Below are 57,671 nucleotides of genomic sequence, written 5' to 3'. Positions count from 1 at the left end.
CCGCAAATATTTTAGGTAAAACTGTAGGATGTGTAGATTGCCACAATAAGATTGGCCCTAAACACCGTCGTAAAGCCGATGTTGTTACCAAATACGCTTCAGCTCAATCTCAGCCTGGAACTAAGAAAAAGCTATTAAGCCACGATGAAGTGCTTAAGGCGAACAAAGAGTGTCTGGACTGCCATGAGCCTACAAAACTTCAGGAAGCAAGCTGGACTCATGATGTACACGCTTTGAATCTCACCTGTTCTAACTGTCATGATGTTCACCTAAAGAATGGCAAACAAGCTCGACTGACTAAGAAGAGAAAACCAAAAGATCCTGGCTTGAACGTGCTTCAGTTCGAAGACCGTAAGACGCTAATTAAGATGTGTGTTGACTGTCACTCAGACTTCAACCAGCTACTTGAGAAGCAGGAGGAAGCGAAATGAGTTGTTCAAGACGTAATTTTCTGACTGGCGCTGGTGCGGTAATTTTTACTACAGGTGTAGCAACAACCTGCGCGCTTAGCTCCAAAGTAAAAGCGAATGAGCCTGAAGAGAAGGTGAAACGTTATGGCATGGTCTATGACGAGAACAAGTGTATCGGATGTACAGCTTGTATGGATGCCTGTCGCGAAGTAAACAGTGTTCCTGAAGGTGTGACTCGTTTAGAGATCACCCGTAGTGAGCCTCAGGGGGAATACCCGAATGTAGATTACAAGTTCAACCGTATCTCATGTCAGCACTGTGATAATGCTCCGTGTGTGATGGTGTGTCCTACTGGTGCTGCATATAAAGATGAAAAAACCGGCATTGTCGACGTACATAAAGATAAGTGTGTTGGTTGTGGTTACTGTATCGTCGCTTGTCCTTACCAGGTTCGATTCTTCCATCCCGAAGAGGGTTCTGCTGATAAGTGTAACTTCTGTCGTGATACTAACCTTGCTGCTGGCAAACTACCTGGCTGTGTGGAAGCTTGTCCAACTAAAGCTCTGACGTTTGGTGATTTGAACGATCCAAACTCGAAGATAAACGCCGTATTGAAAGATAAAGTCGTTTACAGAGACAAAGCGCACTTAGGTACCGCACCTAAGCTTTATAAAGTTCCGCATGAGAAAGGGGAGATTTAATCATGATGAGTGCATTTGACGTCCCTTTAGTGTGGGATTGGACTATCGCGGTTTACCTGTTCTTAGCAGGTATGTCTGCCGGCTGTGTAATGATCTCTATCTACCTTAAACGTAAGGTAATAGAGGGTGACCCTGCCAGAGATGGTATTTTGAAAGCAACAGCCTGGCTGGCACCTTTCGGTATCATCGGCGGTCTTACCATTCTGGTGTTCCACCTAACGAAGCCATTAATGTTCTGGAAAATAATGATTCACTTTAACGTTACTTCCGTAATGTCTATGGGTGTTGTTTTGTTCCAGACTTATATGATCTTCCTGTTTATGTGGATTGCTATCATTTTCAGAAAGACCATTATGGATTTCCTGAACATGATAGCGAAAGGCAAGTTCAACTTCGTTGATAACATCATTAAGCTGCTGCAGAAGTATGAAAACAGCATTGAATGGTTGCTGGCGATTCAGGCCTTTGCTCTTGCTGCTTACACAGGCTTCCTGTTATCAGCACTGAAGAGCTTCCCGATGCTGAATAACCCGATTCTGCCTATTCTGTTCTTGTTCTCTAGCCTTTCATCCGGTGCTGCTGCATGTATGCTGTTTGGTATTGTTGGCTTTAAACAACCTTCAGAAAGTGCGACGGCGAAGTGGGTTCACAGCTTCGAAAGACCTGTTGTTCTGTTTGAACTGTTTGTCATGATCGCTTTCTTTACCGGTATGATCTTCGGTGGTGGCCAGGCTCAAGCTGCGGCTATTAACGCACTTGGTGGGGGATTCTGGGCAAGCTGGTTCTGGATTGGTGTTATTGGTGTGGGTATGCTGCTTCCATTAGCATTAAATGCCTTCACACCATCAGAAGTTAGACACAAGACCGGATTTATCATGCTGGTTACCAGTTTAGGCTTGATCGGCGTACTAATGTTCCGTACGTTTATCCTATACGCTGGTCAGTTGACTGTAGTTTAAACATTTAACCGGGCCTTATTCGCTATGTAGAATAAGGCCCTAATTTAACGGGTATTATGCTAGCTGAATTCGGTCACTTTTCTCTACTGCTTGTTGCAGTCTCTTCTCTTATTGCCATTATTACTTCTGTATACGATATTTCACGAAATCGCTCTGAAACAATATCCGTGCAATTAAGTGTCGCTCATTTCTGTGCGCTTTTTTCACTTATTTCCATCGGGATACTTGCGGCAGCATTTATCTATGATGATTTTACGCTGAGCTATGTCTCTTCTCACTCAAACTCACATTTGCCTGATTTTTTCAAAGCGGCAGCCGTGTGGGGAGGGCATGAAGGTTCACTGCTTTTTTGGGTTATGATGCTGGCCTGTTGGGCTTCTGCTATTGCGTTTATGAAAAATAAACTGCCAGCCCGATTTATGAATTATGCGCTTCTGACCGCACTATTATTTGTGAGTGCTTTTGCATTCTTTACCTTATACGCATCGAACCCATTCGAAATCAACAGTGTTATTCCTGAAGAAGGTAGAGATTTAAACCCGATGCTTCAGGATGTTGGTTTAATTTTCCATCCTCCGCTGCTTTATGTCGGATATATTGGGTTCGCGTCTAGCTTTGCATTAGCGATGGCGGCGCTTTGGGATTCGGAAGATAAGGTTGAGTGGTTAATCTATGCTCGTAAGTTTGCGTTGTTTGCCTGGGCTTTCCTGACAGCAGGTATCGTGCTTGGTGCATGGTGGGCATACAACGAATTAGGCTGGGGAGGCTGGTGGTTCTGGGATCCAGTTGAGAATGCCTCTTTACTTCCCTGGTTAACCGGAACAGCATTATTACATAGCCTTTTAGCTGGTATTCACCGTAAAACGCTGGTGCGTTGGACGTTAACACTATCATTTGCCACGTTTTCTCTGAGTTTATTAGGAACCTTTGTGGTTCGCTCCGGTATTCTTACTTCGGTACACGCGTTTGCGATAGACCCTACGCGTGGAATCATCCTATTGCTTCTCCTGTTAGGTTTGGTTGTTGGAGGATTTGGTTCTCTGCTTTATAAATCTAACTCTGTAAAATCCGCCGGTATCGAATCTCTAGCCAGTAAGGAGTTTATGTTCCTGATCGGGAATATCATTTTTACTGTGGCGATGCTGACGGTTATCCTCGGTACTTTTTATCCGATGATTTTCCAACTTTTGGGGTTGGGTAATATCTCTGTGGGAGCGCCTTATTTTAATACGCTGTTTGCGCCACTTACTTTTGTTGCTCTCGCGTTGATGGCGGTTGCACCATGGTTTAATTGGAAAGAAGAACCTAATGTTTCTGGCCGTATCCGTGGTCTGACTATTATTCTGTTGGTTTCAGCGGCACTTGGCTTCGCAGTTTATCGCGTTCAGTATGACAGCATTCACTTTATGCCGTGGCTAACATGGACGCTTTCTATCTTAGTTGTCCTCACCCTTCTCCTTCAGCTCTTGAAGTTACCTTCTAGTGCGTGGATGAAAGCGGCTCCAATGATGCTTGCTCACCTAGGCGTAACAATTGCAGCAACTGGTGCGGGGATGAATGCGTATCACTCGATAGAAACCAGCGCCAAAATGAATGAAGGAAGTGAAGTTTCTTTCGGTCGTTTTGAGTTGAACTTTGAACAGCTAGAATTATTTGTAGGACCCAACTATACCTCGGAAAAAGCGCATTTCTTAATTAACGAAAAGCAAAAAACGATTCCTGAAAGAAGGCACTATCAGGTTCGGGTGATGAACATGACAGAGCCCGGCATTCGCAACTACTGGCATGGTGATCTCTACATTACGCTTGGTGAAAAGTTGATTGATGGCAGCTATGCTGTTCGTATTCAATACAAGTCTTATGTCATGTGGATCTGGTTTGGCGGTATTTTGATGACGCTTGGTGGCGTATTAGCGTTGTTTGTTAGAAAAAAAGATAGTGAAGAAGTCGCCTAGTCAATAAAGGCAGAAGTATATATGTCAGAAGTAAAAAACAAATCTGGTTCAAAAGCGAAAGTAATCGGTTTTGTAGCAATTATAGTCGCGGTGTTCGGTGCATTTCTCTATGCGCTTGAAGGAGGAACTGAAAGTACCAACCAGACCATGGTTGGAGAACCTGTACCTGAGTTTTCTCTTCAGTCACTACACGATGAAACCCAGTTATTAAATAATTCATCTATTCCATCAAACAAATATAGTCTGATAAATGTCTGGGCAGAGTGGTGTGCTGCTTGTAAATCAGAACACGGATATTTGATGGCTCTTAAGAACCGAGGTGTTGATATCATTGGGCTGAACTATCGTGATGACAGAAAAGCCGCGCTAAAAATGATCGACGAACTCGGTAACCCCTATAAGCATATCTTATTTGATCATCGAGGTACGTTAGCCCTGGACTTAGGTGTCATTGGTGCTCCTGAAACTTTTCTAATCAGCCCTGAAGGAAAGATACTGACTCGCTTCAGCGGTGTTATCGATCAAAATATTTGGCAGCAGAAGTTTGAACCTTATATCGAAGAGGAGATGTAATGGGTAGTTTCCTAAGGGTAGTGATCTCATGTCTTGCTTTATTGCTGTCTATGCTTTCTCACGCAGAGAGCAACACACAGGACAACACCATTTTTTACGACAGCAATAAAGAAATATCGATTAAGGCCGATCTTTTTGAGTTTGACAGTGAAGAACAACGTAAACGCTCCATCGATTTGGCGAGGCAATTACGCTGTCCTCAGTGCCAGAACCAAAATCTGATCGAATCTAATTCACCTATTGCGAAAGACTTGCGCCTGAAAGTATTTGAGATGATGAAAGAGGGGAGTTCTGAACAAGAGGTTGTTGAGTATATGACTCGCCGTTTTGGTGATTTTGTTCTGTATGATCCTGTGGTCTCTCCTAAGACATATACTGTGGTTTTTGCCTATATTAATCCTTATTGGTGGTGTTGCATTGGCAGCTAAAGCAGTGAAAAGAAAGCCAAATCAATAATATCCACTTTTATTTTAAGGTTGAACCTATGCGGTTTTGTTATACTATAACAAAACCGTTTATTGATTAAGCTATTGAATTCTTATCGCTGAGTCCCAATCTACGGTGTATTCTCTAAAATATATTCTCTAAAATAGATCAAGTAAGTGCAGCCCAATGTTTGCTGTACAACATTAGAAAGTGAGCAAAAGTTATGGCGGAAGTCCGTGCCAGAGTAGATTTGAAAGTTGGATTAAAAAGTAATATTGATGCTGAAATCCTTTCATTTACCGATCTTCAAAGCGACAAAGAACATGTTGCGTTAATTTTTAAAGCTGCTGATAAGTCTGATCAGATCCCTCTTGTTCGTATGCATTCAGAGTGTTTAACCGGCGATGTGTTTCATTCTTCTCGCTGTGACTGTGGTGAACAACTAGAAGAAACCATCAACAAGATGGGGGAGCAGGGCGGTATTATTCTTTATCTTCGTCAGGAAGGTCGCGGTATCGGTTTGTATAACAAGATAGACGCTTATCGCTTGCAGAGTGAAGGTATGAACACCTATGAAGCTAACAACCACCTTGGTTTTGGCGATGATTTGCGTGATTTTACCGACGCGTCACTTATGCTAAAAGCGTTGGGACTAGATAAGATCAGGCTTATTACTAACAACCCGAAAAAGATAAAAGACCTAACTGATCTTGGCATTGAAATCGAAGAGGTAGTTAATACTTCTGCTCATGTTAAACATGGCAATGAAAGCTACCTAAAAGCTAAGGTTTCTCACGGAAAGCATAAGCTCGATATCAAGTAAATTTGTAAAAGATTGATTAAAAAAACCTCACCTGTGTGAGGTTTTTTTGTTTATGGCTTGAAAACCAAATGCAAATAGATATTATTTGCAAAGCGATATGATAATGATTCGCATATACAATAAATATATATTTGCTCAACAAGGACAAGCCAATGACAATTTATCGCAAAGCGATTGCGCCAGTAACCATGGCCATTGCTCTGAACAGTGGTGCAGCATTCGCTGCGACAAAAGTAACGCAGCAGCAGGTGGTCGAACATTATACGGATATTGCTCATGCAGTATTTAGTGATGCTCTGGGTACTGCTAAGGCGCTGGATACGTCGATCGACCAATTTCTTCAATCCCCTTCAGAAAAGACACTCCAGCAGGCTAAGAAAGCATGGTTTGACTCGCGTGTACCGTATCAGCAATCAGAAGTCTTCCGTTTTGGAAATGCAGTTGTAGACGACTGGGAAGGTCAGCTAAACGCATGGCCACTTGATGAAGGTCTGATTGACTATGTATCCGGTGATTATCAGTACGAACTGGGTAATGAAGGTGCCAAAGCCAATATCATCGCCAATGAGTCTATTCTTGTAGGCAATGAGAAAATTGATGCACAGACAATTACTCCTGAGCTGATTGCTAACCTCAATGAGGTAGGTGGCTCAGAAGCTAACGTTGCGTCAGGTTATCATGCAATTGAGTTCCTGTTATGGGGGCAAGATCTGAATGGCACTAATGCTGGTGCTGGTAATCGTCCATATACTGATTTCCTTACTGGCTCTGAATGCACAAATGGTTATTGTGAACGCCGTCGTGAGTATCTAAAAGCCGTGTCTCAACTACTTATTCAAGATCTTGCATGGATGGCGAACCAGTGGGCACCAGGCATTAAAGATAACTATCGCGCAGAGTTTTTGGCGGACACAGCAGAAAACAACCTTCGTAAAATGATGTTTGGTATGGGGTCACTTTCTTTGGGTGAACTAGCGGGAGAGCGCATGAAAGTTGCTCTGGAAGCGAACTCAACGGAAGATGAGCATGATTGCTTTTCTGACAATACTCACAACTCTCACTACTATAACGAGCAGGGCATTTACAACGTTTATACCGGTCTTTACTTGAGAGCCGACGGAACACTATTGTCTGGCCCGAGCATCCATAACTTAGTTAGCCAGAAAGACGCAGCAGCGGCTAAAGCGATTCAGAAAGATTTCGATCTGGCTCGTGCTCAGTTAGGTACTATCGTTACTTCTGCAAACGCTGGCGTGCATTTTGACCAGTTAATAGCTTCAGGTAATCAGTCTGGTAACGCTCTTGTTAACGATGCGATTATGGCTCTGGTTCAGCAAACAGCTTCTATTGAAAAAGCAGCATCCATAGTTGGTATTGATAGCCTGAATCCTGATACCGCTGATCACGAATTCTAAAATAAGAACTATAAAAAGTAGCCCTCTGCAGAGTCAGAGGGTTTAACTAATGGAAGCAATATGAAGAAAAGTAGTCTGTTATTTGCGTTGATTTTGGGTATTACTACCTCATTTGCATCAAACGCATATGATGTTGCATCTGGCGGTAAGACCAGCGTGAAAAAAGAGGGGGCTAATGCCTTTTCTCTACCAGCTAACAACCTGCCTTTAAGCAAAAGATTGGATTTTAGTGTCGGAAATAGTTTTTTCCGTAACCCCTGGGTTGAGGCTCCGGCTTCTACAGATGCAAGAGATGGTCTCGGTCCGCTGTTCAATACCAATGGTTGTCAAAACTGTCATATAAAAGATGGCCGGGGACATCCGCCAGAAGCAGGTGACCAAAACGCAGTTTCAATGCTGGTTCGATTAAGTATTCCTGCAGTAACACCTGAACAAAAAGAACAACAAAGAAAAGATGGTGCGATTCCTGAGCCTGTCTATGGTGGCCAACTGCAAGACTTTGCTTTGCCAGAAGCGACTCCGGAAGGACAGATCAAGATTAGCTATCAGGATGTCGTAGTACGCTTTAATGATGATGAGAAGGTAACGTTAAGAAAACCTACTCTGAAAATCGACAACCTTGGTTATGGTGAGATGCACCCGGAGACCATGATGTCTGCACGAGTAGCTCCTCCTATGATTGGACTTGGTCTACTAGAATCTATTCCGGAGTCGACAATTCTTGCTATTGCAGAAGAACAGGTGAAGTCTAGTGACGGCGTAACGGGAAAAGCGAACCGGGTTTGGGACGCACAAAAGGGTGATTACTCTTTAGGCCGGTTCGGCTGGAAAGCAGGACAGCCGAATTTGATGCAACAAAACGCAGCGGCATTTAATGGCGACGTTGGTATCACTAGCGCACTATTTAGCAACGAGAACTGCACTGTAAATCAAACAGTCTGCTCTGAATTGCCTAATGGCGGCGATATAGAGGTTAGTGAAAAGATTCTTAAATTCGTTGAATTCTATTCTCAGCATCTGGCCGTTCCAATCAGGCGAAATGTCAATGCTCCAGAGGTTAAGTTGGGTCAGAAAATGTTCCAGCAAGCGGGCTGTGAGTCCTGCCACCGCACTAACATTAAAACCGCCAAAAGAGAGGGCTTGCCAGCTCTATCAGAACAGCTGATTCATCCTTATACCGATATGCTTCTGCATGATATGGGGGAAGGGTTAGCGGATAACCGTCCAGAATACCTAGCTAGCGGTAACGAATGGCGTACACCGCCGTTGTGGGGAATTGGCTACACAGAAGAAGTCAACGGTCATACATATTTCCTACATGATGGACGTGCCAGAAATCTGATGGAAGCTGTCCTGTGGCATGGTGGTGAGTCGGAGCTTTCTAAACAGAAAGTGTTGGCGATGAGCAAAAACGAACGGGATGCGCTGATTGCATTTTTTGAATTCATTGTAGGAGGCAAAATGAGCAATAGTTTTAAGGTACAAGGTTATTTTGTCGGGTTCCTATGCATGGCAACGGTTAGTTTTATGTCTAGCAGTTTTGCGGCAGACACCAGCGGTAGTCATCTGTCGCAAGGCGTATTTAAGGTGCAAAAGAGCTCGGCAGAGAAGTTTGCTAATGCAACAGTGAGACTGGAGTACGACTTTCAATCGTTCTGCAAAAACGATCTAAGTCTGGAAGATCTCAAGCAGAGCTGGCAGAGTGCGACACACTCGTGGATGTATTTACAGGGTCAGGAAAGAGGCCCTGACGCCGCCCTTGAGAAAAGCTGGAGTATTCAGTTCTGGCCCGACAAGAAAAACACAACAGGCAGAAAAATGTCTCAGCTAGTGAGCAGAAGTGAAGATATCTCAAAAGAACTTATAGCCAAAGAAAGCGTGACAGTTCAGGGTATCGGAGCAGTTGAGTGGCTGTTGTATGATAGTGGTTCTCCAATTGTCTCCAACATAGAGAAAGCATGCGAGCTAGGTGTTTCTATTACCCAAAATTTAAGCCACAACGCATCAGTTATCGAGAATGCGTGGCAAGAAAATCCCTGGATGGAGCTCACTGAACAGCAATGGCACTCGGAATATCTGGCACTGCTTTCAAACCAGCTTGATTACAGCATGAAAAAGCTAAGTAGGCCAATGGCCAAGCTAGGCAAGCCAAAGCCATATTTTTCTGAATCATGGCGTTCACAGATTTCCATGGCAAATCTAAAGTTCAACATCGATTCACTTGAAGCCGCATATTACGCAAAAGGTCATGGGCTTGATTCGATATTAAGAGCGAAGGGGCATCCAAGTATTGCCGATCGTATTCAGAATCAATTTGCCACCATGCAAGCCACATGGCCTGAGCAAGCTAGCTTATTCAGTATGCTTAAAACCAAAGAGGATTATAGAGAAGTACTGGCGCAATACAATAAGCTGGACTACCTGAACTACCTTATTCATGAAGAGGCTGCAATAGCTCTCGGTGTTGTAGTGGGGTTCAATGCAACCGATGGTGACTGATTTAACCAGACGAAAGTTATTAAAAGCTGCATTATTGGGAACATCTGCCACTTTTGGGCTACCAGCAAATGTATTCGCATCAACAGGTGATCAAGAACCTGCTTTGATAGGGTGCAGTATTAAGAGTAACAACCGTTGTTCCGCTGTAGTCGCTACGAAAAAGGGCTTTCCTATTCGAATGATACCACTGCCAGAGCGTGGACATGGTATCGCCATAAACAAGGCAAAGGGCATTGCGGTAGCATTTGCCAGAAGGCCAGGTAGTTATTTTCAGCCATTTAACTTCCATTCTGGAGAATCACTACCCATCAAGGTGTCTGAGGGTGGGCGTCACTTTTATGGGCACGGCGCTTTTTCAAATGATGGAACTCTGCTTTATACAACAGAGGGTGACTCAAACAGCAATGGCCTGATTGGGGTTTATGATGTCGATGCTGGCTTTAAAAGAGTGAGTGAGTTTTCAGGATTTGGTGCTGGACCACATGAACTGATTGTGCTGCCAGACAACACGCTTGCTGTTGGAGTTGGCGGTGTCAGGACGAAAGGCCGGGTTCCGGTAAATCTGGATACTATGGAGCCAAGCTTAAGCTACATCAGTGAAGATGGAGAAGTGATAGAGCAGGTTAAACTAGCAGACCATAAGTTGAGTATCAGGCACCTTTCATCTGTAGGGAATGAGTTTGTGGTGTGTGGGCAGCAGCACAGGGAGAGCCTGACGACTACCCAGCGCTCATCGGTATTCATAGAAGAGGTGAACAGATCAAGCTGCTCAACGCAGAGCCTGAAGAGTGGGCTCGCTTTAATCACTATATTGCAAGTGTTGCCGTTATCGGGGATTCGCTTCTGGCCACGTCACCAAGAGGGAACTGTTATGGTATTTGGTCGGTGTCCAGGAATGAGCTTATTGAGTTGGACTTTCTGCCTGACGCTTCCGGTGTGGTAGATCTTAACGATCAATTTGTCGTTAGCTCTGGTTCTGGAAAAGTCATTGCTCGTGATGCAGAACAAATTGAACAAAATATGAACACTGGCATTCAGTGGGATAATCATTGGTCGGCAATTTAAAAATATTTCCTTATCCGTCATTACTATGAAATCCATTCTTTGCCATACTTGAGTATATGCAGTTGGCGGGGTATGCGTGTGAAAAAAGGTTGCCTGTTTTTACTAACAATAATAATTTCATTTAATGTTCTGGCTTTTGAAAAGTTCTATGAGATGGGCTGGGTTGCGCCCGATAGCCCTCTTGATGTGTCGTTACAGAATAAGCAAAAGCTAACCAGCATTTATCAAGCTCAGGGTTACCAGCTTATCTGGTATAACCCTGAGGCTGCTCAGCGTTTTGAAGAGCAACTTTCGCTTTTGCATTATTCCGAGATCAGCCCTTATTTCTCTTTCCGCTATAAAAAACTAAAAGAGTATCGCGAGAGCCATATGATGTTCGACTACGACCTACTCGCGACCGATACTCTGATAAGTTATGTTTCGTATTCTAAATCTGCGCAAGAGCAGGGTAATAACTGGTATTTCAACGGGATGGTAGAGCTGCCATTAACGGGCTTTGTGAAAAATGATCTGACGTTTCTTAGTAATGTCGTTAGCAGCAGCGCGTTAAAAACTACATATCCATGCATGCCCCTGCGAACTTTGAGTTTTATCTGCGTGCTATAAGCCAGTTAAAAAATTACCAACAGAACTCATCTCAGGGTAACTATATTCAGCATGGGATTAAGAAAAAAGGCGATAAACTTTCCGAGAAAGATAAAGTGGCTTTAATTGCTAAACTATCAGCAGTGGGTTTGCCGGTGCAGAGCATTGATGTCGGCAACAACCTTTTTGATGCTCAGCTTTCTCTGGTGGTTAAAACTTTTCAGAAACAGCATGGCTTGAAATCGGACGGCGTGATTGGTGCTGATACATTGTATTGGTTGAACCTTCCCGTGGAGGAAAGGATCAGAATTCTGGCCCTGAATTCTGAACGAACAAGAATGATGCCTAATGAGAGGGATTCATTGATTGTAGTGAATGTCCCTAATTTCCGAATGTCATACTGGCATGATGGCAAGCCAGTTTTCCGTTCGAAAGTGATTGTCGGTAAGAGATCCAGAAAAACACCTCTGCTTGATGTTCGGCTTGATTCTATGATCATTAATCCAACCTGGAATGTACCAAAGAAACTGGTATACAAAGATATCTTGCCAAAAGTGAAGCGTGACGTTAGTTACCTGGAAAAAATCATTTCAAAGTATTAAAAAATGGGTATTTCGGCGAAGAGGTAGACCCGGGCTCCATTAACTGGGATGAAGTTTCTGTTCACAAGTATTTCCCGTACCAACTTCGACAGGACTCTGGTTCTCGGAATGCATTAGGGCGCTACAAGTTTAATACACCTAACAAGAAGGCGATTTATCTGCATGATACACCTACCAAATATCTTTTTGATAGAGAGAGTAGGGCATTTAGCTCCGGTTGTATCCGGGTTCAACACGCGGATATGTTTGCCGATGTACTGCTTAAAACGCAGGGAATAGATTCAAATCCGGCTGAATACGTCCAATCTGACGAGAAGAGATTGATTCCTATGAAAAAACCTATTCCGGTTAAAATTGTGTATCAAACAGCATGGTATCAGTCGGGGTATATCAACTATCGTAAGGATATTTATAACTACGATTCGGGTGTTAAGGCGCTGGCCAAAACTAAATGATAGAACTATTGACTGACTAGAACTTGTACGGTAGATTTTTTCTCAAATCATTTATCATACAAGTTTTCGAGGTTGCTCCTTAATGCTAAGCAGAAGACACTTCTTAAAGCTAACAACAGGAAGTGTTGCTTTGGCTTCTTTATCACCACTCGTATCCGTCGCATCTCCCTATAAGAGCTCAGAACCCAAAGAGATCTCTTTAAGTAACTTACATACTGGCGAAAAGTTAACCACAGTTTATTTTGACGGTAAACAGTTTGTGGAGGAGGCTCTGAATGACATAGACCATATATTCAGGGATTTTCGCAAGAATGAAGTGATGCCTATTGACCGACGCTTGCTGGTAAAGCTTGATGCAATCCAGAACAAGTTGGGTATTAATAAGGAAATTCAGTTGGTGTCCGGGTATCGTTCGCCTGCAACAAACACCATGCTACGCGAAAAATCGACACAGGTAGCAAGCAAAAGCACTCATACTCAGGGCAAAGCACTGGACTTCTATTTTGAAGGTGTGGATTTAAAACACATCCAGAAGGCGGCGTTGAGCTTAAGTGCGGGTGGTGTTGGACGCTACAAGCACTTTGTTCATATTGATACTGGTAGAGTAAGAAGCTGGTAACCAGTTTTGCGTCGTAACTTGTATTGTTCTCCGAGCAATGTCATAGTTTTGCTCAAATTAAAATTATCGAGTTATTGAAATGAGTCTTAAATACCAAATCGTCCCGGTGACCTCTTTTTCTCAGAACTGTTCTATTGTCTGGTGCGATGAAACCATGAAGGGGGTCGTTATTGATCCAGGCGGTGATGTCAAACAGCTTGCAATGCTTATTAAAGAGCTGGGAGTCGAAGTGGAAAGCCTGCTACTTACGCACGGTCACCTCGATCACGTGGGTGGAACAGAGCCTCTGGCTGATGAGTTAAGTGTTAAGATTTTGGGGCCGCATAAAGACGACAATTTCTGGCTACAAGGCCTTGAAGGGCAGAGTCAAATGTTTGGCTTTCCTCTGACTCGTGCATTCGAACCCTTCCGTTGGCTAGATGAAGGCGACGAAATCACATTTGGTCATCAGACTTTAAAAGTGATTCACACTCCAGGACATACTCCGGGACATGTCGTTTTCTATAGCGAAGAAGCGAAAACTGCATTTGTAGGTGATGTACTATTTAATGGCGGCATTGGCCGAACAGACTTTCCTAAAGGTGACTTCAATACTCTTATCGCTTCAATCAAGCAAAAACTATGGCCACTAGGTAATGACGTCGAGTTTATCCCAGGACATGGCCCTACCTCTACATTTGGCCGTGAGCGTGTAAGCAATCCGTTTGTAGCCGATGAAATGCCTCTTTACTAATGAGCAACCTTGACTACCGAACGATCTCTTGATGATATGGCCCATCCAGGTGTGATGGGTTTTTGTTTGCGTATATATTGCTCAACTGGCCGCAATTTTTGTGATTTGACGGTTATTAACTGTTCAATCACTACTAATAACCCTATTTTTTTGGTATAAAACCGCCTTTCGATTTTTTACCACTGCCTTTTGCAGTGAACAAAGGAACATTTTGATGAGACTGGCTCATAAACGTAAAGTGCAGATGAAACTGCAAAAACGTATTAAAGCGGTTGTAGGTAACAAGCTTGCAGCACCTGTAGTAACAGCAAAAGAGACAAACAAAGTAGAAGAAGTTGCTGTGAAAACTCCTGAAGCAGCTGTAAAAGCGGTAAAAACTGTCGATATCGCACTAACGCCAAAACAGCAGCAAGTATTGGATATCGTGGTTAACAACCCAGAAGGTATCAACCCTAAAGGTATCGGTCTTGAAGCCGGTCAGGAAGATGCAAAAGCAGCATCCTGGGCAACTGGCGCACTTAAGAAATTATTAGAAGAAAATCTTGTAGAAAAACAGCAACTAGCTGGCAACAAGGTTATCTACAAAGCGCTGTAATTAAAACCGCGTAGAGAAAAATCATAAAGCGTACATATCATTTAAGTTGGTATGTACGCTTTTTATTTATTGGCTAGTTAGGCTGTGGCTACTTCTTTCTCTTTCGGACGTTTTGGTGTTCGATCCTGACTTAAAAGAACACCAAAAAAGATAATCCCAATAGCTATCCACTGTGTTGAAACTAACCGCTCACCAAGCAATAGCATAGAGAAAACTAAAGTAAATGCGGGGATCAAATTAATATAACCCGCAGAAGTAGACGCTTTAATATTGGAAAGAGAATAGTTGTACAGCCCATATCCTCCCAAAGAGACGACTAAGCCTAAATAAATAATACTGCCAATAGCGTTGATGGAAATCTCGGCTGGCCAACCTGAAGCCAGTGCCAGCGGCAAAAGAAAAACGTACCGACAAAGCTTTGGAGCGCGGTTAAGACAAAAGCCGAATAACGTTGGATCAGATGTTTGATTAGTAGTGTGTAACCTACGGCCATCACCATAGCTCCAAACTCCAGCAAATTACCCAACACCGGATTAGGTGCCTGCTCGCTTTCTGTGCCACTAAGTGTCATCCATACCACGCCTATCACGGCAATAAACAGTCCCGCCCATTGACGTAGTGTATTACGTTCCTGTAAAAGGAAATAAGCGGCAACCGCCACCATTAAAGGTAGCATTGACGTAATCATTCCGGCCTGACCAGCACTGGTGAAACGTATCGCCTGAGCTTCGAAAACAAAATACAAACAGGGCTCGAACAATGTCATACCTATCAGGAGCTTCCAGTCACCCGTCTGATAGTTTATACCGTGACGAATCCATGGCCACATCGCGAGAAAAGCCAATGAACCAACGCCCATTCGCAAAAACCACGACCATTGGAGCAACTTCACCAATGGCTACTTTTAAAGCAATAAAGGAAGTCGCCCAGATAACAACGGCAGTTAGTACCGCTAGGTGGGCTTTTAATAACGCGCGATTCATCTAAGAACTTCTAACCTCTCTTTTCATAAGGAATATCCTGATTTCCTATACAGAGCAGTGTAATCCCGAAATAGATATGAAGGTAGTGTAATTTACTCATTCAGCTGATGAATTGTATACATGAAGCAAAACTCAACTTCTTATCTTTAGGTTGTTGTGGTTTACTGCTGTATTCGAAGATATACGCATAAAGGATTAAAGGAGCAAGATATGGATATTTCTCTGAGAAAAGCAACGCAGTCTGATGTTGAATTTCTTCCAGAGTCTTAGGCTGACGACAATGATCAGTTACTTAAAAGACGCAGGTTGGCCTACAGATCCTAACGCAATTCATGAGCGGGTAATGCTCGATTTTAACTACGCCCATATTGTTGAGGTAGGAGGTGTTTCTGCCGGCTTGTTTAAGTTTAAATATCTCGAAGAGCTAAACCAGTGGTATGTAGTACAGATTCAAATCCATTCAGATTTCCAAGGCAGAAAGATAGGAAGTCGTTTGTTACTCGAGCTAATAGCGAAAGCGAAGGAGAACGGAGCGAGCGTTGCTCTAGGGGTATTAAAAACAAATCCAGCGCAGAATTTATACTACCGACTAGGTTTTGAGAAGGTTGGAGAGACTGATGCTGAATATAACCTTGAGTACCATAACTGCAACTCCGTCATAGAGAATGGGTAGCAATATAACAACCCATTCTCTATTTCCTAATTCGATATTCGCTTATTTTGGCATCGACTCGAATTCCATTATGAATGCGTAGGTGCGACCCGGAAGACGGTCATAACCGTAGGTGCCAACTGCATCCATATAGTCGCCCCAGGTTGGGACGGGCAAGTTCATTTCGCCAAAGCCCATAATACGTTGACCGCTTCCCGAGTCGTTTGGCTGGTCATTCGGACGTGGATCTTTATCGACTACACCATCATCAAGGTTAACTGCCCAGTTGCTGTAGACCCACTTCTCGCCACTTAGCCAACTCCAACCACCTGCTGGCTCTTCTGAACCTTCTGGTTGGTAACCACCCAGGAATGGCCCGATGGTGATTTCATAGTGGTTACGTTGGCTTTTCCCCTCGACGTAGGCCGGGAATTTCCAGAAGTACTTCATGTTGTTCACCATCTCAAAAATGAAGCTGTTCTCTTCTTCAGAGGTGATGGAAGCCAGGTAGCCACCAGCGTTGTCGGCCAGATATGCTGCCTGGAACCAGTTCAGGTTACCATCTGGCATATATACCACCTGATAATAGTGAGTGTTACCATCTGGAAACGTAAAGGTTTTAACTTCCTGTTTCTCAAGTTTTAAATCTTTTGGTAACTCATTCCAGCCAAAGAAGGCGTATTTGGTGTCGAACTTAAATTCAACGCCATTGATGGTCACTTTATCCATCGTCTTTATGCTTGGGTCTATGCTAGGTTTAGGCCCCATTCCCGGACCACGCATGCTCTCTTTGGTTGGCGCTTCTGCCAGAACAATCACACCGTCGCCGTTTTTGTCGAACATGTTGAAGTCTTGATCCGGACCTTTAAACTCGTCTCGGGTGACCTTGCCGTCGCCGTTAGCATCTTCAATGTCCATAAAGGCCTGGGTGATATTCTCGGCATTCATCCACGGTGCTGCTGCCAGAGTAATACCTATTTGGGACATCAGAATTGGCAACGCAATTGCGCTAGAAAGTATTTGTTTCTTGTCCATATTGTTTCTCATCTCTGCAAGGATTTGTTTCGTACATGAAATATTTACAGGCTTACTAATACAGCCTGTATCAAATTGATGAGAAGAATATCAGGTGGTATGTAGCGATTGGTTTAGAACTGGTGTAGAGGATTCAATTATGTCTGCTTGAATCACAGTGTGTTAATAAGTTGGTGGTGAATTTGTAGTGCAAGTAACTACGTAGAAATCAGATGTAAATTGTATGGTTAAATTCATAAATGGTTTTAAAACAATGTGTTAAGTATAAACATTGTAAATAACCTACGTATTAATACTTAATACTAAAGTCGTGCGTAATGTGAGATTAGAATTAGTACTCAGTGTTCATGCCGATACTTTTCTCGACTCAAATCGTCCATTGTTATAACGCCTCGTAAGGAACCCTATAACAAAGGACGTAAAATAATGAGCCTAATTTCGAAAACAGTGAAACGAGTACTATCCGGAACGGCGGTAGCGGCATTAGCGTGTTCAGCGTTAGTCGCTACATCAGTTTCGGCGGCAGATAAAGTATATCGCCTGAAGTTAGCCGAAACCTGGGGACCAAACTTTCCAGTTTTTGGTGATGCTACAAAGAACATGGCAGCAATGGCTGAAAAAATGTCTAACGGACGCCTTCAGATCCGTATTGACTCAGCGAATAAACACAAAGCGCCGTTAGGTGTATTTGATATGGTGAAATCTGGTCAGTACGATATGGGCCATTCAGGTTCTTATTACTGGAAGGGTAAGGTGCCTAACACGCTTTATTTCACCTCTATGCCTTTTGGCATGACACCGTCAGAGCAGTATGCCTGGTTCTATCACGGTGGAGGAATGGAATTGATGGAGAAGGTGTATTCTCCTCATAACTTGCTTTCTTTCCCTGGTGGTAACACGGATATCCAGATGGGTGGTTGGTTTCAAAAAGAGATCAATACAGTTGATGATCTGAAGGGCCTGAAGATGCGTATACCAGGATTCGCTGGTGAAGTATTGGCTGAGCTTGGCGCAAAACCTACCAATATTGCACCGGGAGAGCTATATACTGCACTGGAGCGTGGTACGATTGACGCGTTAGAGTGGGTTGGCCCTTCTCTTGATTTGCGCATGGGCTTCCACAAGATTGCACCATATTACTACACTGGCTGGCATGAGCCGGGATCAGAGCTTCAATTCCTGGTAAACAAGCGCACCTGGAATCGCCTACCAGAAGACTTGCAAGAAATTCTACGCATAGCGATGAGAACAGCTGCTTATGATATGTACACTCAAGCAACGCATGAAAGTGGTAAGAACTGGGTATCTATCAAAACTGAATATCCAAATGTTGAGGTGAAAGACTTCCCACCAGCAGTAATGAAGGCGATGAAAGATGCCAATGCAAAACTGTTGGCAGAGCACGCTGCAAAGGATCCTTTGACCAAAGAAATTCAGGAATCTCAATCGAATTATCTTAAGCAGGTACGCTCCTGGACGGACATTTCACACCGTGCTTATCTGAACAGTCAGGTGGCGGAATAACTATTCACTAAATTACAAATAATAAGGCTGGACTTATATAGTCCAGCCAATTAAATTTAGAGTTCTTATTCGATATCGTTATCGAAACTTTTCAAATAATTATCTTACTTTTAGTTCCATGGAGTTCGGAATGAGAAGCCTTATCTACTTAGAACGAGGGCTGAATAAATTTGGCGATGTACTTGGGTGGTTATCCAGTATGTTGTTTATTCTGCTACTTGCCAACGTTGTTTACGATGTTGTTATGCGTTACGCCTTTAATGATGTATCTATCGCCTTTCAGGAAATGGAATGGCACCTTTTTTCAGCGGTATTTTTGTTAGGCGTTCCTTATGCGATTCGCTCTGCAGGGCATGTCCGTGTTGATATTTTTTACGAGCGCCTTTCAGTTAAAGCGCGTTCCGTCATTGATATTCTAGGCACTCTCTTTTTCCTGTTCCCATTTTGTTTACTGGTAGCCTGGTTTGGTATTGATTTCGCAAAAGAGAGCTTCGAGCTTGGTGAAACCTCTGGTGACCCAGGCGGCTTACCTTATCGATGGATCATCAAAGCGATGATTCCAGTCTCGTTTACTTTTATGGCAATTAGTGGATTGGGTATGTTGCTTCATTCAATAAACAACATCGTTAACCCAAGACACTCTATGCACGGTATCGATAATCATCCGGGGAACGAGCTATGATCGGAATTGTAATGTTTTTTGTAGCCCTGTTCGCCTTGTTACTTGGCTTTCCGGTGGCATTTACTTTTGGTGGCATAGCATTGCTGTTTGGCGTCTGGGCGGAAGGTCCGGAAATGTTCGCCTTTATGCCGTACCGAATTCAATCCATCATGGAAAATACCGTACTGATGGCTGTACCACTGTTTGTTTTCATGGGGCTTGTACTTCAGAAAACCAAATTGGCAGAGCAGTTGCTTGAGTCGATGGGGCGCTTATTTGGTACGGTTCGTGGTGGTATTGCGATTTCAACCGTATTAGTTGGTGCCTTGTTAGCTGCGTCTACCGGTGTGGTTGGCGCGTCAGTGGTTGCGATGGGTCTTATCTCGCTTCCTGTGATGCTCAAGTATAACTACAACAAAGGATTAGCCTGCGGAACAATCTGTGCTTCAGGTACGTTAGGGCAAATCATTCCACCTTCTATTGTTCTGATTCTTCTTGGTGATGTACTTGGTGTACCGGTCGGGGATCTTTTCCAGGCGGCGGTGTGGCCTGGTGTCGTTCTTGTGGGCGCGTATGTCCTGTATATTCTTATATACGCCAAACTTAACCCGGAAGCGGCTCAACCCATCGAACGTGATGAATCCATCTCCAGAAGTGAGGAAGTGATTACAGCGCTTAAAGCTGTAATTCCTCCGCTTGCACTGATCATCGTGGTACTTGGTTCTATTTTTGCGGGTGTAGCAACGCCAACGGAATCAGCGGCGCTAGGTGGTGCTGGTGCAATTGTACTTTCATTCCTATATCGCTCTTTCAGTTTCCATATGGTTTATGACGCAGCGAAAGAGACGGTAAAAGTGACCGCAATGGTATTTGCCATTTTGCTAGGTGCAACCGCATTCTCGATGGCGTTTACCTATACTGGTGGTGATCTGCTTGTTGAAGAGTGGATGTTAGAGATCCCTGGAGAAAAATGGGGCTTCCTGATCGTTGTGATGTTGGTGATATTGATTCTAGGGTTCTTCATCGACTTCGTTGAAATCTGTTTTATCATCGTGCCGATTATCGCGCCGGTTGCTGAACTAATGGGAATCGACATGGTTTGGTTTGCGATTCTGATAGCGATGAACCTTCAGACCTCCTTCCTGACTCCGCCATTTGGATTTAGTTTGTTCTACCTGAAAGGGGTAGCACCGAAAGGTGTCACGACAGGGGATATATATAGAGGTGTGATGCCGTTTATTGCTATCCAGGTAGCGGTTCTGGCAACACTTTTGGTCTTCCCGGGATTTTTCGGAATGTGATCGAAGTCTTGAATGGTTACAGTTTGATTTCAATAAAGATATCAACTTGTTAATATTAGGGCGTCGTTAAGGCGCCCTTTTTTGTGTTGGTAGCTTATGCCTCTTAAATTAAAGCTTATTCTTCTTACTCTTATTCCACTGATTATGGTTAGCGCCAGTATCGGCTGGATATCTATTTATCAGGCGCAACAGCTTGGTTCTAATGAAATAAAAGTGTTCCGCGAAAACCTGATTAAATCCAGAGAAGCCGCTTTGCAAGATAGTGTCAGGATCGCTATGAGTGCTATTAAACCGGTTTATCAGAACGCAGGTGAAAACGATGCAGAGGCACAAAAGCAGGTAAAACGTATTCTCCACGAGCTGAGGTACGGAGAAGATGGTTATTTTTTTGTTTATGACCAAACGGGCACTAACCTTGTTCACCCAATACTGCCAGATTTGGCTGGACAGAACCTTATCGATCTTCAGGATGAAGAAGGAGATTTCCTGATAGAGGCTTTGTTATATAAGGCGCAAAAAGGAGGGGGCTTTCATGAATATCTTTGGCAGAAGCCATCAACCGACGAAACAGTATTAAAACTGAGCTATGTCGAATGGCTGGATAAATGGGACTGGATGATCGGAACCGGTATCTACATCGAGGATATCCGGGAAGAAGTATCACAAATTCAAAGTCTGGTTAACGTCAATATAGAGACAACCTTCTTTTCCGTTGTGACCATTCTCGCCGTTACCGTTGCTGTCATTATTGTTTTGACCTTGGCTGTTAATCTCCATGAGCACCGCATTGCGGATAACAACTTAAAAGAGCTGGCGCATAAAACCGTGATGTTTCAGGAGGACGAGAAGAAACACCTTGCACGTGAACTGCACGATGGAATTAACCAGCTATTGGTATCGAGTAAGTGTCACCTTGAACTGTTGGCAAGGAAGTTAAAAGACAGAAATTGCTCAGACGAACTTTACGAACATATTGAGAAATCGGAGCAATCCATGATCACTGCGATAAATGAAGTCCGGCATATTTCTCATAACCTAAGACCGAGTGCGTTGGATGATATTGGCCTTGAAGCGGCATTAACGACGTTGATCAATGATTTCAGGCTACATGCCAATTTTGAGATCGATGCCATTTTAGATACTGAACCTGGAAAACTGAAATCAGAAGCAGCAACGACTCTGTACAGAGTTACGCAAGAATCTCTGACTAATATAGAGAAACACGCTAATGCCAGCAAAGTCACAGTGGTACTAAAGCGAGATGGGCAACATGCTCCAGCTTATGATTCAGGATGATGGCGTCGGCTTTAACGACACCGATATAGCGAATAAAAAGGGCATTGGCCTGAGAAATATGCGTGAACGAGTTGAGTTTATTGGCGGTGACTTTGAGCTGACTAGTGAACAACATTATGGTACCGAAATAGCGGTACTGCTAAACCTGGATGGACAGATGTTATGGAAAAACCGATAAGCGTTGTCATTGTTGATGACCATCAAGTGGTATTGGAAGGGTTTATTGCTCGCTTGCAGCTCGAACCGGAGATTGAGGTCGTAGCGACTGCATCGAATGGATTGAAGCCATCGATGTTATCAAGCAACACCAACCTGATGTCGTTTTGATGGATATCAGTATGCCCATTATGAATGGTATCGACGCAACAAAATTGCTTAAAGAAGAGTTACCTGATGTAAAGGTGTTGATGTTAACCATGCATGACAATCGCGAGTACATTATGCAGGTGATGCAGGCTGGAGCGGTTGGTTACATGCTGAAAGAAATTACCGCCGAGAAGATGGTTCAAGCAATCAAAACAGTTAACCATGGCTCTACCTACTTCTGTGAAACGACTACGCAAACCTTGTTCACTGAACAAGTCGTTCCTGTAGCCCAGAAACGTAACCCACTAAGTCGTCGGGAAGAAGCGATATTGAAGTTAGTTGCACAGGGTAGCAGCAGTAAAAAAATCGCTAATATTCTGGATATCAGCTATCGGACTGTAGAAACCCATCGACAGAATATAAAACACAAACTTGACCTTCATTCCACTGCGGAATTAGCAAGGTACGCGATTGAACAGGGCATGATGGAGTGATAATACGGCTTAAAAGTGTTAACATGGTCACTGTTCTGTAAATTTAAATCCAGCAAAGAGAACGAAAGTTCTCTTTTTTGTATCGCTGGAACCAACACAAGGTGTGTATTTTGACTAAAGGGATCGATAAGTACAGTATCGATAGTACCGACTACACGGTTGGACAAGATAATGTGCAAAAGTGGGGCTTCGATGTCCACAACCCAGTATTTGGCTTAAGTGCCGGTATCATGGTTCTTCTTATTGCGGTGTTAGTCGTTATGGACGCAAACACGGCCAAATCAGCGTTAGACAGTATTAAATGGAGCATCATCAATCAGTTTGATGATCTGTTTATGTGGTCTGGCAACCTCTTCTTATTCTTCTGTATTGCGCTAGTTGTGTCACCTTTCGGCAAAATCCGCATTGGTGGGGCAGAGGCAAAGCCTGATTTCTCTAACCTTTCCTGGATGGCGATGCTATTTGCTGCCGGTATGGGTATCGGCCTTCTGTTTTGGGGGTTGCGGAACCAATGGCATACTTTACCGGATGGTATGAAACACCACTGGGAGTAGAAGCTTATTCAGAAGAAGCGATCAAAGTAGCATTGGGCGCAACGCTATACCACTGGGGTTTTAATGCATGGGCAATGTATGCCGTTGTCGCGCTATCATTAGCGTTTTTTGCTTATAACAAGGGCCTACCGCTTTCTATCCGTTCAATTTTCTATCCAATTCTTGGTGATAGGGCATGGGGGTGGTTTGGACATGTGATCGATATTCTGGCTGTGCTGGCTACAATTTTTGGCTTAGCGCCTTCACTCGGGTTAGGTGCACAGCAAATCACATCGGGCATTAATTATGTGTTCGGTACCGATGGCGGCCTGATGACACAAATGATCATCATCGTTTTTGTAACCGCTTTAGCTACATTCTCCGTGTATCGGGGGCTTGAGGGTGGCGTTAAGCTTATCAGTAACATCAACATCATCGTTGCTGCTGCACTACTCTTGTTTGTTATCTTTGTAACTATCGATACCAGCCCTCAGTATATGATGCTTACCGCGATGGGCTATATCGAAAACTTTATTCCGCTTAGCAATCCATACGGTCGTGAAGATGAGCTTTGGATGCATGGATGGACGGTATTCTACTGGGCATGGTGGATTTCATGGTCACCATTTGTGGGAATGTTTATCGCACGCGTTTCTAAAGGGCGTACTATCCGGGAGTTTATTATCGCGGTAATCATTGTTCCTACATTGGTAACGCTAGTATGGATGGGTACATTTGGTGGTGTCGCAATCGATCAGGTGTTCAACAAGATTGGTGAGTTAGGAGCACATGGTTTGAGTGATGTAAGCCTGGCGCTGTTCCATCTGTATGATTCGCTTCCGATGAGTACCGTGATTTCTATTTTGTCGATGGTACTTATTATGGTGTTCTTCGTTACGTCTTCCGATTCTGGTTCACTTGTCATCGACAGCATTACCGCTGGTGGTAAAGTGGATAATCCGGTCCCGCAACGTGTGTTCTGGGCGGTAATCGAAGGTGCTATCGCAGCGGTTCTTCTATATATCGGTGGTGCCGAAGCCCTGCAGGCACTTCAGGCAGGTGTTATAGCAACCGCATTGCCGTTTACTGTGGTGCTTATACTCATGTGTATAAGCTTGACGATGGGGCTTAGTACTGAACCAAGAAGCGAATATCGATAACGACAACGTTTCGCACAGATAAGTCAAAAAAGCAGCTTAGTTCTTTAAGCTGCTTTTTACTTTCACTCGGTCACATTTGCGTTTTAACCTCTAGAAACTCGGTAAACGCAGCCCAGGATTTTTTATCCGCATCTTCTCTATATCTTGGTGAACCAAACACGGTAAATGCGTGTGGAGCACCGCTGTATGTGATCATTTCATGAGGCACTTTGTTTTCTTCCAACTCTACAGCAAGTTGTGCGAAGTCAGCCATCGATATCGCGGTATCTGCTGTGCCATGAAGAATAAGTACTGGTGCTTTGGTATTTGCATGACTTTGCCCTTCAGGAGTCTTAAGACCACCATGAAATGATACAAAGCCTTGAGCATCCATACCTGCACGAGCAGACTCAAGTACTGCCGCTCCGCCAAAACAGTATCCCATCACTACGGTGTTATCTAAATCACCACCAAGTTTCCCTGCTTGTGCTAATCCACCATTCATTAACGCCTGAAGCTTCTGTCGATCTTTATACAGCTCGCCAGTATGCTGACGCTTATCTTCATTCTTGGTTGGTCTTATACCTTTACCAAAAAGGTCTACTGCAAACACGTTATAACCCAAGTCATTGAGCATCTTGGCGCGCTTTTCTTCGTATTCAGTTAACCCATCCCAATCATGAACAAGGAGGACTAACGGAGCATTATCCTTTGCTTTTGACCAGTACCCCTCGTAAGCTTCTCCGTTGACTTGATAAGTGATGTTTTCGCCGGCAATAGAGGTAGCACTAGTGAACATCGTTGCTAGTGCTAATCCCATGAGCTTCTTTTTCATAATTCTTCCTTAAATATCCAATTTTGAACGACTGCTCTAAAATAGTAATACATTTATACGGAAAGTAATGAAATTAGATCATGAAATTTTTCTATCAGCTTAATCGATAAAAGAGTTCACCTAACCCCACAGTTCTTTGATTGGTATATCTGGCGAGTAGTGGTGTGCAACTTGTGCCTGAAGCAGTTCTGCGGTAGCGATTGCATCGGTTAACGCGTGGTGAGGAGGGTAGGCTGGCAAACCATAACGTTTTCTGCTACTACCAAGACGAACAGATTCGGGCTTTTTGCCTTTTAATTGATTGATGATGCCTTTTACCTGTTTGTGCTGAATGGCGGTTTCAATCTCTAGTGTATCGACCAAAGGAAATAAAATGCCTTCGCCGATACGGTCTTTAAGAGCCTTATCCAGAAAATATCGTTCAATTTTCTTGTAATGAACAACAACTATCTTTCCTGCTAGTGCTTCAAGCACTTCTTCCAGTACTCGCGTAAGGTCAGGTGCGTCTACAATATCGCTGTGTGTAATACCGTGTATCACGACAGAGTTTTCTTCCAGAGGTCGGTTTGGATTAACGATCCAGTGTTTCTTTTGTCGAAGAAAGATTCTGCTAAGAGTAAAGGGGACAAGTCCAATACTCACGATATCTTCTTTTTGCGGATCAAGGCCTGTAGTTTCGAAATCCAAAGCAACAAACTCCACTTCGGAAAGTGGTGTTTCAGGTGATATTACACCTTGCTGATAAAAACGGATTAGGCGATCGTCACTGGCTTGCTCTAACGCTTTGCTGAAATAGTTCGGCCAGCTGATAGCCGATTTTTTGTTGAATAGCTTTATCATGATTAACTAAACTTATTGCTTGCCTGATAACGGAATTTCAGAAAGTTCTGCGCGTTACTTAGTATCTGAAAGGCATCTTTTAGGTTGCGTCTTTCAAAATCAGAGATATTGTCCGGTTCTATATTGTTGTCTGGCTCTATACCGTTTTCTACATCTATTCCCTGATGACGGATTCGTACCATGGAGATAAATTCCATCGCGTCTCGCAAATCCTGAGCGCGACCTTTTGGAAGAATGCCAGCTTCTTCAATATCATCCAGACGTTCGAATGAATTTTGGGAGCGTGAGCCAACAGCTAACGCGTGCACTCGAATTAGATCTGCTAGTGGTGCGGTTCCGCGCCTTTTCAGGTTGATGGAGTTCTTATGCTGACCATCCTTCTCCATTACAAAGCTCTTAAAGAATCCAAGCGGTGGCGTTCTATTTAGTGCATTACGTGCCAGGCACGCAAGGAAGCGGTTATTTTTTCGGGCACGGCGAACGATAAAACTATTAAGTTGCTCGGCCCATTTTAAACGGCCATAAACACCGTCCAGGTCGAAAAAGATCGAGCTATTCAGCAAAGCTTTTGGATTAGGGTCATCAATCCAGTCAGAGAAACAGGCTTCCCACTCTCTACGTGTCATACGCCAGATCGGGTTTGTCGCCATAATGTCGCCTGTACAATAGTTGTACCCGCATTCATTTAATCCATCGCAGACAAACTTAGACAATTTTGCAAAGTATTGATCGTGTTTCTCTTTATCAAAGCTGTCGTCAAGAATAATGGCGTTATCTTGATCGGTAACCAATAGCTGTTCGTCACGAGCCATAGAGCCAAGCGCCAGGAAACAATATGGGACAGGTGGCGCTCCAAGCTCTTCCTCTGCCAACTCAATAATTCGTTGTTTAAAACTTCTTCCAATTACCGACATAGCACTACCGACCATATGCGAGTTAGCATCTTCGTTGATAAGCCGAACAAAGCTATTCTGAACTTGTTCTGACACGGCTTTTAACTCTTCGATAGAGGTCTGCAGGAATATCGTATTCACAAGCAATAACGAGTTTTGCGATTCATATCGTACGATATCAGCAGATTCAAGTACCCCGATAGGGACCTTGTTTTTCATGATTGGTAGGTGATGTACGTTATAGCGCAACATGGTTAGCATTGCCTCGTATACGTAGGCGTTGTGATCTAAAGGAATAACTTCAACAGTCATCACTTCGGAAACATGTTCTTGTGGATCCAGACCTTCTGCAAGGACTCGAGTGCAGAGATCGCGGTCGGTAACAATGCCCACTAACTGACTGTCGTCGTCTTCTGGCTCGATCTCTGGATCGTAAATAAGAAGAGAGGATACTGCCTCTTCAGCCATCATTTTTGCGGCGTTTTGGATAGACTCGTTTTTTGGGATATGGCATGGCGGCCTGGTGATCAGGGTGGTTACTTTAGACGTAGTGAGGTCATTGGCATCGTTATTCATGGATACCGCTTGTCTTAGTCGAGCGGTGTTTTCTACCTCTACAAAATCCGCAAAATTATCGAAGTTGTCGTATAAATCATGAAAGATGGTTTCTGGAATACAGTAGAGTAGGGTGTCTTCGGTTGCTTTTGCAGGGAAGCGGACTTTGTTATTGGTCATCAAACCCATTTGCCCGAATATGTCACCTTCATCAAGCCGGTTATATAACTCACCACTTCGTCGATAAATTTCTACAACGCCACTTCTGACCATATAAAGGTCGTGGATGTGATCGCCAAAATGGATGATTGGCGTGTCTGCCCGATAGTAGGATATTTCTATGTTTCGAGTGATCTCTTCCAAGGTTTCTTCAGGAAGATCTGTAAAAGGTGCAAATTGCGTTATGAAAGTTTGAATCTCGGTGAGTTCCGCGTCCATAGTTCTTACCGTATGTTAAAGCGTAGGGGTAATGGTACATGATCTGTAGAGATTTACCTAAGTAACTGAATTTTTTGTTAGGAAGCTAAATGTAAAAAGCCAGCTCACAGGAGCTGGCTTGACAGTCTTAGGTTTCTCGAACGCTTACAGAACCGCTGCAATACCTTTACATAGAGGGCCCATGTTCGCTTTGGTCATACCTGCAACACTGATACGGCCAGAACCAACGATATAGATACCAAACTCGCTCTTAAGTTTCTCTACCTGATCTTTTGTCAGGCCAGAGAATGAGAACATGCCATTCTGGCGCTCGATAAAGCTAAAGTCAGCTTCAACACCCTCTGCTTTCAGTGTTGATACGAACAATTCGCGCATCTCTTTGATACGAACACGCATCTCAGCTACTTCTGCTTCCCACTCTGCACGCAGTTCTGGGTTGTTCAGAATGTGCGTAACAACCGCACTACCGTGTGCTGGTGGGTTAGAGTAGATAGATCGGATGATTGCTTTTACCTGAGAGAATGCAGTTATAGCTGTATCCTGGTCTTCTGCGACCAGAGTGAACGCACCTACACGCTCGTTGTACAGGCCAAAGTTTTTAGAGAACGAGCTAGCGATCAACATCTCTTTGTTGTATTCAGCAAAGATGCGTAGGCCTTTTGCGTCTTCTTCAACACCTGTTGCAAAACCCTGGTAGGCGAAATCGAACAGAGGAAGCAGTGATTTCTCAGCACACAGCTTAGCCAGGATTTCCCACTCTTCTGGAGTAGGGTCGATACCTGTTGGGTTGTGGCAGCATCCATGAAGAAGAATTACGTCACCTGGCTGCGCATTTTGCAGGTCAGCAACCATTGCATCGAAATCTTTTTCTTTAGTCTCTGCGTTGTAGTAGGTGTACTGTAGCGTCTCTAGACCAGCAGCAGTGAAAACACCATTGTGGTTAGCCCAGGTAGGGTTACTCATCCAAAGTCTTGGAGCGCCCAGCTGGCGTTTAATAAATTCGCCTGCTACACGAAGTGCACCAGTACCGCCAGGAGCTTGTGCAGTTTTAGCACGCTTTGATGCTACGATTTCTGCATCTTCGCCAAACAGTAGTTTCTGTACAGCAAGACCGTATTCTGCTGTACCTTCGATGGTCAGGTAAGATTTGGTTTTTTCTGTTTCTAAAAGTGCTGCTTCTGCTTTTTTAACAGTAGCCAGAACAGGAGTAGTTCCTTGCTCATCTTTATAGATGCCAGCGCCAAGGTTGATTTTTTCAGCGCGAGGGTCTTTTTTAAATGCCTCAGTAAGGCCCATGATAGGATCTGCCGGAGCAGCAGCGACTTTTTCAAACATAATACATTCATCCATGTGTTAGTAACGGTAACTTTGGTATTTATACCTGCATGAGCAGTTTGTGACAACCGTTAAAAAAGACAAAAGTTGAAATTATTTTGTTTTGGAAGGCAATCATGACTTAAGTCAGTTATTTACTAACTTAAGTCACCGTGGAAATGGGTAAAAATAATTAAGAACTTTAAATTCACGCTGTTGATGGGTCTTATAATAAAGGCTCTGTTTTATCCTTATGCTTATCAGCTATCGCTATAAAGCTTGATTCGACAGATAGAAACGCCTGAACAACTGCCGGGTCAAAATGGGTGCCTGAACCTTCTAAGATGATCTCTTTTGCCTTTTCGTGGCTAAATGCAGGTTTATATACCCTTTTCGAGATTAACGCATCGTAAACATCAGCTAAAGCCATTAAACGACCGGATAATGGGATGTCATCACCTGAAAGTTTGTTTGGATAGCCTGAACCGTCCCACTTTTCATGGTGGGTTAAAGCTATCTCTCTGGCTAATCTTAAAAACGAGCTACTTCCCAGTTGTTTTTCCGCTACAGATAGCGCTTCAGCACCGATGTTTGGATGCTGTTTCATAGTATCGAACTCTTCGTCGGTTAGTTTTCCAGGCTTAAGGAGAACGCTGTCGGGAATACCTACTTTACCAACATCATGCAGGGGGGCCGATTTGTACAACAGATCAATATAGTTTTCCGTAAGCAGATCCTGATGTTTTTCGTTGGTAGAGAGGTTTTCTGCAAGTGCTTTTACATACTCCTGAGTTCTAAGAATATGCGCGCCAGTTTCGTTATCACGAGACTCTGCTAATGCTGACAAACCTACAATCGCGGCATCACGAGTTATTTCAAGTTCGCCCTGGCTCTCCTCTAAGGAATCCAGCATGTCATTGGTCATGCTTGCAACTGCACCAAGCTCGTCGTTGGAATAGACAGGCAGTCGCTCTGAAATCTGGCCAGAGGTCACTTGCTCTAGAGCGGTTTCATGACCGGCAAGGATTCGCTTCATTAAGGTACTCCATAACGTCATGATTAGTATGGAGTAACCAATTAACACAGCGGAGATATAGATAAACTCTTTGATGATACTGATTTGACCCGAACCATCGGTCACGTACATAGGATTATGCATTAACCAATAAACGTCTTTTACAGCGATCATCGTTAGGGTGACAGTGAGAGAAATAAGCAACACCAGCACCAAGGTGATGGCCTGTTTTACCATTGACTGGCGCGTACCCTGAACAACCTGAGAGGTGAGTGAGTTGTTTTCTATCTCATCAAGGGCGACTATTTTAGATTTTAACTCCAGAACAAACCCTGTCAGAAAACCAAAGATGGTCATTCCAAACAAAACCTTAGCATTGCTATCTGCTGGAAACTCATAAACCAGTGAGTAGTAGAGGGCAAAAGGAATGCTCATCGCGAAAAACAAAGCGCTATCTAATTTTGCAAGGCTGGAGAAACCGAAGAACTTGCCTTTGATTGAAGCGTAATGTCTTATCAAAAATAGTAAGGTGAAGACGCTTCCTGTCTGTATCATTATGTCGCCATAAGTAAGCGTTTCCAGAAAAGGACAAACCCTACCACCATACGTGCCATATAAAACCGCGGCGATCAGATAAAACAGAAAGGTTTGTGACGCATTGTATTTCATTTTTATCATGTTTGCTTGCCTAGAGCGGATGAGCATCCTGCTGCAATATTATTGATAGATATGAAAGGAAATATTACCGGAAAATTTCATGTGAGCTATATTTAATTACTTTTTTCGCTAGGTTGAGCTAAATGTAAATGTCTGGCTTTGTGTAAAAAAAGAGCCGCTTCAGTTAGCGGCTCTTCAAAATGGTGTAATTTGGATACTTGCTTAGAAGTTCGCGCTACGTGGTGTACGAGGGAACGGGATAACGTCACGAACGTTAGCCATACCTGTCACGTAAGAAACAAGACGCTCAAAGCCAAGACCAAAACCAGCGTGAGGTACTGTGCCGTACTTACGTAGGTCGCGATACCAGCTCATGTGCTCTGGGTCGATACCGATTTCACGCATACGATCGTCAAGTACATCCAGACGCTCTTCACGCTGTGAACCACCGATAATTTCACCAATACCTGGTGCCAGTACATCCATTGCAGCAACGGTTTTGTTGTCATCGTTCAGACGCATGTAGAACGCCTTGATGTCTTTAGGGTAGTTCTTAACGATTACTGGTGCTTTGAAGTGTTCTTCAGCCAGGTAACGTTCGTGCTCAGAAGACATGTCGATACCCCATTCAACAGGGAACTCGAACTCACGACCAGAATCCAGAAGAATCTGGATTGCATCAGTGTAGTCAACCTGAGCAAAATCTGAATCTACAAACTTCTCAAGACGAGTGATCGCTTCTTTGTTGATGCGCTGAGCAAAGAACTCAAGATCGTCACGACGCTCTTCAAGAACCGCTTTAAACACATACTTAAGCATATCTTCAGAAAGCTTAGCAACATCATCGAGATCTGCGAACGCAACTTCAGGCTCAACCATCCAGAATTCTGCTAGATGGCGACTAGTGTTTGAGTTTTCAGCACGGAAAGTTGGGCCGAAAGTGTATACTTTGCTCATTGCACACGCGTATGCTTCAGCGTTAAGCTGACCAGATACAGTAAGGAATGTTTCTTTACCGAAGAAGTCTTCGTTGTAATCCACATCGCCTTTATCAGTGCGTGGTAGGTTTTCCATGTCCAGTGTTGATACGCGGAACATTTCACCTGCACCTTCTGCATCTGATGCAGTGATCAGCGGAGCCGATACCCAGAAGTATCCCTGCTCATGATAGAAGCGGTGGATAGCCTGAGAAAGACAGTTACGAACACGTGCAACTGCACCAATTACGTTAGTGCGTGGACGAAGGTGCGCAACTTCACGAAGGTACTCAATAGAGTGACGTGTTTTTGCCATTGGGTAAGTATCAGCATCTTCAACCCAGCCAACCACTTTAACGGCGGTTGCTGCTAGTTCGAAGTCCTGACCTTTAGCCGGAGACTCTACGATCTTACCTGTTACTTCAACAGAGCAACCTGTAGTCAGCTTAAGTACTTCTTCTTCGTAATTATTCAGTTCATTAGGGACCACGGCCTGAATCGGGTCGAAACAAGAGCCGTCATAGATGGCAAGGAAAGAGATTCCAGCTTTGGAATCACGACGCGAACGAATCCAGCCACGAACAGTGATTTCACTGTCTACAGCCAATTTACCGCTCAGTACGTCAGTTACAGGCGCGTAAGTCATGTTATTAATATTCTCCGTTAGAATGAAATCCCCAAGCGTATTAACACCGCTCTTTGTGTGATGTTTTGTCGGTTGGGTACGAATTTTTTATTTAAAGCGCAATATTACCTGTGAAACAGATAGCTTCAAGAGGAAAACTAAAATAATCCACAAATTAAGGGGGTTTTATTTAGCTGATGCGTTTTCTGAGTATGTGTTGAGGACCAGCGTCACCACCGTAGTACAGTTTGTCAGTGTCTATAAAGCCAGCTTTGACATAAGCGCTATAGGCGTTGCGGTTCTTTTTGTTTACCGTAAGACAGATGGAGTTATAGTCGGGATAAGCACCGTAAAGATAGTTGAATAGCTTCTTTAGCGCTTCTACGGCGTAACCTTTACCCTGAAATTTTTGGTCAATCAGTATATTGCGCAAACCAAGTTCTTTTTGCTCAGTAAAGGTATATTCATGAGAGTAGGCTTTATCGAGCATAAAAAAGCCAACTAGTTCTGAACCCTGGTTGATAACAAAAAACTCGTGCTCTGGTTTTCGAGCCTGATATAGCTCTGAAAAGCCCGTTACGAATTGCTTTTGTTCATCAGAGACTCTCATATCCATCAATATAGAGTAGTCTTTTAATTTGGCTTTCTTAATCGTAATCATATGAACCTTCACTACCTGATCTAAATATAGTCTAAATCAACAAATTAGCGACGGCTACCCTTGATTTGAGTTGAATAGCTGAAGTTGCAGCGCCTGGATGATTTGGGCGGTAACACCCCAGATAAAATGGTGTTTATAAGGAATAGCGAAAACCCGGTGATTCAATCCTTTGATCTTGAACTTCTGGCTGTATAGCTGCTGAATATCAAACAGGTGTGAAGCCGGAACTTCAAAGACACTTTCTACTTCATTTTGGTCAATCACTGGCTGATAGTCTGGGGAGACAAACGCCACAACAGGGGTCACATCAAATCGACTGACTGTGATGAGTGGTGGTAGTGTGCCTATGATATCAATCATTGAGGGGAGCAAACCTATCTCTTCATGAGCTTCCCTAATGGCGGTATCAGCAGCGCCAGGATCATTGTCCTCTTGTTTCCCACCAGGGAAACTAATTTGACCAGGGTGATGCCTGAGGTGCAATGCGCGCTTAGTTAAGATGACGTTAAGCCCATTTTCACGCTCAACGCACCCGATAATTACCGCTGCTTTTCTTAGTTTTTTCCGGTCGAAGCCAGCAACCCGTTCTAGCCCTTCGCTGTGGTATTCCACAGGCTGATTAAGTGAAAAGTTAGAGAGAAACTGGCTTTTATTCATCTACGCTTCCTATATTCGTTTGTATCAGTTTTTCAGTACGGGCAGAATTTTACTGAGCTTATCGTAGGTTTCCTGATACTCAGATTCCCAACGGCTATCAGCAACGATACCGCCACCCGCCCAGGCGTACAGGCATTCGTTATTGGCGATGAGAGTACGGATGGTGATACTGGTATCCATCGTTCCGCAGCGGCTGATATAACCTATGCTGCCGCAGTACACACTGCGTCTGTGTGGTTCCAGCTCTTCAATAATTTCCATCGCTCTGACCTTTGGAGCTCCGGTAATGGATCCTCCGGGGAAACATGCCCGAAGAAGATCACAAGCGTTATAGTTATCATCAAGTGTAGCTTCTATTGTGCTAACAAGGTGGTGGACTGCAGGAAAACTCTCGATTTCAAACAGATGAGGAACACTAACACTGCCTGCTTTCGCTACGCGTCCGATATCGTTTCGAAGCAGGTCAACAATCATTAAGTTCTCAGCCTGATCCTTTTCGGCGTTTTGAAGTTCAACAGAAATCAGTTGATCTTTATTCGGGTCAGTGTGTCTTGGGCGCGTCCCTTTGATTGGTTTTGTTTCAATTTGACAATCACTTAACTGTAGAAAGCGCTCAGGTGATAAACTGAGTATTGCGCAGTTGTTCGTACGGATAAAAGCAGAAAATGGGGCTTTGTTTGTATGCTCTAACTTCAGATACGTATCCCATTCATTGCCAGTGTATTTAGCTTTGAAGCGCTGAGTTAGGTTAATTTGATAACAATCACCAGACAGAAGGTACTCGTGAACGGATTCAATTTTCTTCTGATACTCATGTTCGAGCATATTTGAGTGCCAGTCAGACTCCAGTTTAAAAGGGGGATGACTTTCGTTTTGCGCTTCAAATATCGACCTTTGTTGAGTTAACCACTGGTAATTTGACTCAACATCTTCTCCAACTGCCGTGACCAGGCACAGTTTATGGTCGACTATTATCGCCCAGTCATAGATACCAACAACCATGTCAGGGATATCAATGTCACGACGCGCGATATTAGGCAACTTCTCAACACGTCGACCTAAATCGTAGGCAAAGTAACCAAGTGCACCACCAACGAAAGGTAAGTTTTCAACTGATGGTGTTTCCGGCAGGTAGTTTTTAATGCAATTATCTATCAAAGAAAAGGGATCGGCATTTGACTCCGAGGTGCCTTCAGGTGTCACTATTTCACTGATATCACCAGTGGTTTCTATGGTTGCTATCGGATTGGCAACCAGGATGTCGTATCGGCTATCAGGGTGCTCCTCTGACGCTGAGCGGAGCAGCATTGCCCATGGCAGATGAGAAATAGGAGCAAATAATTGTTGAGCGATCTCGGGAGAGTAATTCAGGTTTTTGGTTTCTAACTTGTGATTTGTATTGTTATTCATTTGCATAAATTGTGACAAAGGATTTAAACACCGCATAGCGCAAGGTGCAGAGCAAGAGTATCATAAATTCAGCTTTAAACATCTAACTTGTTCAGTTCCAATAGGAATACTAAAGAACAACACAACTATAAATAAGAGGGAAGCAATGACCGTTATCCAGAAACAGGACCTCATCAGCAGTGTCGCTGATGCCCTTCAGTACATTTCTTACTACCATCCTCTAGATTTTGTTAAGGCTTTAGAAAAGGCTTATGAGAAAGAGCAAAGTCAGGCTGCTAAGGATGCAATCGCTCAGATTCTTATTAACTCACGTATGTCAGCAGAAGGTCATCGACCAATCTGTCAGGATACAGGTATCGTTACCTGCTTTGTAAAAATTGGTATGAATGTCCAGTGGGATAGCGACCTTACCGTTCAGCAGATGGTTGATGAAGGTGTAAGACAAGCTTATACCAATCCTGATAACCCGCTTCGAGCGTCGGTATTGTCAGATCCTGCAGGTAAACGAGCAAACACCAAAGACAACACGCCAGCGGTTGTTCACATCGATATGGTGCCTGGCGATAAAGTCGAGGTGCAAATCGCAGCGAAAGGTGGCGGCTCTGAAAACAAAACCAAGATGGTGATGTTAAACCCATCAGACGATATCGCTGAGTGGGTCGAGAAAACGGTTCCTTTAATGGGCGCAGGTTGGTGTCCACCGGGTATGCTAGGTATTGGCATCGGTGGTACGGCTGAAAAAGCGGCAGTGCTGGCTAAAGAGTCCTTGATGGAGCACATTGATATTCAGGAGCTTATCGAGCGCGGCCCTCAGAATGCGGAAGAAGAGCTAAGACTGGATATCTTTAACCGCGTGAATAAGTTAGGCATTGGCGCGCAGGGTTTAGGTGGTATGACTACCGTCGTTGATGTGAAGATCAAATCTGCTCCAACGCACGCCGCATCTAAGCCGGTATGTATGATCCCGAACTGTGCCGCGACCCGCCATGTTCACTTCACACTGGATGGCACTGGTCCAGCTGATTTGCAGCCACCTAAACTGGAAGACTGGCCAGATATCACATGGGAAGCAGATGAAAATACCCGTCGTGTTAACCTTGATGAAGTAACCAAAGAAGATGTTCAAAGCTGGAAAACCGGCGAGACCGTACTCCTTTCAGGTAAGATCCTGACTGGTCGTGATGCGGCACACAAACGCATTCAAACCATGCTTGAAAGTGGTGAAGGCCTTCCAGAAGGTGTTGATTTCACAGGCAAGTTTATCTACTACGTAGGTCCAGTAGACGCAGTAGGTGATGAAGTGGTAGGTCCTGCAGGCCCTACCACGTCAACTCGTATGGATAAGTTCACAGACATGATGCTTTCTGAAACCGGGCTTACCGGGATGATAGGTAAAGCTGAGCGTGGTCCTGCAGCGATTGAATCTATTAAGAAACATAAAGCGGTGTACCTAATGGCTGTTGGCGGCGCGGCATACCTTGTTGCAAAAGCAATCAAGAAAGCTCGTGTCGTGGCATTTGAAGAGCTGGGTATGGAAGCGATTTACGAGTTCGAAGTAGAAGATATGCCAGTGACGGTTGCAGTAGATTCATCAGGCGCAAATGCGCATCAGATTGGCCCAGATACATGGAAAGTGAAGATCGCTGAAGCGGAATAACTTTCTTAAAAATGACAAAGCGCGGTTTATATCTAATGGATTACCGCGCTTTCTTTTACAAACTAGTGTTATAATTTAGATACTTAACTCTAGGGCAATAGTCTCTAAACATGCCCATCAACAAAAAATAGGAGTATAAATGCCTCGCTTTGTTCAGGTCTTACAGCTTCTGATCGCTATCGTCGTCGGTTTTTTCTTGGTTCGTGATACGATCCTGCATGGTATTGGTATATATAGCCAAACATGGGTGATTCTGACCATCTCCACCACATTACTTCTTGAGTTGGCCTTGTTTGTTATCTACAAACTGATTGAAGATGATTAGATTTACATTTACTTAGATTTACGCAGCGGCCAGTTTATTACTGGCCGTTTTTACAGGTAAAATGATGATCTCTTATATGTAGTAGGCTCGATAACTCTTGATTGGCATACTTGCTGCTTAGAGTATTTTGGGTTGAGCGTGAGTACGCGGTGAGAGACAGAAGAAAGGCAAGTAACAGGGTAGGTAATGAAAAATATACGTCGTGAAGTGAATGACCTAATTAGCCGTGGAATGGATAGTCATTTAAGGCTTGCTGTAACAGGGTTATCACGGGCGGGAAAAACGGCGTTTATTACGTCTTTAGTTAACCAGCTTGTATATTCATCTACTCACGATAACCTTCCTCTTCTGAGAGTATCTCAGGATAAACGTTTGATTGGCGCAAAACGTGTTCCGCAAACCAATATGCTGGTCCCTAGATTTGCCTATGATGAAGCGATGGACTCGTTGCATGCCGAACCGCCTTACTGGCCCGAACCAACAAGAGATGTCAGTGAAATTCGATTAGCTATCCGCTACAGACCGCAAAAAGGTGCTAAGAGTTTATTAGCTAAAACCTCAACGCTCTATCTGGATATTATCGATTATCCGGGAGAGTGGTTGCTTGACCTGCCGCTTCTTGAGCTAAGTTATGAAGAGTGGTCGGCGACACAGTACGCTGGTATGACAGAAGATCGGCGAACACTAGCGAATTGCTGGATGTCTGCAGCAGAGAATATTGATCTGTTTGCAGAGGCGGATGAGAAGCAAATTCAGTCGGTATCAGAAACATTTACTGAATATCTTTATAAGTGCAAAGAAGCTGGGTTTCATTGGGTACAACCGGGAAGATTTGTATTACCGGGTGAGCTGGCTGGAGCGCCAGTCTTACAGTTTTTCCCATTGCCTGAACACTGTAATGTTGCGGACTTAGCGAAAAGTTCGAAAGGCAGCTCATATCAGATGCTGAAATCGCGCTACGAAGAGTATCAAAAGCGGGTGGTTCGAGCTTTCTATAAGAATCATTTTTCTACCTTTGACAGACAAATTGTTTTAGTTGACTGCCTGCAACCATTAAACGCTGGATACGAATCTTTTAATGATATGAAAGACGCACTGGAACAGATAATGAAGAGTTTTCGTTATGGACGAAGCTCGATGTTAAAGCGACTTTTTGCGCCCAAAATTGACAAGGTTCTGTTTGCTGCAACTAAAGCTGATCACGTAACGCCAGATCAGCATGGCAATCTGGTTTCCTTACTTCAACAAATGGTTCACCCTTCCTGGCAGCATGCCGCTTTTGAAGATATCGAGATGGAATGCATCAGCATGGCATCAATACAGGCAACGGTTCCGGGATTCGTTTCACAAGGGGCGAGTAATTCGCCCGCTATACGTGGCACGACACTATCTGGTGAGCCAATGACGCTCTATCCGGGAGAGGTGCCAAGAAAGCTGCCCGGCGCGGATTACTGGAAAAACTCAGGTTTTGAATTTTCAAGCTTTAGGCCAATGCCTAGTGATGAAGGGCAGCCTTGTAAGCATTTAAGACTGGATAAAGCTCTGCAGTACTTAATTGGAGACAAATTAAAATGAGTGAATTTAAGTCCAAACAAATTTTTGAAGACTCTCCCGAGATCAACAAATCTGACGAGGAACTGACAGCGCAACTTCAGTTTGAACAAGAGAAAAAATTTGTACCAGCAGAAGCAGCGTCCAGCGATGAGGCTGAACTTGAAGCAGAGAATAATCTGGAAAAGGTGATAAGGCCTAAGAAGAGAAGTGGCTGGCTAATGACCGGCCTGGTAACGTCATTTGCCGGATTATTAGGGTGGCAGGCGGTGGATACCGTTGTAACAGCCGTTCAAACCGCAGACTGGCTGACAGTGGGTTGGTCTGCTTTGGCTACTACTGTCGCAGGGCTTGGAGTTGGGGCGATTGGTAAAGAGCTATGGAAGCTCAGAAAGTTGCGAAATCATTTTTCTGTGCAGGAGCAGAGTGAAGCGTTACTGAAAAGTGACAGTGTAGGCAAGGGCAGAGCATTTTGTGAGTCGCTTGCTACTGAGGCAGGGATACCATCTGAAAACCCACATTTCGATCGTTGGCGTAACAGTATCAATCAATCCCACAACGACGCTGAATTGCTGGAAATGTACGATGCGATGGTTATTAAACAGCAGGATACTGAAGCTAAGAAACTGGTCGCTCGTCTCTCTTCAGAAGCAGCAGTTTTGGTGGCAGTTAGCCCGTTAGCGATAGCCGACATATTGCTGGTGGCGTGGCGCAACTTTAAGTTGATCGACCAACTGGGAGAAATCTACGGTGTTGAGCTTGGTTACTGGTCTCGTATAAAGCTGTTTAAATTGGTCTTAGTTAATATGGCCGCTGCAGGTGCCAGTGAATTAGCTGTAGATACCAGTATGGACTTACTCTCTATGGATTTAGCCGGAAAGGTGTCAACCAGAGTTGCCCAGGGCTTCGGCGTTGGTATTCTTACCGCTCGTCTTGGTATCAAAGCAATGTCGCTATTGCGTCCAATCCCATGGAAACAAGAAGACAAAGTACGCCTTGGTGAAATAAGAAGAGAGCTGATTTATAAGTTGAAAGACAAAATTTAACCATTTAGATCCTGATGTATTCAAGGATGTCTTGACGGATATAAACGCTTCAGACAAACTGGTGTAAAATTTTCCTGACACTTTAAAGGAACCATTTGTGCGTCTTGAAGTTTTATGTGAAGACAGGTTAGGTCTTACCAGAGAGTTGCTTGATATTCTCGCATCCCGAAATATCGACCTGCGCGGCATTGAGATAGATGTTATCGGTATTATCTATCTCAACTGCCCGGAAATTGATTTTGAAACCTTTAGTGAATTAATGTCCCAAATCCGGAAAATCTCTGGAGTGACTGACGTTCGTAAAATTCAGTTTATGCCAAGTGAGCGACATAATACTGAACTTATATCCATTCTTAATAACCTTCCGGAACCTGTATTATCCATCAGCCTGAAAGGGCAAGTTGATACAGGCAACCATGCAGCCGAAGCACTGTTTTCTAAGCAAAAGGGCGAGTTAAGCGGTGAGCAAATTTCATCTTTGATCTCTTCATTTAACTTTTCAAAATGGCTGGAAGGCGATAAAGAGCGCCACAGAGATACGGTTATTATTGATGGGCTTGATTACGTTATGGATATCATGCCGGTTTACATCAAAGGTGAAGCTTCAAGTGAGTCTGTACTGGCTAGCGCGCTAGTGACTTTACGAGCCAGTGCATCGATAAAAGGTGAAATAGAGTTTCTACCTGAGCACAATACATTAGGTTTTGAGCATTTTGTTGGAATATCCAACCGTCATAAAGCGCTTATCGCCCAGGCGAAGAAGTTAGCGATGATGGATCAACCTCTGTTGATAGAAGGTGAAACCGGTACGGGTAAAGAGATGCTGGCAAGAGCCTGTCACAACCGTTCAGAACGTTCAGACAAACCTTTCCTTGTTCTTAGTTGTGCTTCTATGCCAGATGATGTGGCTGAAACAGAGTTATTTGGCCATGCTGCTGGTGCATTTAATCAAGACGAAGAGCACAAAGGTATATTTGAGCAGGCCGACGGAGGAACCGTTTTCTTAGATGAAATTGGTGAAATGAGTCCGCACCTGCAAATAAAGCTTCTGCGCTTTTTACAAGACGGTACTTTCCGCCGGGTGGGTGAAGAGCATGAGGTTCATGTCAACGTACGAGTCATCGCGGCAACCAAGCAAAATCTTGCCCAGTTAACAGAAGCCCATGAGTTCCGTGAGGACCTCTATTATCGCCTGAACGTTCTAACGCTTTCTATTCCGTCCCTGCGTGAGCGACCAAACGATGTAAATGCTTTACTTGAATTGTTCGCAACCAAATACTGCCAGCAGCTTGGTGTTGATAAGCCAGAGTTCACTGAGGAGCTTCTTGAAGGTTTAACAAGTTACCCTTGGCCGGGCAACATCCGCGAGTTCGACAATATGGTACTCAGAGCTTTGACCCGAATGAGTGACGATGAGTTAACCATAGATCATTTCCAGCTTCCAAAAGTGGAGTCGTCTATTGCTAATGCAGTCGGTGTAAACCTAGAAGGCTCGCTGGATGAAATAATGAAAGAGTATGAAGCGAAGATTCTCGACCGCTTGTACCAATCATTCCCTTCTAGCCGCAAACTAGCGAAGCGATTAGGTGTTTCTCACACTTCAATAGCGAATAAATTACGCGATTACGATATCAGGAAACAGTGATGTGGCGTGATATCAAAGTTAATCGAATGCACGAAGAGTTTGACGGCGTTGTTGTCAGGCTGGCAGAAAAAGATGATGCGAAGCGGATCAGCGAGTATTTTATAAAAAACCGAGAATATCTTGCTCCCTGGGAGCCACATAGGGAAGAGGACTTTTATACCCAATATGGCTGGGCAAAGAAGCTCATCAAACTATGTGAGCTGCATTTACTGGGCATAGGTTTTTACTGCCTGATTCTCGATAAAGAGAGTGGCAATATGCTTGGCACTATCTCGTTTAGCAATATCACCCGTTTCCCATTACACGGCTGTTTTGTCGGTTACTCCCTCGATCAACATGCTCAGGGAAAGGGGATCATGAGAAAAGCATTAAAACGGGCATGTAACTGGATGTTCAAAACTCAGAACATGCATAGAATTTCAGCCAGTTATATGCCTTCCAATCAAAAAAGTGCAGCAGTGCTGGCGTCTGTAGGTTTTGAGGAAGAGGGATTTGCTAAGGATTATTTGCTGATTAAAGGTAAATGGGAAGACCATAAGCTAACATCACTCATCAACTCAAAGTGGCTAGAGAAAAAATAAATGGATACAAGATTAAAGAAGCAACTCGAGTTGCTGATGGAACTGGATCGACTTAAGTCGGTACTTCGTAGAACCCGAGTTAAAAGTGCAGAAAAACGGTTAGAAAATAGTGCAGAGCATAGCTGGCACGTAGCATTAATGGCGCTTTTGCTGGAAGAGCATGCAAACGAGCCCGTCGACATTACAAAGGTCGTTAAGATGTTATTACTGCACGACATCGTTGAAATCGATGCGGGCGATACCTTTGTTTATGACTCGGTAGCGTCAAAAGAACAGGAAGAGAAAGAGCTGGCAGCCGCAGATCGATTGTTCGGGATGCTACCGGACGATCAGGGGAAAGAACTTAAAAATATCTGGTTTGAATTTGAGCAAGCTGAGAGTGCCGAAGCGAAGTTTGCCAAGGCGTTAGACAGGCTGATCCCTATCCTGATGAACTACAACAATGATGGGCAAAGCTGGGTAGAACATGGTATTGCAAAGCAGCAGGTTATCAATATTAATGGTCGAATTGTCGATGGATCAGAAGCGTTATGGTCGGTTGCCAGTGAAGTGATAGACAGTGCCGTAGAAAAAGGTTGGCTAAAGCCATAGGAAGAACTGATGAGTTATATAAATATAAACGAGTACAACCGTAAGTGGATCTTTACCCACGCTTCGATGCCTGTATCTGAAACCGATCTCGAATCGATTAAACCTATGACACAGGCTCGCTCTGCTCAGTTTTGGCAGCAGAACATTAGTGCAATGAGCCCCGATGCCGATCGTTTTTCTCGAGAAGACTGGCCTTCGAAGAAAGATGCCTGGATATCTGAAGAGGATTGGTCCGTGGAGTGGGAGGCAGATGAAGAAGCATTACCACAAGCCATTCTGGACCATATTGACTGGCAGGATGACGTTACGGTGTATTTCTGTTATGAGAAGTACAACGTGATTGAAACCAAGTGGTCTGTTTTTAAGCGTTGCTGGAAAAATTTCCTGTTTTACGATGATGGCCCGATTTTGATAGGCCGAAGACGAAAAGAAGCACTTTGGTTTAACTCGAAAGGGAAAGTTCAGCTAGGTAAAAGAGACTAGAAATAAATCCGCCTTCTAACAAGGCGGATTCTTTAAGGGACTATTCTTTAATAAGGTGTAGGCCACTTGGAAGCGCGTCACCATAGGCACGCTTAGTGTCGGAAACATCCAGAGCTTTAACTTCCCGTACCAATTCAACCCATGAAGCAGGTGCTTTGCTGGAGTTAAGCTTTTCAATGACGTTGTCACGTAACTCGTCTGAAACATCAAACAGTCTGTCACCTGTTTTGCGGCACATCATTACAGCAGCAAAACCAACTATTGGCTCCTTGTTCCAGTTTTGTTCAAGTAATTGCGGTAGCCAATGCTCAATCTGTTCTCTAGGAATAACAGAGTGTTGGCTGCCGTACATCAAAGAACGAGAAGCAAGACGTCCTAATGCCCACCAGTGAGCCTGAGCGTGTTGAGTTTGCGATGTGGCTTTATTCAGGAACCAGGTTGAAAGCAGGACTTTGTCTTCAACATCCAGATTCTCCAGAGAAGCAGCGAGCCTCACCATAGCCTCGTAACCTTTCTCCTGAGATTCTTTGGCAACCTTAGCGTTGCGTAAAGACCCCGGATGCAGGTACTTAGCTATATCAGCCAGAATGGTTTCTTGCTGCTCTTGTGACAATCCACCTGAGACTCTTCGCCAGAACACCCACCAGTCGCTCCAGCCCTGGTGATTCTGATACTGGATATTATGCTGGTAAAGGTTCCAAACTTGCTCCATACGCCAGTTATCGGTAGGGTCACCAAAACCAGGACGTAGGGTATATCCAGCTAATCTCAACCAGTTCTTCTCATGTTGCTCCGAGCGTCGACGGCGTTTTCTACCCGTCGCAAACGCATCAAAGATATGGCGTGAAGTCTGGAAATCCCACTCTTCTCGTTTACCCAGTTTTCGTTCTAGCTCTTTAACCAGTGTCTTAATGGTTTTTGAATCAGCCGACTTTTTATTACCACTGTATGCAGAAGCAATCAGTGACAATGACTGTTCTAACTGAGGCGAGATAGTTTGCTCTTCTTCAAACGTTTCGCCTTTCTTACGAATCTCGAACTCGACATTCCATCGCTGTGAATCGTCATCAACACTCACGCAATCGAGTTGCAGGGTACCGACTTCAGTCAGTTTACATGCCAGTTGAACGTTCACACGTTGTTTCTGGTTTGCGTGCAGATCGTTACTTTGTTCCGTTAAGCTCTCCAGTGTAGTGATGTACGGCGGAAGAGGGGAGAATACGTCGGGATCAACGCGGGTGAGTAAGCCATTTTGTGGCTTTTGATTGTCACTCAATCTGTCATGAGTTGAAGTCAACAGGTTAAAGCGAACCGGTTCATCAAGTGTCAGTGCGAACTTTCGGCCAGTTAACCGTATTTCCTGACCTTCTTCGGTTCCCTTTGCTAACAAACAAACGGCCTGACCAAGACCTTTCTTTTCTGGTAGTTGCAGGAAGTATGAGCGTGCAGCACCACCACCAATTTTTAACTGTGCTCCCCGGCGTGCTTTACCGTAAGCAACAGCACCGAAGGCAACAGACAGATCTGGATGGGGGTTGTTAAGTAGTGTTACTTCATCGCCTCGCCAGTTTTCCAAAAGTTGCTTGATTCTTGACGTTACAAGGTCACTATTGAAAACACCACCATTTAACAGTAGCCCTTTAGGAACACTACTTGCCTTTGTATTTTCTTCTGTGCCATCAGATTGGTGGAACGAAAGGAACTCAGCAATATGCTTAGATACTGCAGGGTCCGAAACATAAGGCAGACCAAACTCTACCACTGCGCTTCGTTTCTTATCTGGTAGTTGATTCAGTTCAGTAAGTGGGAAAAAACCATCAAGGGCGATACCGTGAACTTCTTCTTTTGATAGTGGAATGCTCTTAGATCCACCAATCAGGCGAGAACCACTGCCAAGCATAGTGATTTTTACATCACCAATGTCAGAGTTTGAAAGTAGCTGCTCTTTTGCTTTGCGTGTCTGCTGAATCAGTTTTGAAAGGGCAGAAGCATTAAGCTTTTTAGAGCTAGAGAATCTTTGTTCTGCCAGATGTGCTAATGCCAAATCCAGATTGTCACCACCCAACATTAGGTGTTCGCCAACACCGACCCGGTTCAGCGATAGCTCATCATTAATCAACTTAGCTTCGATTAAGCTAAGGTCGGTTGTACCACCACCAACATCGCACACTAGTATGGATGATACATCCTGAAGTTCCTGTTTGGCTGAATCTGAATGACGAGCATACCAGTCGTAGCAAACTGCCTGAGGTTCTTCTAATAGTGATACGTCATGTAAGCCAGCGAGTTTAGCAGCTTCAAGCGTAAGCTTTCGTGCACTCTCATCGAATGAAGCGGGTACAGTAATAACAATGTCCTGATTCTCGAGAACATTGATTGGGTTGTGATGGTTCCAGGATTGGCGAACATGGTTAAGGTAACTGGCTGTCGCTATAACAGGTGATACCTTATCGACATCGTTTCCGGATACCCATGGAAGGATATCGGATTCACGATCGACGGCCTGATGAGATAACCAGCTTTTAGCACTGGAGACCTGACGCCCTTCGATCTTGGCTCCAAGCTCCCGTGCCCATTCACCGATTACGGCATTCTTGATATCACCTTTTACCGTGGTGTTTTCCCATGGCAGAGTGATGTCATTGTCACCAAGCTGATTTTGCGCCGGGTGAAAACGAAAGGAAGGTAGAAGCGGTTTTCTGACCACTTCTCCCGGACCAATTAACTGATCGATTTCGAAGATATTAACTGGCGCTGTCTTTAGCTCTTCCTCTAACTCACAGTAGGCAACGACGATATTCGTCGTGCCTAAGTCTATGCCGACAAGGTAGCGTGAGGCGATCATGCGGTTTCCCGTACGTCGAACTCAACGTGCCATTTCTGACCGTTATCAGAAGCGACAGCTTCTAGATATAAAGTACCAAGCTCGGTGACTTTGGAAGCCAGTGTTACCGGGACAATTTCGCCCACTTTGCGACCATCAGTCGCATCTAGAGTTACCTGAATTTCCGGTAGTTCTTCTAACTCTTCCGGTTTCCAGTAGTCAAGGTGAGTACCAGCCAAATCGTCGCGGCGAACTGTTGAACCGTAGAACTGGAACTGTACAGGCTGACCAATTACAAGGCCGAATTCACGATCCTGTACCTGTTCTGAAGAGCCTTCTTCCATGCCAAATGGTGCAACACAAATAGCTTCCATTGGAGGTGCCATTCCAGGTATTGCCGGCATTGAACTTTCAATACCTACGTAGTAGCTGCTTGCGATACCGCCACGGATACGAACGCCGTTGCCCTGACGAACCGAGCCGTAGTAAGACGCGCCGTTTGCTACCGCCAGATCAAGGTCGAAGCCACTTAGTTTTTTCGCTTCTTGACCGCCAGCCTGAGTAAGCCAGTTATTGATAACGGAAGTCAGGCGCTCTTCCAGCAGTGATGATTTAAGTACACCACCATTAAACAAGATTGCTGTAGGTTTAATAAACTCTGGCTGTGCCTGTTCGCCAAACATTCCGGCAAATACATCCTGAGTAGAGTTAGACTGTTTGCACAGGAAGCCTGCGATATGGCGAGTAATACCTGCATCCTGAGCATAAGGCAGACCCATTTGGGTTAGGGCGCTACGAGTATTCTGTACCGGGTGCTCCTGAATCTGAACCTGTGGGAAGAAGCCGTTAACCAGTGTCTGTTCAACTTCTTGCTTAGTGAGTTCTGTTTTCAGTGTTGCTCCTAACAGTTTTGAACCACGGCTTGGTACAACAATAGGAACGGAGTGAACATCCGGATCATCCAGCAGCGTTTCTTTCGCATCGCGACAGGCCTGAGTAATCGCCTGAATCTGCCATGGTTGCAGATCTTTGCCTTCTTGAGCCATTTTCATCTTCAGGCGGTAAGCAAGAGCAAGATCCATGTTGTCGCCACCAAGAAGAATATGTTCACCAACGGCAACACGATTCAGGTTTAAGTTACCTTCTTCTTCTGTCACTGCTACCAGTGAAAGGTCGGTAGTACCACCACCGATATCAACAACTAAAACAACGTCGCCAACTTCTACCTGACTACGCCACTCTTCATGGCTATTGTTAATCCAGCTATACAATGCCGCCTGTGGTTCTTCAAGAAGAGTCAGGTTATGCAGACCCACATTTCGAGCCGCTTCAGCGGTTAAATCGCGAGCTGCCGGGTCGAACGATGCAGGAACCGTAATCGTTATTTCCTGCTCTTCTAATCGGTTTTCTGGTTTTTTATGGTTCCAGGCATCTTTAAGGTGCTCCAGATACAGCTCTGTTGCTCTCAAAGGTGATGTTTTTTCGATTTCATCCGGGCTACCAAATGGCAGGAACGCTTCGTGGCGATTTACGCCGCCGTGGCATAGCCAGGATTTAGCGCTTGAGACTAAACGCAGAGGTGTTTTACCACCAAGGTTACGTGCGATAGCGCCAACCAGCGCATTTGGATTTTCAGTCCACGGTAGTGTGCGTGAACCAGCGCCCATTTCATGTTCGTGCGGCTGATATAAGAAAGACCCCAGTTGCGAGCGCTCTTCAACCTGTCCGGGAGCGGTTAGCTGAGGTACCGCGAAAGTGTTCACTTCCGCTTCTTCCTGATGTAATTCTGTGTAAGACAATACGCAGTGTGTTGTGCCTAAATCGATACCGACACTGTATTTTGCGTTGTGTTCCATTAAAGCTCTACCTCTGCTGGAGCAATAATTGAAGGATCGAAGCTCTCCGATACTTTCGGAAGCTTAATCTCTTCTGCTCTCCAGCCTTTGTGAATTAGTGTGCCATTGAACGGTGCTTGACCGGTCACATTGCCTGTAAGGCGTACAGATTGTGGGTCGAAACCTTCTTCAATCTGGATACGGGATTCTTCGTCTTCTGTTCGGATATTAGTAAGCGTTACATAATCAGTCAGGATTTTTTGGCCGCCACTATGGATTACGCGAGCAGCCGCGCCGACTTCTTCATCAGAAAAGCCGGTAAGATCCTCTTTAAGGAAATCAATCAGACGAGACTCTTGTTGCATGATTGCCAATAGCTGCATTGCAGAGTCCGTAGATGCAGTTTTTAGTTTAGTTTCAACTTCAACCACCTTCTCAATGACTTTCTCTACTTCAACCACTTTTTCGACTTCAACTTCGACGATTTTTTCTACTGGCTTTTCAACTTCAACGATTTTCTCTACCGGAACTTCTACTTCTTTTTCTACCACTTTTGTTTTCTTAACAAGAGAAATAAGCAGAAAAAGAACTGCAGCACCACCAAGAGCAGCGTGATACATATCTAGCGTTGTAGGAATAAGGTTCAAATCAAAGTTCATAAATTGTTCTCTTTGGTAAAATTTTAAGCAAGCCTCGGCTAGCTTTTGAATCTGATGACATGTATGGCTTTAAGAATTGGGATTATTGGTAAGATTTTCAAGTAATTTGAGGCTTATTGTACCTAAAGTTCAACAGTTGAGAACGTGTTTTTCATTCTTTAAATTTTATGGGACGTTTTAATGAGAAAATTTGCATTGTCATTTTTGTCCGCTAGAATTCGCGGTTCTGATTTTCTATATAAGGGTTGGCATGAACTATAACCGGGTTGTTTGCTTCGATTTAGAGATGTGTTGCTGGAACGTGGATGGTAAAGGCACCACTGGCGAAATTATCGAAGTAGGGTTGGCTGAAATTGATCTGGCGAAAGGCGAGATAGTTAAGCGTGCTCAATATTATGTAAAGCCCGAAAAAGATCAGGTCTCTCTTTTCTGCTCTGAATTAACTGGTATTACCCCACGGAAAATCGAGAAGCAGGGCAGGCCGTTAGAGGAAGTGATTAAGTCTATGATTAAAAACTTCGGTGGGCCTAACAAGATATACGCATCTTGGGGACGTGATGACCTTATTCTGGCTAATGAGTGTCAGAGTAAAGGTATCGATATGCCTTTTAATGAGTTTATTAATCTTGCGACTTTATACCGAGTTCAGAATCGTCTCAAAGATAAGCGTATTGGCCATCGTGCGGCTCAAGAGCAGAAGGGCATAGCGTGGGAAGGCCGCCAGCATTCAGGCTATGTTGATGCGTACAATTTGGCGAAACTTGCTCTGGAAATGCTCTAAACATAGGTCGGGAAAACGTAGGTCGGGAAAATGGATGCGATTGATCTGAAAATACTGGAACAGCTACAAATCGATGCCAAGGTATCAATGGTCAGCCTGGCTGAAAAAGTAGGCCTGTCTGAACCTGCTTGTTATCGACGCGTTCGGCAGTTACGCACTAGCGGGCATATAGAAAAAGAAGTTGCGGTTATCAAACCCAAAACAATGGGTTGGCCTTTAAGCATGATGCTGATGGTGCAATTAGAGCGTGATCACGGTTCGATCGTTAACCAATTCATCGACAGAGTTAATCAGGCTCCAGAGGTACTGGATTCCTGGTATGTTACCGGTGATTTCGATGTGGTTTTACAGGTAGTCGCTACGGATATGGAAGCGTTCGATGAGTTTACTCAACGTGTTCTTCATAAAGATGGCAGCGTAAAAAGTGTCAAAACACTGGTTGTTATGAGGCACTCCAAGATGGCTGGCCCCATACCACCAGCGTTTGACAGATAATAACTATTTCTTGCTGATTTCCATCGTCAGATGATCGAATGCCTGTCCCAGGTCAGCCAGCAAATCTTCGATATCTTCTATACCCGCTGAAACTCTGACTAACCCTTCCGGGATACCGAGTGCTTTGCGTTCTTCTGGTGTCACTTCTACATGGCTTGTTGTTCTGGCTGGACCATAAGTGGTTTCAACTGAACCCAGATTAGCGGCACAATTAGCGTACTTTAGTGCTGGTAATAGAATCGAGACAGATTCCATCCCGCCTTTTAACGCAAAGCTAAGCATTCCACCGAACCCTTTCATCTGCTTTTGTGCAATGTCGTGATGAAGATGAGTTTTCAGCCCTGGATAGTACACCGCTTCGACCAGCTCTTGTTTTTCGAGAAAATGAGCTATCTGCATAGCATTTTCCGCCTGCTGTCGGACACGAAGTTTCAGTGTCTTCATGCCTCGCAAAAGTAGATAGGCGTCCCATGGCGCGAGTGAAGCACCATTTATTTCTCTGTAGTGATAGATTTGCTCCACCAACTCCTTGCTGCCACATACAACGCCACCTAAAGCGTCTGCATGCCCGCCAAGAAACTTAGTCGCGCTATGAAGCACAAGATCAACCCCAAGGCTTAGCGGAGCCTGATTAACCGGGCTGGCAAAGGTGTTATCGGCGACGACAAGAGCACCCACCTTTTTTGCAGCTTTTGCGATACGTTCGATATCGGTGATTTTCAAAGTAGGGTTGGTAGGCGTTTCAATATAAACCAGCTGACATCCTTTTTGGATTTCGAACTCTAGTGCTGCGTGATCCCCTGTATCGGCAAGCGTAACATCAACATTTATGTTTGGTAGAAACTCTGTGAAGATCTTGTTTGTACCACCATAGGTATCCTTTATAGATACGACTCTGTCTCCGGGTCTTAGGAAGGTGTAAAGGGTATTACTGATTGCTGCCATACCACTAGAAAAACTGGTTGCAGCTTCCGCTTTTTCAAGGGTACGGACTTTATCCTCGAAGGCTGTTACTGTTGGGTTGGTATTGCGGCCATATATGTGCCCTGGCTTTTTCCCTGTAGCGACATCGTACCATTCATCCATATCTTCATATGCATAGGATACGCTAACGACAACAGGTACTTGAGTTGCTCTGTGAACTCTTTGCTCTTTTTCTCCCGCCCAAACAGCTTCGGTACCAAATCGCAAAATATCTTCTTTATCTGAGTTCATTTCTTCTCCAACTATAAAAATTTTCGGTTGAAGAAAATGTATCACTCTGCCCAAATAAACTCGGTTATTGTTTAATACTAAGTGATAAAAATTATCGATAGTCTTTTGTAGATAATAAATTTTATCTTTGTATTAATGACGTTTGTTATTGAGTGAAATAGTGATATGTAAAAGGATATGACTTAACGGAGGCAGACCGTCTAAAGTAAAATAAAAAGTAACTGCTAATTTATACTATTGTGAATAGTAATATTGTTTTGGGAGGCGTATTTCTGTCGGTACATATTTTCGTCAGCCCGGTTAAGTACAGCTTCAACATTAATATCTTCAGGTAACAGGGTGCTTATTCCGACACTGATTGATAATGGTATCATCTGTCCTTCATAAATAAACGGGCTTTCTGATAGCCGCTTTTTGAGCCTTTGTTCGTAGACTTTGGCTTCATCTACATTGACATTAGGCATGATAATACAAAACTCATCGCCGCCATAGCGGCACAAAGTGTCTACACAGCGTGATTCAGACTGACAAATAGAAGCGAAATGACTTAAAGCCTTGTCACCAGCGATATGACCATATTGATCATTAATTTGTTTGAACTTGTTTAGGTCAAGCAATAAAACACAACAAGAGTATCCGTAACGTTGAAACTGATTAAGAGTAGCTTTTAGTGAATCAAAAAGCTTGCTTCGGTTGTATAAGCCGGTTAGGTGATCACGAACAGACAGCTCTTCCAACTTTTTTCACAATCACGTTGTTCAGTAATATCCCGACATATGCAAGCTGCCGTTCTTTCGTTGTCATATAGATAGTCGATAGGATTAATTTTGAGCTGGAATATCCTTGGCTCGTTATTTGGCAGAGAAATCTGTAGCTCAGGAGCAGGGGATAATGTGTACTCAATCGATGTTACTTCATTCCTTGTTTTAAAAGCACTCTCTAAAGCCTGATAAAACATTCCACACGTTTCTTTTGGAAAAATTTCTTCGATGGTACATCCGACAAATTGAGTTGAGTCATGTTCGGACAAACCCGATATTTCAATATAGCGCCCTGATTCTGATACAACAAACACCAGCTCAGGTAGACCTGCAACAAAGCTTTGAAGCAAACGATAATGATAAATATTCATTTTAAGGTGCTAATAACGGGTGCGATAAAAAATAGGATAACCATCACGCTAATAACTTTTTATATTTAAGTCAATGTATTTAAACTAGTAAATTAGCTGTGTTTTTGTATATGAGATTTGCGATGTTATTAAGCTTTTAATGTCGCAGTTTTATTCTATATTGCCAAATATCGGGCCTGGAATCGCTAAGAGCACCTATCGTTTAGTCTCTTCATCGCTTTAACTAAAACTATCTTTTTGTGGTTATGCGAATGAGATACCAGCCTGTGCCCTAGCTTTTGTCAGTATTTGCATTACATCCATAGAGTGTTCTAAAAGCTCATAACACGCTTCGAGTTGGCCTTCAGAATACATTTTCTGGAAGTTACGGAACTCGTACTCCATATGGTTATCGTGGTGGTTCGCGTTGAATACCTGTTTTTTACCATTAATGTCCAGCTCAACACTGTCTGCTACGTTAGGAGCGCTAGCTAATGTCAGGCAGCCTTTCTCCCCTGAATAACGACCTGACCAGGACTGGCTGAATCTTTAGCTCCTGTACAGACGGATATGAATTCCGGGTATTGCATTACAACTACGCCCGACGTATCGATACCATTAAAACCTTTGTTACAGGTGTATTGAATATTTTCAGGCGTACCAAACAGGTAACAACTTAAGTGAATATTGTAGATATTGATATCATATAGAGCGCCGCCGGCTAGAGCGGGATCAAATGCTGGGTGGACATTACCTTCAAGGTACTGGGCATAACGACTTGAAAGTTGCGAATAGTTGCTTTGAACAAACCTCACTGGCCCGATCTTGCTTAAACACTCTTTCATGATCTGCACATTAGGGGAGTGGATATTAGTAATGGCCTCAAACAAAAAACAGTTGTTGCTTTTAGCAACATTAACAAGCTTAGATAACTCTGTGTCATCAGAAGTAAATGGTTTCTCACAGACGACATGTTTACCTGCTTCAAGAGCGTTTAATGCGTATTGGTAATGAAGTTTGTTTGGAATACCCAAATAGATAAAATCTAACGCTGTATCCATGAGCATCTGTTGGTAGTCGGTATATAGCTTTTCAATGCCATACTCGTCACACAGCTTTTTGCCTTTCTCTACGCTGCTTTCTCTAACACACATTGCCTCACAATGTATTTCCTCGATGTTTGAGAGAGCATCAAGGCACCATTCCACTATATTACCAGCGCCGACTATACCTATCTTCATACTAAATCCTTATTTTTGCGTGAATTCACTTAAACATGTGTAAGTGAATATGCATTAAAATAAACGTTCAATCAAGCGAATATAAGTGTTGTTTTGGGTGCTCTTAAGTGATATTAGGTTTATGGATTTAATTTAGTGCAGAATTTAAGTGATTTTGCATGAAGTCGCGTGTTTAACGAGATTATTCAGGTTACACTGGGTCTTCAGACTCAACGGAATACATCAATGACTCAAGAAGAACGCTTAATAGAGCTAGAGGCTCATGTAAAGGACCACGGCAAGGTTACGATAGAAGAGATTTGTCAGAAGTACGATATCTCATACGATTCGGCCCGAAGAGATCTTGTTAAGCTTTCGGCTCGTCCAGGAATTCTTCGTATTCGGGGTGGGGCAATATTGGATGAGAAAAAAGTAAGCCTGCCATTTACTCAGAGGTCTGAATCCAGCCCGGTAAAGCAAAATCTTGCGTCATATGGAGCTTCATTGATTAACGATCACGATATTGTATTTATCGATGCTGGTACGACTTGCGCTTCAGTGGCTCGCTTTCTTGATAAGCCGTCAAGCGTGATTACTAACTCTCTTGAATGTCTTACTGAACTTGTAGATAAAACACACATCAGAAAGTGTGTGTTAGGTGGAATGTTTGATGATTTTTCTCACACCATCTTAGGTGATACCACGGTTGAGCAGATTCAGAAATATCAGGCCAATATCGCTTTTATTGGTGTTAGTGCTTTGTCGGAGGCTGGAATTACTACCGATACTGAGACCGATGCGAATCTTAAGTTAGCAATGGCCAAACGAGCGAAGCGGGTGATTTGCATCACTGAGGACAATAAGTTCAATACCCAATTGATGTTTCAATCTTGTTCCTGGTCGGATATTGATTTCATTGTTACCAATCAGACTCCACCTAAGAACATCGCTAATCAAATGGAATTACACGGGGTTGAGTTAATAGTTGTAAGTGACTAGATAGAGTCTGCTTCGGATCGTTACTACGAATGAAGCTAACTCTACTTAAAATCACAGCAGGTTACTTGTCGATAACCTGCAGTTTTGCGCGGATAAACTCGCTGTGGTCGACATAAAGCAATTCAGCGACTTTTCGTATTACCGCGTCTTCTAAAGGATCGATTACGCCATCAGCGTTTGCGACTTCCCACATAGCGGTTACCAGTTCGAATCGCTTCTCGTGCTCAAGCTCTCTGAGCTGAGAGGTAAAATCGTACAAAGAAGCGGATTGCTTAACCTTTTTTCAGCATCAGCGAGTAACGCTGTTGCTTCAATTTCACTTAAACCTGTAAGATGCTGTATCAGTTTCCGTTTAGCAACCTTTTCTGAATTATCTACTTCATAATCTGCTTTCGACACTTCGCAAAGAAGTGCAGCGATTGCAAGATTGGGGTTATTCAGCTCGTGGTTTGACAGGTCGTTTCCGTCTAGAACCTGTTTAAAAAGATTAGCTATAGATTGAATCATGTGACTACCCGGTTACATCTGGTGTATCAATACATTGTAGCTAATGACACAATTTACAAGTTAATCATTACAAAAATTTACGTTTGCAAACTCTGTTTTCGGGTTTGATCAGATAACAAAAAAGGAGAAAAGAGGTCGATGTACGAATTCGAAGCGGTAACTTTGCTGGCAATGGGAATCTTCTTTCTCGGAAGCTTTGTTCAAAGTGCTATCGGTTTTGGTTTAGCTATTGTAGCTGCGCCTTTGTTATATCAGATTTCTCCTGACTATGTTCCAGCACCTATATGTGTTGCTGGATTTTTTGTTTCCGTAATGAACTCGTTTAAATATCGCCAGGATATCTCGGTAGGTGGATTAAAAACTGCTATTCTTTGGCGAGTTCCAGGTTCTATTGCTGGTGGGTTATTGCTGAGTATTGTCTCCGCTCAGTTTTTATCTCTTTGGCTGGGTGCTTTGGTGCTTATCGCTCTGCTTATCTCATTGCTACCATTCAGGCTTGAACCAACTCCACGAAGAATGGCTGTTGCGGGCTTAATGTCAGGGCTAATGGGGACCAGTTCGGGCATTGGTGGGCCACCAATGGCACTGCTACTTCAACATCAGGAAGCAAATTCATTACGCGGTAACTTATCTGCTTTCTTCCTGTTTAGCTCCGTCTTATCTATCATCGTGCTGGTTGCGATGGGGCACTTCACCATGCACCACCTATATTTGAGTTTACCTTTGCTTCCTGCCGTGTGGTTGGGTTACAGAGTTGCACGCCTCTGTGTCAACAAAATTTCAAAAGAATGGATACGTATCTTTGCGCTGGTTCTCTGTTTTATCAGTGGTACCAGCGCGATTATTCAGGGCGTCTTATAGCAGACTTCTCTGAAGAGGAGCTTAACCAGTCCAACTTTCAGGATCTTCCAATATTTCGACAACTTCTGAGCTGCTTTTCTCATGGCTCATGATAAATAGGCGTAGAAATATTTCTGCTTTGGTTTTTGGAGAATGAGATGCTTCCATTAATGCTTCAATCTTGTCGCGCAGCATATCAATTTCATGTTCTACAAACCCTCTTGCTTCTTCATCGCCGGAATCTTCATCAGGCGCATTATCGAAGCTAAGATGGATTAGCTCATCTTCATAAGATATGTCGATAAGCCGCTCAGGCAGCCATTCTTCACCTGTCACTATTTCAGGATCTTTGTCTTCTGGCAGCATCTCGAGAAAGGCTTTTAGTTCGGATGTTTTCACTTTGTTCTTACTATTAACAATTTTCTCTCTATTTTATCGGTAGATAGGTAGAAAAATTAAGTGTTTATTATCGATGTAGCTCTGAAATCTAGGCATTTTTAGTTCCTATGATACAATCGCCGCAATTTTAAGAGAGAACATAGGTAAGGCTTTGACCAGGTCACAGCAAGGCGAACAAAAAGAACAACAGTCGGTCAATACACCGTCGAAGTTACGCAAGGCACTGAGTGAGTGCATGATTCGTGATCGCTTCCGATTCCAGAAGCGTATTAATGGCGCGAGCAAAATAAAGAATACTGAATCCAGAAATGCAGTTTTTGATGAAATAGCGCTGGATATAGCTAAGTCCATGATGGTGGTACAGGAACGCGCTCAGCACACCCCTGAGATCGAGTACCCGGAAATTCTGCCCGTTAGTCAGAAACGAGATGATATCGCTAAAGCAATTGAAGAGAACCAGGTTATTATTGTTGCAGGTGAAACTGGCTCAGGTAAAACGACACAGCTTCCAAAAATTTGTACCGAGCTAGGGCGTGGTAAGTTTGGCTTAATTGGCCACACTCAGCCAAGAAGACTGGCGGCTCGTTCTGTCGCAAACCGTATTGCGGAAGAAATGCAGACGAAACTGGGTGAGTTTGTTGGCTATAAAGTTCGATTTAACGATCAAATTTCTGATAACACTCAGATTAAACTGATGACGGACGGTATTCTGCTGGCAGAAATACAGCACGACAGATACCTGAATCAATACGATACCATCATTATCGATGAAGCCCACGAGCGCTCATTAAACATTGATTTTATCCTTGGTTACCTTAAAGAGCTGTTGCCGCGTCGTCCTGACTTGAAAGTTATCATCACATCGGCAACCATCGATCCAGAACGTTTTTCAAAGCATTTTAATAACGCTCCAATCATAGAGGTTTCTGGTCGAACTTATCCGGTTGAAACTCGTTATCGCCCGCTGAGCAGCGATGATGCTGACGACAGAGATATGCTGGAAGGCATCTTTGAGGCTGTTGATGAACTATGTGATGAAGGTTTGGGTGATATCCTTATCTTTATGAATGGTGAGCGAGAGATTAGAGATACCGCCGATGCGCTTGGTAAACGAAATCTGCGCGATACCGAGATCGTTCCGCTATACGCAAGGTTGTCTACGGGTGAACAGAACAAGATATTTCAGCCACACGCAGGCAGAAGAATTGTATTAGCGACAAACGTTGCGGAGACATCGCTGACTGTTCCTGGGATAAAGTATGTCATTGATCCTGGTACTGCTAGGATTAGCCGATACAGCTACCGAACAAAAGTACAACGTCTCCCAATTGAACCTGTTTCTCAGGCGAGCGCAAATCAGCGTAAAGGTCGTTGTGGTCGTGTGGAAGAGGGTATCTGTATTCGTCTTTACTCTGAAGACGACTTTTTGTCGCGCCCTGAGTTCACCGATCCAGAAATTCTAAGAACCAATCTGGCTTCCGTTATTCTACAAATGACGGCGTTAGGCCTTGGGGATATTCAGGCATTCCCTTTGTAGAAGCACCTGATAAACGAAATATTCAGGACGGTGTTCGTCTTCTTGAAGAGCTTGGTGCGATTAACGATAAAGCCAAAGATCCTAAGAAGCGCCTGACTGCTATTGGTCGTAAGCTTTCACGTTTGCCAATCGATCCTCGATTGGCAAGAATGGT

Annotated in this window: 52 protein-coding genes and 8 pseudogenes (2 of these 60 running past the window's edge); 37 read left to right on the top strand and 23 right to left on the bottom strand. The window is 43.8% G+C overall.

Annotation, left to right across the window (positions count from 1 at the left end; all coding sequences use genetic code 11):
• From P7F88_RS19990 to P7F88_RS19910, 17 genes and pseudogenes are all read left to right on the top strand, one after another.
• Window positions 1–431, top strand: partial view of a multiheme c-type cytochrome gene (locus tag P7F88_RS19990; RefSeq protein ID WP_277827632.1) — the 3' portion only. 226 nt of this gene lie to the left of the window's left edge; the window shows 431 of its 657 coding nt (coding positions 227–657); the start codon falls outside the window, past its left edge; it ends in the stop codon at window positions 429–431.
• On the top strand, window positions 428–1,111 hold the full coding sequence (nrfC, locus tag P7F88_RS19985; protein ID WP_277827630.1) for a cytochrome c nitrite reductase Fe-S protein: 684 nt from the start codon (window positions 428–430) through the stop codon (window positions 1,109–1,111). Before P7F88_RS19990 ends, nrfC begins: the two co-directional genes overlap by 4 nt.
• 5 nt (window positions 1,112–1,116) lie before the next feature.
• Window positions 1,117–2,070: a cytochrome c nitrite reductase subunit NrfD gene (gene nrfD, locus P7F88_RS19980; RefSeq protein ID WP_277829238.1), complete on the top strand. Its 954-nt coding sequence runs from the start codon at window positions 1,117–1,119 to the stop codon at window positions 2,068–2,070.
• Window positions 2,071–2,126: 56 nt separating this feature from the next.
• Window positions 2,127–4,025, top strand: coding sequence for a heme lyase CcmF/NrfE family subunit (locus P7F88_RS19975; RefSeq protein WP_277827628.1), 1,899 nt, complete (start codon window positions 2,127–2,129; stop codon window positions 4,023–4,025).
• A 21-nt stretch (window positions 4,026–4,046) separates the two neighbouring features.
• A complete protein-coding gene (locus P7F88_RS19970) occupies window positions 4,047–4,598 on the top strand; it encodes a DsbE family thiol:disulfide interchange protein (RefSeq protein ID WP_277827626.1) in 552 nt (183 codons plus the stop codon).
• Window positions 4,598–5,054 (top strand): annotated as a pseudogene (locus P7F88_RS19965) (cytochrome c-type biogenesis protein). Before P7F88_RS19970 ends, P7F88_RS19965 begins: the two are co-directional and overlap by 1 nt.
• A 193-nt stretch (window positions 5,055–5,247) precedes the next feature.
• Complete coding sequence (locus tag P7F88_RS19960; RefSeq protein ID WP_277827624.1) at window positions 5,248–5,847, top strand: GTP cyclohydrolase II; 600 nt, start codon at window positions 5,248–5,250, stop codon at window positions 5,845–5,847.
• A gap of 152 nt (window positions 5,848–5,999) precedes the next feature.
• Window positions 6,000–7,262: an imelysin family protein gene (locus tag P7F88_RS19955; RefSeq protein ID WP_277827622.1), complete on the top strand. Its 1,263-nt coding sequence runs from the start codon at window positions 6,000–6,002 to the stop codon at window positions 7,260–7,262.
• Window positions 7,263–7,322: 60 nt separating this feature from the next.
• Window positions 7,323–8,699, top strand: a pseudogene (locus P7F88_RS19950) (di-heme oxidoreductase family protein); the annotation flags it as partial.
• Window positions 8,700–8,723: 24 nt separating this feature from the next.
• The gene (locus tag P7F88_RS19945) at window positions 8,724–9,761 is read left to right on the top strand and encodes an imelysin family protein (protein ID WP_338405580.1); all 1,038 of its coding nucleotides are present in this window, start codon (window positions 8,724–8,726) and stop codon (window positions 9,759–9,761) included.
• Window positions 9,742–10,826 (top strand): annotated as a pseudogene (locus tag P7F88_RS19940) (DUF1513 domain-containing protein). The gene P7F88_RS19945 and the pseudogene P7F88_RS19940 overlap by 20 nt, the downstream one beginning before the upstream one ends.
• Window positions 10,827–10,904: 78 nt before the next feature.
• Window positions 10,905–11,432 carry a L,D-transpeptidase scaffold domain-containing protein gene (locus P7F88_RS19935; protein WP_277827620.1) on the top strand — a complete coding sequence of 176 codons (528 nt, stop codon included), beginning with the start codon at window positions 10,905–10,907 and terminating at the stop codon, window positions 11,430–11,432.
• Window positions 11,390–12,013 carry a L,D-transpeptidase family protein gene (locus tag P7F88_RS19930; RefSeq protein ID WP_277827618.1) on the top strand — a complete coding sequence of 208 codons (624 nt, stop codon included), beginning with the start codon at window positions 11,390–11,392 and terminating at the stop codon, window positions 12,011–12,013. The genes P7F88_RS19935 and P7F88_RS19930 overlap by 43 nt, the downstream gene beginning before the upstream one ends.
• Window positions 12,014–12,051: 38 nt before the next feature.
• Window positions 12,052–12,468, top strand: a complete 417-nt coding sequence (locus P7F88_RS19925; RefSeq protein WP_277829236.1) for a L,D-transpeptidase family protein — start codon at window positions 12,052–12,054, stop codon at window positions 12,466–12,468.
• 82 nt (window positions 12,469–12,550) lie between these two features.
• The gene (mepK, locus tag P7F88_RS19920; protein WP_277827616.1) at window positions 12,551–13,087 is read left to right on the top strand and encodes a peptidoglycan L,D-endopeptidase MepK; all 537 of its coding nucleotides are present in this window, start codon (window positions 12,551–12,553) and stop codon (window positions 13,085–13,087) included.
• Window positions 13,088–13,166: 79 nt separating this feature from the next.
• On the top strand, window positions 13,167–13,820 hold the full coding sequence (locus P7F88_RS19915; protein ID WP_277827614.1) for an MBL fold metallo-hydrolase: 654 nt from the start codon (window positions 13,167–13,169) through the stop codon (window positions 13,818–13,820).
• 214 nt (window positions 13,821–14,034) lie between these two features.
• On the top strand, window positions 14,035–14,415 hold the full coding sequence (locus P7F88_RS19910) for a MarR family transcriptional regulator (RefSeq protein ID WP_277827612.1): 381 nt from the start codon (window positions 14,035–14,037) through the stop codon (window positions 14,413–14,415).
• A gap of 77 nt (window positions 14,416–14,492) precedes the next feature.
• Here P7F88_RS19910 and P7F88_RS26505 read toward each other — a convergent pair whose 3' ends face one another.
• The 3 genes from P7F88_RS26505 to P7F88_RS19900 are packed head-to-tail and all read right to left on the bottom strand — an operon-like array spanning window position 14,493 to window position 15,398.
• Window positions 14,493–14,810, bottom strand: a complete 318-nt coding sequence (locus tag P7F88_RS26505; RefSeq protein ID WP_422128288.1) for a DMT family transporter — start codon at window positions 14,808–14,810, stop codon at window positions 14,493–14,495.
• Window positions 14,738–15,244, bottom strand: a complete 507-nt coding sequence (locus P7F88_RS19905; protein WP_277827610.1) for a DMT family transporter — start codon at window positions 15,242–15,244, stop codon at window positions 14,738–14,740. The genes P7F88_RS26505 and P7F88_RS19905 overlap by 73 nt, the downstream gene beginning before the upstream one ends.
• Window positions 15,201–15,398 carry a hypothetical protein gene (locus P7F88_RS19900; protein ID WP_277827608.1) on the bottom strand — a complete coding sequence of 66 codons (198 nt, stop codon included), beginning with the start codon at window positions 15,396–15,398 and terminating at the stop codon, window positions 15,201–15,203. Before P7F88_RS19900 ends, P7F88_RS19905 begins: the two co-directional genes overlap by 44 nt.
• 280 nt (window positions 15,399–15,678) lie before the next feature.
• Between P7F88_RS19900 and P7F88_RS19895 the strand changes: the two genes are divergently transcribed.
• On the top strand, window positions 15,679–16,071 hold the full coding sequence (locus tag P7F88_RS19895; protein ID WP_277827606.1) for a GNAT family N-acetyltransferase: 393 nt from the start codon (window positions 15,679–15,681) through the stop codon (window positions 16,069–16,071).
• A gap of 42 nt (window positions 16,072–16,113) precedes the next feature.
• Here the strand turns inward: P7F88_RS19895 and P7F88_RS19890 are convergent, their stop codons facing one another.
• Window positions 16,114–17,085, bottom strand: a complete 972-nt coding sequence (locus P7F88_RS19890; RefSeq protein WP_277827604.1) for a hypothetical protein — start codon at window positions 17,083–17,085, stop codon at window positions 16,114–16,116.
• A 426-nt stretch (window positions 17,086–17,511) separates the two neighbouring features.
• Here P7F88_RS19890 and P7F88_RS19885 point away from each other — a divergent pair, with 426 nt between their 5' ends.
• The 6 genes and pseudogenes from P7F88_RS19885 (at window position 17,512) to P7F88_RS19860 (ending at window position 24,360) form a co-directional block, all read left to right on the top strand.
• Window positions 17,512–18,609: a TRAP transporter substrate-binding protein gene (locus P7F88_RS19885; protein WP_277827603.1), complete on the top strand. Its 1,098-nt coding sequence runs from the start codon at window positions 17,512–17,514 to the stop codon at window positions 18,607–18,609.
• Between the two features lie 130 nt (window positions 18,610–18,739).
• Window positions 18,740–19,291, top strand: a complete 552-nt coding sequence (locus P7F88_RS19880; RefSeq protein ID WP_277827601.1) for a TRAP transporter small permease subunit — start codon at window positions 18,740–18,742, stop codon at window positions 19,289–19,291.
• Entirely contained in the window at window positions 19,288–20,571 is a 1,284-nt protein-coding gene (locus P7F88_RS19875) for a TRAP transporter large permease (protein WP_277827599.1), read from the top strand. The genes P7F88_RS19880 and P7F88_RS19875 overlap by 4 nt, the downstream gene beginning before the upstream one ends.
• 96 nt (window positions 20,572–20,667) lie before the next feature.
• Window positions 20,668–22,045 (top strand): annotated as a pseudogene (locus P7F88_RS19870) (cache domain-containing protein).
• Window positions 22,030–22,667: pseudogene (locus P7F88_RS19865) on the top strand (response regulator). Before P7F88_RS19870 ends, P7F88_RS19865 begins: the two co-directional pseudogenes overlap by 16 nt.
• Window positions 22,668–22,777: 110 nt before the next feature.
• Window positions 22,778–24,360, top strand: a pseudogene (locus tag P7F88_RS19860) (BCCT family transporter).
• Between the two features lie 70 nt (window positions 24,361–24,430).
• Here the strand turns inward: P7F88_RS19860 and P7F88_RS19855 are convergent.
• The 9 genes from P7F88_RS19855 to pabB all read right to left on the bottom strand — a co-directional run bounded on the left by P7F88_RS19855 (window position 24,431) and on the right by pabB (window position 35,216).
• Window positions 24,431–25,174 carry a dienelactone hydrolase family protein gene (locus P7F88_RS19855; RefSeq protein WP_277827597.1) on the bottom strand — a complete coding sequence of 248 codons (744 nt, stop codon included), beginning with the start codon at window positions 25,172–25,174 and terminating at the stop codon, window positions 24,431–24,433.
• Between the two features lie 120 nt (window positions 25,175–25,294).
• Window positions 25,295–26,014: a 3'-5' exonuclease gene (locus P7F88_RS19850; protein WP_277827595.1), complete on the bottom strand. Its 720-nt coding sequence runs from the start codon at window positions 26,012–26,014 to the stop codon at window positions 25,295–25,297.
• A 2-nt stretch (window positions 26,015–26,016) separates the two neighbouring features.
• Window positions 26,017–27,900 carry a DUF294 nucleotidyltransferase-like domain-containing protein gene (locus P7F88_RS19845; protein WP_277827593.1) on the bottom strand — a complete coding sequence of 628 codons (1,884 nt, stop codon included), beginning with the start codon at window positions 27,898–27,900 and terminating at the stop codon, window positions 26,017–26,019.
• A gap of 144 nt (window positions 27,901–28,044) precedes the next feature.
• Window positions 28,045–29,235 carry an amino acid aminotransferase gene (locus tag P7F88_RS19840; protein WP_277827591.1) on the bottom strand — a complete coding sequence of 397 codons (1,191 nt, stop codon included), beginning with the start codon at window positions 29,233–29,235 and terminating at the stop codon, window positions 28,045–28,047.
• Between the two features lie 205 nt (window positions 29,236–29,440).
• Window positions 29,441–30,907: an HD domain-containing phosphohydrolase gene (locus tag P7F88_RS19835; protein ID WP_277827589.1), complete on the bottom strand. Its 1,467-nt coding sequence runs from the start codon at window positions 30,905–30,907 to the stop codon at window positions 29,441–29,443.
• A gap of 201 nt (window positions 30,908–31,108) precedes the next feature.
• Window positions 31,109–32,509 (bottom strand): asparagine--tRNA ligase, encoded by a 1,401-nt coding sequence (gene asnS / locus P7F88_RS19830; protein WP_277827587.1) that lies wholly within the window; start codon window positions 32,507–32,509, stop codon window positions 31,109–31,111.
• A gap of 169 nt (window positions 32,510–32,678) precedes the next feature.
• A complete protein-coding gene (locus P7F88_RS19825) occupies window positions 32,679–33,149 on the bottom strand; it encodes a GNAT family N-acetyltransferase (protein ID WP_277827585.1) in 471 nt (156 codons plus the stop codon).
• Window positions 33,150–33,203: 54 nt separating this feature from the next.
• A complete protein-coding gene (locus tag P7F88_RS19820) occupies window positions 33,204–33,806 on the bottom strand; it encodes a CoA pyrophosphatase (protein WP_277827583.1) in 603 nt (200 codons plus the stop codon).
• A gap of 24 nt (window positions 33,807–33,830) precedes the next feature.
• Window positions 33,831–35,216, bottom strand: a complete 1,386-nt coding sequence (gene pabB / locus P7F88_RS19815) for an aminodeoxychorismate synthase component I (protein ID WP_277827581.1) — start codon at window positions 35,214–35,216, stop codon at window positions 33,831–33,833.
• Window positions 35,217–35,361: 145 nt separating this feature from the next.
• Here pabB and P7F88_RS19810 point away from each other — a divergent pair, with 145 nt between their 5' ends.
• The 8 genes from P7F88_RS19810 (at window position 35,362) to P7F88_RS19775 (ending at window position 43,095) form a co-directional block, all read left to right on the top strand.
• Window positions 35,362–36,873, top strand: coding sequence for a fumarate hydratase (locus tag P7F88_RS19810; RefSeq protein WP_277827579.1), 1,512 nt, complete (start codon window positions 35,362–35,364; stop codon window positions 36,871–36,873).
• A gap of 139 nt (window positions 36,874–37,012) precedes the next feature.
• Window positions 37,013–37,198, top strand: a complete 186-nt coding sequence (locus P7F88_RS19805; protein ID WP_277827577.1) for a hypothetical protein — start codon at window positions 37,013–37,015, stop codon at window positions 37,196–37,198.
• A gap of 186 nt (window positions 37,199–37,384) precedes the next feature.
• Window positions 37,385–38,773: a YcjX family GTP-binding protein gene (locus P7F88_RS19800; RefSeq protein ID WP_277827575.1), complete on the top strand. Its 1,389-nt coding sequence runs from the start codon at window positions 37,385–37,387 to the stop codon at window positions 38,771–38,773.
• A complete protein-coding gene (locus tag P7F88_RS19795; protein WP_277827573.1) occupies window positions 38,770–39,795 on the top strand; it encodes a YcjF family protein in 1,026 nt (341 codons plus the stop codon). The genes P7F88_RS19800 and P7F88_RS19795 overlap by 4 nt, the downstream gene beginning before the upstream one ends.
• 97 nt (window positions 39,796–39,892) lie before the next feature.
• A complete protein-coding gene (gene tyrR / locus P7F88_RS19790; protein WP_277827571.1) occupies window positions 39,893–41,440 on the top strand; it encodes a transcriptional regulator TyrR in 1,548 nt (515 codons plus the stop codon).
• Window positions 41,440–42,021 carry a ribosomal protein S5-alanine N-acetyltransferase gene (gene rimJ / locus P7F88_RS19785; protein ID WP_277827569.1) on the top strand — a complete coding sequence of 194 codons (582 nt, stop codon included), beginning with the start codon at window positions 41,440–41,442 and terminating at the stop codon, window positions 42,019–42,021. The genes tyrR and rimJ overlap by 1 nt, the downstream gene beginning before the upstream one ends.
• Window positions 42,022–42,612, top strand: coding sequence for an HD domain-containing protein (locus P7F88_RS19780; protein WP_277827567.1), 591 nt, complete (start codon window positions 42,022–42,024; stop codon window positions 42,610–42,612). It begins immediately after the preceding gene.
• A 9-nt stretch (window positions 42,613–42,621) separates the two neighbouring features.
• Window positions 42,622–43,095: a DUF2947 domain-containing protein gene (locus P7F88_RS19775; protein ID WP_277827565.1), complete on the top strand. Its 474-nt coding sequence runs from the start codon at window positions 42,622–42,624 to the stop codon at window positions 43,093–43,095.
• A 40-nt stretch (window positions 43,096–43,135) separates the two neighbouring features.
• Here P7F88_RS19775 and P7F88_RS19770 read toward each other — a convergent pair whose 3' ends face one another.
• The 3 genes from P7F88_RS19770 to P7F88_RS19760 are packed head-to-tail and all read right to left on the bottom strand — an operon-like array spanning window position 43,136 to window position 48,413.
• On the bottom strand, window positions 43,136–45,940 hold the full coding sequence (locus P7F88_RS19770) for an Hsp70 family protein (protein WP_277827563.1): 2,805 nt from the start codon (window positions 45,938–45,940) through the stop codon (window positions 43,136–43,138).
• Window positions 45,937–47,775, bottom strand: coding sequence for an Hsp70 family protein (locus P7F88_RS19765; protein WP_277827561.1), 1,839 nt, complete (start codon window positions 47,773–47,775; stop codon window positions 45,937–45,939). The genes P7F88_RS19770 and P7F88_RS19765 overlap by 4 nt, the downstream gene beginning before the upstream one ends.
• Window positions 47,775–48,413, bottom strand: a complete 639-nt coding sequence (locus P7F88_RS19760) for a DUF2760 domain-containing protein (protein ID WP_277827559.1) — start codon at window positions 48,411–48,413, stop codon at window positions 47,775–47,777. Before P7F88_RS19760 ends, P7F88_RS19765 begins: the two co-directional genes overlap by 1 nt.
• Before the next feature lie 250 nt (window positions 48,414–48,663).
• Here P7F88_RS19760 and P7F88_RS19755 point away from each other — a divergent pair, with 250 nt between their 5' ends.
• Both P7F88_RS19755 and P7F88_RS19750 read left to right on the top strand, forming a co-directional pair.
• Entirely contained in the window at window positions 48,664–49,194 is a 531-nt protein-coding gene (locus tag P7F88_RS19755) for a 3'-5' exonuclease (protein WP_277827557.1), read from the top strand.
• 30 nt (window positions 49,195–49,224) lie between these two features.
• Window positions 49,225–49,689, top strand: coding sequence for an Lrp/AsnC family transcriptional regulator (locus P7F88_RS19750; RefSeq protein ID WP_277827555.1), 465 nt, complete (start codon window positions 49,225–49,227; stop codon window positions 49,687–49,689).
• A gap of 3 nt (window positions 49,690–49,692) precedes the next feature.
• On the opposite strand, the gene P7F88_RS19745 is transcribed toward P7F88_RS19750, so the two are convergent.
• The 5 genes from P7F88_RS19745 to P7F88_RS19725 form a co-directional block, all read right to left on the bottom strand.
• On the bottom strand, window positions 49,693–50,904 hold the full coding sequence (locus P7F88_RS19745; RefSeq protein WP_277827553.1) for a cystathionine gamma-synthase family protein: 1,212 nt from the start codon (window positions 50,902–50,904) through the stop codon (window positions 49,693–49,695).
• 224 nt (window positions 50,905–51,128) lie between these two features.
• Window positions 51,129–51,641, bottom strand: coding sequence for a GGDEF domain-containing protein (locus tag P7F88_RS19740; RefSeq protein WP_277827551.1), 513 nt, complete (start codon window positions 51,639–51,641; stop codon window positions 51,129–51,131).
• Window positions 51,611–52,036: a PAS domain-containing protein gene (locus P7F88_RS19735; protein ID WP_277827549.1), complete on the bottom strand. Its 426-nt coding sequence runs from the start codon at window positions 52,034–52,036 to the stop codon at window positions 51,611–51,613. The genes P7F88_RS19740 and P7F88_RS19735 overlap by 31 nt, the downstream gene beginning before the upstream one ends.
• Window positions 52,037–52,279: 243 nt before the next feature.
• On the bottom strand, window positions 52,280–52,420 hold the full coding sequence (locus P7F88_RS19730; RefSeq protein ID WP_277827547.1) for a hypothetical protein: 141 nt from the start codon (window positions 52,418–52,420) through the stop codon (window positions 52,280–52,282).
• Between the two features lie 92 nt (window positions 52,421–52,512).
• Window positions 52,513–53,256, bottom strand: a complete 744-nt coding sequence (locus P7F88_RS19725) for a Gfo/Idh/MocA family protein (RefSeq protein WP_277827545.1) — start codon at window positions 53,254–53,256, stop codon at window positions 52,513–52,515.
• 168 nt (window positions 53,257–53,424) lie between these two features.
• Here P7F88_RS19725 and P7F88_RS19720 point away from each other — a divergent pair, with 168 nt between their 5' ends.
• Entirely contained in the window at window positions 53,425–54,234 is an 810-nt protein-coding gene (locus tag P7F88_RS19720) for a DeoR/GlpR family DNA-binding transcription regulator (protein ID WP_277827543.1), read from the top strand.
• Window positions 54,235–54,295: 61 nt separating this feature from the next.
• Here P7F88_RS19720 and P7F88_RS19715 read toward each other — a convergent pair.
• Window positions 54,296–54,741, bottom strand: a pseudogene (locus tag P7F88_RS19715) (tellurite resistance TerB family protein).
• A gap of 138 nt (window positions 54,742–54,879) precedes the next feature.
• Between P7F88_RS19715 and P7F88_RS19710 the strand changes: the two are divergent.
• Window positions 54,880–55,602, top strand: coding sequence for a sulfite exporter TauE/SafE family protein (locus tag P7F88_RS19710; protein ID WP_422128274.1), 723 nt, complete (start codon window positions 54,880–54,882; stop codon window positions 55,600–55,602).
• A 21-nt stretch (window positions 55,603–55,623) separates the two neighbouring features.
• Here the strand turns inward: P7F88_RS19710 and P7F88_RS19705 are convergent, their stop codons facing one another.
• Window positions 55,624–55,980 (bottom strand): VC1380 family protein, encoded by a 357-nt coding sequence (locus P7F88_RS19705; RefSeq protein ID WP_277827541.1) that lies wholly within the window; start codon window positions 55,978–55,980, stop codon window positions 55,624–55,626.
• 235 nt (window positions 55,981–56,215) lie between these two features.
• Between P7F88_RS19705 and hrpA the strand changes: the two are divergent.
• Window positions 56,216–57,671: pseudogene (gene hrpA, locus P7F88_RS19700) on the top strand (ATP-dependent RNA helicase HrpA) (it continues 2,380 nt past the right edge of the window).

Origin of the sequence: Vibrio hannami, from assembly GCF_029589055.1 — a bacterium.
Lineage (GTDB): Bacteria > Pseudomonadota > Gammaproteobacteria > Enterobacterales > Vibrionaceae > Vibrio > Vibrio hannami.
This window is presented reverse-complemented; position numbering and strand designations above follow the sequence as displayed.

Bases quoted from the DNA above. Each gene is read 5' to 3' on its own strand.
- nrfC (WP_277827630.1), top strand. From the start codon at position 428: ATGAGTTGTTCAAGACGTAATTTTCTGACTGGCGCTGGTGCGGTAATT.
- nrfD (WP_277829238.1), top strand. From the start codon at position 1,117: ATGAGTGCATTTGACGTCCCTTTAGTGTGGGATTGGACTATCGCGGTT.
- P7F88_RS19975 (WP_277827628.1), top strand. From the start codon at position 2,127: ATGCTAGCTGAATTCGGTCACTTTTCTCTACTGCTTGTTGCAGTCTCT.
- P7F88_RS19970 (WP_277827626.1), top strand. From the start codon at position 4,047: ATGTCAGAAGTAAAAAACAAATCTGGTTCAAAAGCGAAAGTAATCGGT.
- P7F88_RS19960 (WP_277827624.1), top strand. From the start codon at position 5,248: ATGGCGGAAGTCCGTGCCAGAGTAGATTTGAAAGTTGGATTAAAAAGT.
- P7F88_RS19955 (WP_277827622.1), top strand. From the start codon at position 6,000: ATGACAATTTATCGCAAAGCGATTGCGCCAGTAACCATGGCCATTGCT.
- P7F88_RS19945 (WP_338405580.1), top strand. From the start codon at position 8,724: ATGAGCAATAGTTTTAAGGTACAAGGTTATTTTGTCGGGTTCCTATGC.
- P7F88_RS19930 (WP_277827618.1), top strand. From the start codon at position 11,390: ATGCATGCCCCTGCGAACTTTGAGTTTTATCTGCGTGCTATAAGCCAG.
- mepK (WP_277827616.1), top strand. From the start codon at position 12,551: ATGCTAAGCAGAAGACACTTCTTAAAGCTAACAACAGGAAGTGTTGCT.
- P7F88_RS19915 (WP_277827614.1), top strand. From the start codon at position 13,167: ATGAGTCTTAAATACCAAATCGTCCCGGTGACCTCTTTTTCTCAGAAC.
- P7F88_RS19910 (WP_277827612.1), top strand. From the start codon at position 14,035: ATGAGACTGGCTCATAAACGTAAAGTGCAGATGAAACTGCAAAAACGT.
- P7F88_RS19905 (WP_277827610.1), bottom strand. From the start codon at position 15,244: ATGTGGCCATGGATTCGTCACGGTATAAACTATCAGACGGGTGACTGG.
- P7F88_RS19900 (WP_277827608.1), bottom strand. From the start codon at position 15,398: ATGAATCGCGCGTTATTAAAAGCCCACCTAGCGGTACTAACTGCCGTT.
- P7F88_RS19895 (WP_277827606.1), top strand. From the start codon at position 15,679: ATGATCAGTTACTTAAAAGACGCAGGTTGGCCTACAGATCCTAACGCA.
- P7F88_RS19890 (WP_277827604.1), bottom strand. From the start codon at position 17,085: ATGGACAAGAAACAAATACTTTCTAGCGCAATTGCGTTGCCAATTCTG.
- P7F88_RS19885 (WP_277827603.1), top strand. From the start codon at position 17,512: ATGAGCCTAATTTCGAAAACAGTGAAACGAGTACTATCCGGAACGGCG.
- P7F88_RS19880 (WP_277827601.1), top strand. From the start codon at position 18,740: ATGAGAAGCCTTATCTACTTAGAACGAGGGCTGAATAAATTTGGCGAT.
- P7F88_RS19875 (WP_277827599.1), top strand. From the start codon at position 19,288: ATGATCGGAATTGTAATGTTTTTTGTAGCCCTGTTCGCCTTGTTACTT.
- P7F88_RS19855 (WP_277827597.1), bottom strand. From the start codon at position 25,174: ATGAAAAAGAAGCTCATGGGATTAGCACTAGCAACGATGTTCACTAGT.
- P7F88_RS19850 (WP_277827595.1), bottom strand. From the start codon at position 26,014: ATGATAAAGCTATTCAACAAAAAATCGGCTATCAGCTGGCCGAACTAT.
- P7F88_RS19845 (WP_277827593.1), bottom strand. From the start codon at position 27,900: ATGGACGCGGAACTCACCGAGATTCAAACTTTCATAACGCAATTTGCA.
- P7F88_RS19840 (WP_277827591.1), bottom strand. From the start codon at position 29,235: ATGTTTGAAAAAGTCGCTGCTGCTCCGGCAGATCCTATCATGGGCCTT.
- P7F88_RS19835 (WP_277827589.1), bottom strand. From the start codon at position 30,907: ATGATAAAAATGAAATACAATGCGTCACAAACCTTTCTGTTTTATCTG.
- asnS (WP_277827587.1), bottom strand. From the start codon at position 32,509: ATGACTTACGCGCCTGTAACTGACGTACTGAGCGGTAAATTGGCTGTA.
- P7F88_RS19825 (WP_277827585.1), bottom strand. From the start codon at position 33,149: ATGATTACGATTAAGAAAGCCAAATTAAAAGACTACTCTATATTGATG.
- P7F88_RS19820 (WP_277827583.1), bottom strand. From the start codon at position 33,806: ATGAATAAAAGCCAGTTTCTCTCTAACTTTTCACTTAATCAGCCTGTG.
- pabB (WP_277827581.1), bottom strand. From the start codon at position 35,216: ATGAATAACAATACAAATCACAAGTTAGAAACCAAAAACCTGAATTAC.
- P7F88_RS19810 (WP_277827579.1), top strand. From the start codon at position 35,362: ATGACCGTTATCCAGAAACAGGACCTCATCAGCAGTGTCGCTGATGCC.
- P7F88_RS19805 (WP_277827577.1), top strand. From the start codon at position 37,013: ATGCCTCGCTTTGTTCAGGTCTTACAGCTTCTGATCGCTATCGTCGTC.
- P7F88_RS19800 (WP_277827575.1), top strand. From the start codon at position 37,385: ATGAAAAATATACGTCGTGAAGTGAATGACCTAATTAGCCGTGGAATG.
- P7F88_RS19795 (WP_277827573.1), top strand. From the start codon at position 38,770: ATGAGTGAATTTAAGTCCAAACAAATTTTTGAAGACTCTCCCGAGATC.
- rimJ (WP_277827569.1), top strand. From the start codon at position 41,440: ATGTGGCGTGATATCAAAGTTAATCGAATGCACGAAGAGTTTGACGGC.
- P7F88_RS19780 (WP_277827567.1), top strand. From the start codon at position 42,022: ATGGATACAAGATTAAAGAAGCAACTCGAGTTGCTGATGGAACTGGAT.
- P7F88_RS19775 (WP_277827565.1), top strand. From the start codon at position 42,622: ATGAGTTATATAAATATAAACGAGTACAACCGTAAGTGGATCTTTACC.
- P7F88_RS19770 (WP_277827563.1), bottom strand. From the start codon at position 45,940: ATGATCGCCTCACGCTACCTTGTCGGCATAGACTTAGGCACGACGAAT.
- P7F88_RS19765 (WP_277827561.1), bottom strand. From the start codon at position 47,775: ATGGAACACAACGCAAAATACAGTGTCGGTATCGATTTAGGCACAACA.
- P7F88_RS19760 (WP_277827559.1), bottom strand. From the start codon at position 48,413: ATGAACTTTGATTTGAACCTTATTCCTACAACGCTAGATATGTATCAC.
- P7F88_RS19755 (WP_277827557.1), top strand. From the start codon at position 48,664: ATGAACTATAACCGGGTTGTTTGCTTCGATTTAGAGATGTGTTGCTGG.
- P7F88_RS19750 (WP_277827555.1), top strand. From the start codon at position 49,225: ATGGATGCGATTGATCTGAAAATACTGGAACAGCTACAAATCGATGCC.
- P7F88_RS19745 (WP_277827553.1), bottom strand. From the start codon at position 50,904: ATGAACTCAGATAAAGAAGATATTTTGCGATTTGGTACCGAAGCTGTT.
- P7F88_RS19735 (WP_277827549.1), bottom strand. From the start codon at position 52,036: ATGAATATTTATCATTATCGTTTGCTTCAAAGCTTTGTTGCAGGTCTA.
- P7F88_RS19730 (WP_277827547.1), bottom strand. From the start codon at position 52,420: ATGGAGTACGAGTTCCGTAACTTCCAGAAAATGTATTCTGAAGGCCAA.
- P7F88_RS19725 (WP_277827545.1), bottom strand. From the start codon at position 53,256: ATGAAGATAGGTATAGTCGGCGCTGGTAATATAGTGGAATGGTGCCTT.
- P7F88_RS19710 (WP_422128274.1), top strand. From the start codon at position 54,880: ATGTACGAATTCGAAGCGGTAACTTTGCTGGCAATGGGAATCTTCTTT.